41 protein-coding genes and 1 other RNA gene (1 of these 42 only partly in view) are annotated in these 49,178 nt (G+C 30.9%); 18 read left to right on the top strand and 24 right to left on the bottom strand.

The features are described from left to right. Positions 1 to 163 precede the first annotated feature (163 nt). Positions 164 to 1,156 (bottom strand): asparaginase, encoded by a 993-nt coding sequence (locus J2Z35_RS04240; RefSeq protein ID WP_334300521.1) that lies wholly within the window; start codon positions 1,154 to 1,156, stop codon positions 164 to 166. Between the two features lie 379 nt (positions 1,157 to 1,535). Between J2Z35_RS04240 and J2Z35_RS04235 the strand changes: the two genes are divergently transcribed. From J2Z35_RS04235 to hfq, 9 genes are all read left to right on the top strand, one after another. Continuing rightward, positions 1,536 to 2,141 (top strand): lactate utilization protein, encoded by a 606-nt coding sequence (locus J2Z35_RS04235; protein WP_209659731.1) that lies wholly within the window; start codon positions 1,536 to 1,538, stop codon positions 2,139 to 2,141. Between the two features lie 13 nt (positions 2,142 to 2,154). Next, entirely contained in the window at positions 2,155 to 3,312 is a 1,158-nt protein-coding gene (locus J2Z35_RS04230) for a cysteine desulfurase family protein (protein ID WP_209659729.1), read from the top strand. 12 nt (positions 3,313 to 3,324) lie between these two features. Then, entirely contained in the window at positions 3,325 to 4,500 is a 1,176-nt protein-coding gene (thiI, locus tag J2Z35_RS04225; protein WP_209659727.1) for a tRNA uracil 4-sulfurtransferase ThiI, read from the top strand. Positions 4,501 to 4,710: 210 nt separating this feature from the next. Beyond that, entirely contained in the window at positions 4,711 to 5,115 is a 405-nt protein-coding gene (locus tag J2Z35_RS04220) for a universal stress protein (RefSeq protein ID WP_245330752.1), read from the top strand. Position 5,116: 1 nt separating this feature from the next. Further along, positions 5,117 to 6,538: a tRNA (N6-isopentenyl adenosine(37)-C2)-methylthiotransferase MiaB gene (gene miaB, locus J2Z35_RS04215; RefSeq protein ID WP_209659725.1), complete on the top strand. Its 1,422-nt coding sequence runs from the start codon at positions 5,117 to 5,119 to the stop codon at positions 6,536 to 6,538. A 51-nt stretch (positions 6,539 to 6,589) separates the two neighbouring features. Further along, positions 6,590 to 9,166, top strand: a complete 2,577-nt coding sequence (gene mutS / locus J2Z35_RS04210; RefSeq protein WP_209659723.1) for a DNA mismatch repair protein MutS — start codon at positions 6,590 to 6,592, stop codon at positions 9,164 to 9,166. Between the two features lie 7 nt (positions 9,167 to 9,173). Beyond that, entirely contained in the window at positions 9,174 to 11,030 is a 1,857-nt protein-coding gene (gene mutL, locus J2Z35_RS04205; protein WP_209659715.1) for a DNA mismatch repair endonuclease MutL, read from the top strand. Positions 11,031 to 11,045: 15 nt separating this feature from the next. Next, the gene (miaA, locus tag J2Z35_RS04200; protein WP_209659713.1) at positions 11,046 to 11,972 is read left to right on the top strand and encodes a tRNA (adenosine(37)-N6)-dimethylallyltransferase MiaA; all 927 of its coding nucleotides are present in this window, start codon (positions 11,046 to 11,048) and stop codon (positions 11,970 to 11,972) included. Positions 11,973 to 12,045: 73 nt separating this feature from the next. Then, a complete protein-coding gene (hfq, locus tag J2Z35_RS04195; RefSeq protein WP_209659711.1) occupies positions 12,046 to 12,282 on the top strand; it encodes an RNA chaperone Hfq in 237 nt (78 codons plus the stop codon). Positions 12,283 to 12,310: 28 nt separating this feature from the next. Here hfq and J2Z35_RS04190 read toward each other — a convergent pair whose 3' ends face one another. After that, entirely contained in the window at positions 12,311 to 13,327 is a 1,017-nt protein-coding gene (locus J2Z35_RS04190; RefSeq protein WP_281063615.1) for a tyrosine-type recombinase/integrase, read from the bottom strand. Between the two features lie 279 nt (positions 13,328 to 13,606). Here J2Z35_RS04190 and J2Z35_RS04185 point away from each other — a divergent pair, with 279 nt between their 5' ends. Together J2Z35_RS04185 and J2Z35_RS04180 are read left to right on the top strand one after the other, a co-directional pair. Further along, entirely contained in the window at positions 13,607 to 14,890 is a 1,284-nt protein-coding gene (locus tag J2Z35_RS04185; protein WP_209659709.1) for a methionine gamma-lyase family protein, read from the top strand. Positions 14,891 to 14,892: 2 nt separating this feature from the next. Then, on the top strand, positions 14,893 to 16,812 hold the full coding sequence (locus J2Z35_RS04180) for a type I glutamate--ammonia ligase (protein ID WP_209659707.1): 1,920 nt from the start codon (positions 14,893 to 14,895) through the stop codon (positions 16,810 to 16,812). A gap of 30 nt (positions 16,813 to 16,842) precedes the next feature. On the opposite strand, the gene lexA is transcribed toward J2Z35_RS04180, so the two are convergent. Then, positions 16,843 to 17,463: a transcriptional repressor LexA gene (gene lexA / locus J2Z35_RS04175; protein ID WP_209659706.1), complete on the bottom strand. Its 621-nt coding sequence runs from the start codon at positions 17,461 to 17,463 to the stop codon at positions 16,843 to 16,845. A 159-nt stretch (positions 17,464 to 17,622) separates the two neighbouring features. Between lexA and yneA the strand changes: the two genes are divergently transcribed. Beyond that, the gene (gene yneA, locus J2Z35_RS04170; protein WP_209659704.1) at positions 17,623 to 17,913 is read left to right on the top strand and encodes a cell division suppressor protein YneA; all 291 of its coding nucleotides are present in this window, start codon (positions 17,623 to 17,625) and stop codon (positions 17,911 to 17,913) included. Between the two features lie 21 nt (positions 17,914 to 17,934). Here yneA and J2Z35_RS04165 read toward each other — a convergent pair whose 3' ends face one another. Next, positions 17,935 to 19,041, bottom strand: coding sequence for a tyrosine-type recombinase/integrase (locus J2Z35_RS04165; protein WP_209659702.1), 1,107 nt, complete (start codon positions 19,039 to 19,041; stop codon positions 17,935 to 17,937). 544 nt (positions 19,042 to 19,585) lie between these two features. Continuing rightward, complete coding sequence (locus tag J2Z35_RS04160) at positions 19,586 to 20,770, bottom strand: pyridoxal phosphate-dependent aminotransferase (protein WP_209659700.1); 1,185 nt, start codon at positions 20,768 to 20,770, stop codon at positions 19,586 to 19,588. Between the two features lie 156 nt (positions 20,771 to 20,926). Between J2Z35_RS04160 and J2Z35_RS04155 the strand changes: the two genes are divergently transcribed. Continuing rightward, positions 20,927 to 21,244, top strand: a complete 318-nt coding sequence (locus J2Z35_RS04155) for a hypothetical protein (RefSeq protein WP_209659698.1) — start codon at positions 20,927 to 20,929, stop codon at positions 21,242 to 21,244. 38 nt (positions 21,245 to 21,282) lie between these two features. On the opposite strand, the gene J2Z35_RS04150 is transcribed toward J2Z35_RS04155, so the two are convergent. The 8 genes from J2Z35_RS04150 to J2Z35_RS04115 form a co-directional block, all read right to left on the bottom strand. Beyond that, positions 21,283 to 23,058 (bottom strand): vWA domain-containing protein, encoded by a 1,776-nt coding sequence (locus J2Z35_RS04150; protein WP_209659696.1) that lies wholly within the window; start codon positions 23,056 to 23,058, stop codon positions 21,283 to 21,285. Between the two features lie 81 nt (positions 23,059 to 23,139). Continuing rightward, the gene (locus J2Z35_RS04145) at positions 23,140 to 24,054 is read right to left on the bottom strand and encodes an AAA family ATPase (RefSeq protein ID WP_209659694.1); all 915 of its coding nucleotides are present in this window, start codon (positions 24,052 to 24,054) and stop codon (positions 23,140 to 23,142) included. A gap of 181 nt (positions 24,055 to 24,235) precedes the next feature. Continuing rightward, positions 24,236 to 25,648 (bottom strand): carbon starvation CstA family protein, encoded by a 1,413-nt coding sequence (locus J2Z35_RS04140; RefSeq protein WP_209659693.1) that lies wholly within the window; start codon positions 25,646 to 25,648, stop codon positions 24,236 to 24,238. Between the two features lie 164 nt (positions 25,649 to 25,812). Then, entirely contained in the window at positions 25,813 to 26,532 is a 720-nt protein-coding gene (locus tag J2Z35_RS04135) for a LytR/AlgR family response regulator transcription factor (RefSeq protein ID WP_245330751.1), read from the bottom strand. Next, positions 26,529 to 28,214 carry a sensor histidine kinase gene (locus tag J2Z35_RS04130; RefSeq protein ID WP_245330750.1) on the bottom strand — a complete coding sequence of 562 codons (1,686 nt, stop codon included), beginning with the start codon at positions 28,212 to 28,214 and terminating at the stop codon, positions 26,529 to 26,531. The genes J2Z35_RS04135 and J2Z35_RS04130 overlap by 4 nt, the downstream gene beginning before the upstream one ends. Before the next feature lie 56 nt (positions 28,215 to 28,270). Next, on the bottom strand, positions 28,271 to 29,077 hold the full coding sequence (locus J2Z35_RS04125; RefSeq protein ID WP_209659691.1) for a DUF169 domain-containing protein: 807 nt from the start codon (positions 29,075 to 29,077) through the stop codon (positions 28,271 to 28,273). A gap of 89 nt (positions 29,078 to 29,166) precedes the next feature. Continuing rightward, positions 29,167 to 29,508: RNase P RNA component class A (gene rnpB / locus J2Z35_RS04120), an RNA gene on the bottom strand. A 96-nt stretch (positions 29,509 to 29,604) separates the two neighbouring features. After that, on the bottom strand, positions 29,605 to 31,623 hold the full coding sequence (locus J2Z35_RS04115; RefSeq protein WP_209659689.1) for a urocanate hydratase: 2,019 nt from the start codon (positions 31,621 to 31,623) through the stop codon (positions 29,605 to 29,607). A gap of 191 nt (positions 31,624 to 31,814) precedes the next feature. Between J2Z35_RS04115 and ftcD the strand changes: the two genes are divergently transcribed. Genes ftcD through hutI form a run of 3 tightly spaced genes read left to right on the top strand, consistent with a single transcriptional unit; the run spans position 31,815 to position 34,646 of the window. After that, the gene (ftcD, locus tag J2Z35_RS04110) at positions 31,815 to 32,711 is read left to right on the top strand and encodes a glutamate formimidoyltransferase (RefSeq protein WP_209659687.1); all 897 of its coding nucleotides are present in this window, start codon (positions 31,815 to 31,817) and stop codon (positions 32,709 to 32,711) included. Between the two features lie 8 nt (positions 32,712 to 32,719). Then, complete coding sequence (locus J2Z35_RS04105; RefSeq protein WP_209659685.1) at positions 32,720 to 33,364, top strand: cyclodeaminase/cyclohydrolase family protein; 645 nt, start codon at positions 32,720 to 32,722, stop codon at positions 33,362 to 33,364. Between the two features lie 13 nt (positions 33,365 to 33,377). Then, positions 33,378 to 34,646: an imidazolonepropionase gene (hutI, locus tag J2Z35_RS04100; RefSeq protein ID WP_209659684.1), complete on the top strand. Its 1,269-nt coding sequence runs from the start codon at positions 33,378 to 33,380 to the stop codon at positions 34,644 to 34,646. A 134-nt stretch (positions 34,647 to 34,780) separates the two neighbouring features. Here hutI and J2Z35_RS04095 read toward each other — a convergent pair whose 3' ends face one another. From J2Z35_RS04095 to J2Z35_RS04070, 6 genes are all read right to left on the bottom strand, one after another. Then, positions 34,781 to 35,638, bottom strand: coding sequence for a bifunctional 5,10-methylenetetrahydrofolate dehydrogenase/5,10-methenyltetrahydrofolate cyclohydrolase (locus J2Z35_RS04095; RefSeq protein WP_209659682.1), 858 nt, complete (start codon positions 35,636 to 35,638; stop codon positions 34,781 to 34,783). Positions 35,639 to 35,666: 28 nt separating this feature from the next. Then, positions 35,667 to 36,296 carry a cyclodeaminase/cyclohydrolase family protein gene (locus J2Z35_RS04090; protein WP_209659680.1) on the bottom strand — a complete coding sequence of 210 codons (630 nt, stop codon included), beginning with the start codon at positions 36,294 to 36,296 and terminating at the stop codon, positions 35,667 to 35,669. Positions 36,297 to 36,305: 9 nt separating this feature from the next. Next, entirely contained in the window at positions 36,306 to 37,982 is a 1,677-nt protein-coding gene (locus tag J2Z35_RS04085) for a formate--tetrahydrofolate ligase (RefSeq protein WP_209659678.1), read from the bottom strand. A gap of 38 nt (positions 37,983 to 38,020) precedes the next feature. Continuing rightward, complete coding sequence (locus J2Z35_RS04080) at positions 38,021 to 38,932, bottom strand: bifunctional enoyl-CoA hydratase/phosphate acetyltransferase (protein ID WP_209659676.1); 912 nt, start codon at positions 38,930 to 38,932, stop codon at positions 38,021 to 38,023. A gap of 85 nt (positions 38,933 to 39,017) precedes the next feature. After that, a complete protein-coding gene (locus J2Z35_RS04075; RefSeq protein WP_209659674.1) occupies positions 39,018 to 40,139 on the bottom strand; it encodes a tetratricopeptide repeat protein in 1,122 nt (373 codons plus the stop codon). Beyond that, positions 40,129 to 41,916: a B12-binding domain-containing radical SAM protein gene (locus tag J2Z35_RS04070; protein ID WP_209659672.1), complete on the bottom strand. Its 1,788-nt coding sequence runs from the start codon at positions 41,914 to 41,916 to the stop codon at positions 40,129 to 40,131. Before J2Z35_RS04070 ends, J2Z35_RS04075 begins: the two co-directional genes overlap by 11 nt. Before the next feature lie 243 nt (positions 41,917 to 42,159). On the opposite strand from J2Z35_RS04070, the gene J2Z35_RS04065 reads away from it, so the two are divergent. Continuing rightward, positions 42,160 to 42,744: a zinc dependent phospholipase C family protein gene (locus J2Z35_RS04065; protein ID WP_209659670.1), complete on the top strand. Its 585-nt coding sequence runs from the start codon at positions 42,160 to 42,162 to the stop codon at positions 42,742 to 42,744. 89 nt (positions 42,745 to 42,833) lie between these two features. Beyond that, positions 42,834 to 43,031, top strand: a complete 198-nt coding sequence (locus J2Z35_RS04060) for a hypothetical protein (protein WP_209659668.1) — start codon at positions 42,834 to 42,836, stop codon at positions 43,029 to 43,031. Between the two features lie 41 nt (positions 43,032 to 43,072). Here J2Z35_RS04060 and J2Z35_RS04055 read toward each other — a convergent pair whose 3' ends face one another. From J2Z35_RS04055 to J2Z35_RS04035, 5 genes are all read right to left on the bottom strand, one after another. Next, a complete protein-coding gene (locus J2Z35_RS04055; protein WP_209659666.1) occupies positions 43,073 to 43,897 on the bottom strand; it encodes a hypothetical protein in 825 nt (274 codons plus the stop codon). Further along, complete coding sequence (gene argS, locus J2Z35_RS04050; protein ID WP_209659664.1) at positions 43,897 to 45,597, bottom strand: arginine--tRNA ligase; 1,701 nt, start codon at positions 45,595 to 45,597, stop codon at positions 43,897 to 43,899. Before argS ends, J2Z35_RS04055 begins: the two co-directional genes overlap by 1 nt. Positions 45,598 to 45,684: 87 nt before the next feature. Further along, on the bottom strand, positions 45,685 to 46,122 hold the full coding sequence (locus tag J2Z35_RS04045) for a Fur family transcriptional regulator (protein WP_245330749.1): 438 nt from the start codon (positions 46,120 to 46,122) through the stop codon (positions 45,685 to 45,687). An 87-nt stretch (positions 46,123 to 46,209) separates the two neighbouring features. After that, entirely contained in the window at positions 46,210 to 48,576 is a 2,367-nt protein-coding gene (locus tag J2Z35_RS04040; protein ID WP_209659662.1) for an endonuclease MutS2, read from the bottom strand. A gap of 5 nt (positions 48,577 to 48,581) precedes the next feature. Further along, positions 48,582 to 49,178, bottom strand: the 3' end of a protein-coding gene (locus J2Z35_RS04035; protein ID WP_209659661.1) for a peptidase U32 family protein. The gene runs 1,722 nt beyond the window's last position; only the last 597 of its 2,319 coding nucleotides appear in the window; the start codon falls outside the window, past its right edge; the stop codon is at positions 48,582 to 48,584.

Genomic DNA, 49,178 nt, shown 5'->3' with positions numbered 1-49,178 from the left:
AAATATTTCTCAATCTTTAACCTGTTTTTTTCATTGAAAATCATAGGTTCTATTTGCTTTGCCCTTCTTTAAATCTTTTGTACGTTTTCTTTAAATATCTTTTCTTGACATATTACCAGATTGCTTAAGGGGTTTTTGTAATATATTTCTTATAAAAATTTATTTACGAATAGATATCATCTTCAAAAATTTCACGGATTATATTTTGATCATTTGTTTTTCCAAGAGCAACCATAAGCTTGATTCTTGCTTTTTGTCCTGTTAAGTCTCCTCCTAAGATTACTCCCATATCCACAAGATCTTTTCCGCCACCTTTGTATCCATAAGATTCCATTACTCTGCCTGAAGGGCATCTAGATACTATAACTACTACAACTCCTAAGCTTAACGCTTCTTTTATTGCATCAACAGCTTTAGGAGGGATATTACCTCTTCCCATTCCTTCAATCACTATACCCTTCGCTCCTGATGCAACTACGCAATTAATTAATGTATCATCCATATCAAAGCAGGATTTAATAAGATAAACCTTTCTTTCGACTATATCAGTGTCTATATATTGTTTAGAAACTATATTTCTATGAATAATAAGATCATTCGTATCTATACTTCCAATAGGCCCATATGGAGATTGAAAAGTATTTAATGAAAGAGTATTGGTTTTTGTAACCTCTCTTGCTATATTCACTTCATTATTGAGTACAACCAAAACACCTTTATCTCTTGCTTTAGGAGAAATAGCAGTACAAACAGCTGCTGCTAGATTGCTAGGTCCATCATATCCTAGTTCAGAACTGTTTCTCATAGCTCCTACCATTACTACAGGTTTGCTAGTTTGCATTGTAAGGTCTAAAAAGTAAGCAGTTTCCTCTAAGTTGTCCGTTCCATGAGTTATAATAACTCCTGAAATATCTTTTCTTAATACTAAATCATTTATTATTTTTCGAATTTCTAAAAGCCTATCTATTGTCATATGAGGTCCAGGAAGTTCAGAATACTCTATTGTTTCTATTTCAGCCAATTTATCGATGTTAGACACCATTGATAAAATCTGATTTCCAGTCAACGTTGGTATTGCCGCACCAATTTTTTCATCAACTGTCATTGATATTGTTCCGCCTGTAAAAATAATAGCTACTTTTGGTTTCATATTAATAAAGTCCCCCTAAATTTTTAAGTTATTACAATAGAATTTTAGCATTCAGTAATATCAGAGTCTATAAAAATTTTTATTAAATATTTTTTTGCAAGAAAAAACCTGCTTAAATAAGCAGGCTAAACGTAAAAAATCCGTTCAAAAGGGGTATTGGGAATAGAGATTTTGTTGAGGTTACCAGGGGGATAACCACTGAAATAAGTATAACAAATTTCGACAAATTTTGCAATAATGTTTTAAAAATTTTACAATAAAACTTACTGAACAAATCATTTTGAACTTTAAAATTAATATACTAAGAATATGACATAAAAACCTAATTAAGATATAATAGGAAAGTAGAAAAAGTCTAAATATACTTTTTAACTGGAGGTAAGATATGAATTTAGAAAGTATTAAAACAAATTTTATTAAAAGAAACATAAAGTCAGAGGTATTTTATAAAGAAGAGGATATTATAAATTATATTAAAGAACTAATTAAGGATGCTAAAACTGTAGGTATAGGAGGTTCTATAACTATTGAACAGCTTGGTCTTTATGAAATCTTTAAAGAAGAGGAAAAGGAAATTTTCTGGCACTGGAAGGTTGAACCAGAAAAAAGAAATGAAATTTTAAAAAAAGCTTCTTCATCCAATATTTATTTTTCAAGTTCCAATGCAATAGTTGAGGATGGGAGATTAGTGAATATAGATGGAAATGGAAATAGAGTATCGAGTATGATATTTGGTCCTGATAAGGTAGTAATAATTGCAGGAAAAAATAAAATTGTCTCAAATATAGATGCTGCTTTAAAGAGAATAAAAGAAGAAGCCTGTCCTTTAAATGCGAGAAGGCTAAATAGAGATACTCCATGTGCTATTACAGGAAAATGCAATGATTGTAAAGGAGTAAATAGAATGTGCAATGTCACTACTATAATAGAAGGACATCTTCCTTCTGTAGATATAGAAGTGCTTTTAATTGACAAGGATTTGGGATATTAAATAGGAGGATAAATTGGAAATATATTTTGACAATAGTGCTACAACAAAACCATATAAAGAAGTAATAGATTTTATAGTATCAGATTTATCTACAAACTATGGTAATCCATCGTCTATACATAGGCTTGGAATTCAAGCAGAAAAGCTTTTAAAAAAATCCAGACTTATACTTTCTGAGGCTCTTCATTGTTCTCCTAAGGAAATAATTTTCACTTCAGGTGGAACCGAGTCAAATAATCTGGCCATTAAAGGATTATTAAATTCTCGAAATAGTAAAGGAAAACATATAGTTACATCTAGCATAGAGCATGACTCTATATATACTATTTTTATGGAGCTTAAAGATAAACACGGCTTTGAAGTATCCTTTGTATCACCAGATGAAGATGGATATATTTCAGTGGAAAAGGTAGAAAAAGAGCTTAGAGAAGACACGATACTAGTATCTATAATGCATGTCAATAATGAACTAGGAACGATTAATCCTATCAAAGAAATTGGAGAGCTTATAAAGAAAAAAAGTAATAAAATAAGCTTCCATGTAGATGCTGTACAATCCTTTTTAAAGTTAGAGCTAAATCCTAAAGCTTTAAATATTGATTTATTGAGTGTAAGCTCCCATAAAATTCATGGTCCAAAGGGAGCTGGAGCACTTTATATTAGAGACTCTTTATCTATTGCTCCATTATTTACAGGCGGAGGCCAAGAATTAAATTTAAGATCAGGGACAGAAAATACAACCTCTATTAATGGTTTTGCTAAAGCAGTAGAACTACAAAAGGATTCAATAAATAAAAATTATGATATAATTGAAAATCTTAAGACTTATTTTAGAAACCAACTAGAAAAAAGTATTGATAATATAAAAATAAATACTCCTAAAAATAGCAGTAGCCATATTTTAAATATTTCATTTTTAGGGGTAAAAGGAGAAATACTTCTACATTCTTTAGAACAAGATGGGATTTATGTTTCAACAGGTTCTGCTTGTTCTTCAAAAAAGAAGGGTTCTAGGGTACTTGAGAAAATAAAGCTAAACAACGTTGAAAAGGAAGGGGCTATTCGATTTTCATTTTCAACATTCAATACGAAGGAAGAAATCGACTATACAGTGGAAAAGCTGATATCACATGTAACACAATTGAGAAAAATATTAAAATATAAACCATAAAAGAGGGATAGTATGTATGAAATACTTATAATCAGAAACGGTGAAGTTTCAATAAAAGGTATGAATAGGCATGTTTTTGAAAGTTCACTTATAAAAAATCTAAGATACAGGCTTTATGAATTTAAGGATCTAAAGATTTCAAAAGGTGATGGGAGAATCTATATTTATCTAAATGGAGAGAATCATCTAGATGTGATTGAAAAGGCAAAGAATGTTTTTGGAGTAGTATCCATAAGTCCTGCTATTAAAACAGATGCCGGCTATGAAAACTTAAAAACTGGAATACGCAATTTGATGGAGGAATCTCTTGTAAACTCTAGTAATACTACTTTTAAGATTACAGTTAAACGACAAGACAAGTCATTTCCAATGAAATCACCTGAAATGAATCAAGATATCGGAGGATATATTTTAAATGAATTTAAGGATAGGGTTTCAGTTGAAGTAGTTAACCCTCAGATAAACATGGTTGCTGAACTTAAAAAAAATGAAAACATTATATATTTTGAGAAGATAAAAGGGGTTGGAGGTATGCCTCTAGGCTCAAATGGAAAGGCATGTGTACTTCTTTCAGGTGGAATAGATAGCCCCGTTGCTTCATATCTTATATCAAGAAGAGGCTTATATTTAGAAGCAGTTCATTTTCATAGCTTTCCCTTTACAAGTGATAAGTCAAAAGAGAAGGTGATGGATTTAGCAAAGATTCTTTCAAGACATACAGGCAAAATTCGTATTCATATGGTGAATCTACTGGAAATACAAAAAGAGATTTCTGAAAAATGTCCTGAAGAGCTTATGACTATTTTATCAAGAAGATTTATGATGTCAATAGCTGAAAGAATTGCATTAGAAGAAGAATGTAACTCCTTAGTTACTGGGGAAAGTATCGGTCAAGTAGCATCTCAAACTGCTGAAGGACTTCTTGCAACAAATAATGCAGTTGAGACTCTTCCGGTTTTAAGACCTTTAATTGCATATGATAAGGAAGATATAATAAAGCTTGCAAAAGAAATTGATACCTTTGAAACATCAATTATCCCTGAAGAAGACTGTTGTACAGTCTTTTTACCAAAAAGGCCTGCCACGAAACCAAGACTAGAGAAGATTTTAAAGGCCGAAGAGTTGTTAGATAAAGAAGCCTTAATAAAAAAGGCTATAGAAGTGAAAGAAATTGAGATAGTGGGTTAGTTATATTTTGCGTCTTGCATATAAATTGCAGTACTATTCATAGATAATAACTCACTTTTATGATATACTTACATTGAATAATAGATGTTGTCAATTGAAATCAAAACTAAAAATAGACTTAATATTTCTAAGGATTAATGATATTTGATTTAATCCTTCTTACTATGCAAAGAATAATTATATAAAGGTTGCTTCGGAAGGAGTAAAATAATGACTCAAAAGGTTATGGTCTGCGTGACTGAACAAAAAACATGTGAGAGACTAATAAAAGAAGGTTTGAATATAGTAAATAATGAAGATAGTGAAATTTTTGTAATACACGTAGCAACTAAGGATTTGAAGGTCCTAGAAGACAATAAAGCCGCTGAAGCTTTAGAATATCTGTTTGACAAATCCAAGGGCTATGGCGCAAGTGTTACAGTTTTAAAATCAAATAATATAAGAGAGACTTTAGTAAAATTTGCTGTAGATAATCAGATTGATTATGTTGTAATGGGAGAAACCAGACAGCAAGATGAAAAGGATAGCGTTATCTTTAAATTAAAGAACGATTTTTTGTATACAAATACAAAAATTAAAGTAGTCCCTCTAAAGAATATTAATCAGGAGGCTTAGGGTGAGCGAACGAAAGAGTATAAAAGTAAAACACGAAGAAATCTTAAGACAGCAACAGTTTATAAATGAACTGAGAACACTGTTAAGCGAGGATGAAACAAAATATAAAAAATATTATATAGTCACATGGGGATGCCAAATGAATGAGCATGACTCTGAAAATCTAACAGGTATGTTTGATCTTATGGGACTTACTCCAGGAGAAAATGAAGAGGATGCAGATATCATAATCTACAATACATGTGCAGTTAGAGAAAATGCAGAGTTAAAAGTTTATGGAAATCTAAGTCATCTTAAAAAAATAAAAAAAATTAAAGAACATCTTGTCATAGCCGTTTGTGGATGCATGATGCAACAATCCCATATAGTAGATGAAATCAAAAAGAAGTACCCTCATGTTAGTTTAGTATTTGGAACTCACAACCTATATAAGTTTCCAGAGCTACTTACAAACTTTTTATCAAGTAATCAAGGTACATTAATCGATGTATGGGATATAGACGGAAGAATAGTTGAAGGTCTTCCAACTTATAGAAAAAAGGAAGTTAAATCATTCGTTAATATAATGTATGGATGCAACAATTTTTGTTCCTACTGTATAGTTCCTTATACTAGAGGAAGGGAACGAAGTCGTGAACCTAAGGATATAGTAACGGAAGTAGAAAGCTTAGTTAAAGACGGAGTAAAAGAGATCACACTGCTTGGTCAAAATGTAAACTCCTATGGAAATACATTTGAACAAAGCTATACCTTTGCAGACCTTTTAAAAACTTTGAATGATGTGGATGGAATAAAGAGAATCAGATTTATGACTTCCCATCCAAAAGATATTTCAGATGATGTAATTGATGCTATAGCTAATCTTCCTAAGGTTTGTGAAAGTATACACCTGCCCGTACAAGCTGGAAGTACCAGAGTCTTAAAGGCTATGAACAGAAATTATACAAAGGAAGATTACTTAAGTCTTATCAAAAAAATAAAATCTAAAATAAAAGATGTAGCTTTAACTACTGATATAATGGTAGGTTTTCCAGGAGAATCAGAAGAGGATTTCCTAGATACTTTAGATTTAATTAATGAAGTAAGGTATGACTCTGCATTTATGTTTATTTATTCCGTAAGAAAAGGTACTGTTGCTGAAAATATGGAAAATCATATAGAAGAGTCAGTAAAAAAAGAGAGATTCCATAGATTGTTAGAAAAAACAAATGAAATTGCAAGGGAAATAAATGCTTCGTATAAAGATAAAGTAGTGGAAGTCTTAGTAGAAGGTAAGAGTAAAAAAGACCCAAATATTTTAACAGGACGAACACGTCAAAATAAATTAGTAAATTTTAAAGGTGATGAATCTTTGATTGGTGATATAATAAACATTAAAGTAACTGATCCCAAATCATTCTCACTCAATGGAATAGTACTCTAAGCAGAGTACTATTTCTTTCTCTATTTATATAAAAATATATTGGAGGGTTTTATGGAAAAGCTAACTCCTATGATGCAGCAATACTTAGATATTAAAAAAAATCATAATGATGCTATTTTATTTTTTAGATTAGGTGATTTTTATGAAATGTTTTTTGATGATGCTATAGAGGCATCTCAAATACTAGATATAACTCTAACCGGAAAATCCTGTGGGCTAAAAGAAAGGGCTCCAATGTGCGGAGTTCCTTTTCATAGTGCAGAAAATTATATAAATAAGCTCATAGCTTCTGGGAAAAAGGTAGCTATATGCGAACAGGTAGAAGATCCCTCTACGGCTAAGGGAATAGTCAAAAGGGAAGTTGTAAAAATTTTAACCCCAGGTACAGTTATGGATGAAAGACTTGTTGATAAAGAAAAAAATAACTATATATTTGGAGTTTTAGCCTCAAAGCGAGTTGATGAATTGCTGACTTTCCATGTTGCTTACGTGGACATTTCTACAGGAGAAATCAATGAGAATTCAATAGATATTGATAATTTTGCAGATTTTTTCCTAAAAATTCGCCCATCAGAGCTTGTTTTAGACTCCCATACAAAATATATTCTAACAAATGATATCTATAAAAATAATATTCTCATACTAAATTATATAAAGGAAAATAATATTATTTTAAATATAAGAGAATTTGATGAAAATCTTTATATGAATAAAGATATATCAAAAAATATAAGTAGTTCTAATCCTTCTACTTTGATAGTACTAGATTATATTTTAGATACCCAAAAAACTCTAAGTCATTTTATGGAGAAGTCAGATAAAGAAGAATTTATGTTTTTGGATAATTTCACATCCAAAAACCTTGAACTATCTGAGGCAAATAGGACTTCCCAAAAAAAAGGCTCTCTTCTTTGGATTTTAGATAAAACTAAAACTCCTATGGGAGGGCGTCTTCTAAAAAAATGGGTCGATAACCCTTTAGTAAATAAAAATTCTATAGAGGCAAGACTCCACAAAGTAAACTCATTTTATGAAGAAGTGGATATTTTGAATTCATTAACTGAATCATTTAAAAATATATATGATTTAGAAAGAATATCCAATAAGCTTTCTTACAACAATATAAAGCATATGGACATTATAAAACTAAAAAAATCTTTAAAAACACTTCCTGAAATTAAAGAAATTTTATTAGGATCATCCAAAGAAGCTATAAAAAATATTGGAAAAAAGCTCTCTACTTTAGATGATATATTTGATCTTTTAGATAATTCCCTTGAAGAGGGTGATGAATTTTCTAAAAATAAATACTTAGTAAAATCAACCTTTAACGAAAATCTAATGGAACTTAGAAAATTAATAAATCATACTTCAGATATATTAAAAAATATTGAAATTAAAGAAAGAGAAAATACTGGGATTAAAAATTTAAAAATAGGTTATAACAAGGTATTTGGGTATTTCATAGAAATAACCCGGGGAAATCTCAAAAATTTTCAGTTGCCAGAGGGCTATATACGAAAACAAACCCTTACTACAAGTGAACGCTATATTAATGAAGAGCTAAAATCTATAGAAGAAAAGATAATAACTGCAAAAGATAAAGAGGAGAAACTTGAAAAAGAAATATATCAATCTATACTCAGCCAGCTAAACTTAAAAACAAAGGAAATACTTTTTTCCGCTAGCATCCTTGGTGAAATTGATTGTTACTGTTCACTTGCAAAGGTTGCTCACGATAACAACTACACAAGACCTAAATTAAATGAATCTGGAAAAATAGAAATAATTAATGGAAGACATCCAATTGTTGAGAAAATGATTCCTCAAGAGCATTTTATCCCCAATAACACGATTATAGAAAAAAGTGATATTCAAATCATAACTGGGCCTAATATGGCAGGAAAATCTACATATATGAGGCAGGTTGCACTAATTGTACTCATGGCTCATATCGGAAGTTTTGTTCCTGCAGAAAAATCTGATATATGTGTAGTAGATAGAATTTTTACAAGGGTGGGGGCAAGTGATGACTTGTCTCAGGGTCAAAGTACTTTTATGGTTGAAATGACAGAGGTTTCTCATATATTAAAATATGCTACATCAAATAGTTTATTGATTTTGGATGAAATAGGAAGAGGAACAAGTACTTATGATGGTATGAGTATAGCCTGGTCAATCATAGAATATATCTCTAAAGAATTATCTCCTAAAACCCTGTTTTCAACTCATTACCACGAGCTTACTGTTTTGGAGGAAGATCATAAAAACATAACTAACTATTCAATGGCAGTAGACGATACAGGATCAGAAATAAGATTTTTAAGAAAAATCATTAAAGGTAAGGCAGATAAAAGCTATGGAATCCATGTAGCCGAGCTTGCTGACCTTCCAAAAGATGTAATTAGTAACGCTAATATACTTCTTTCGAAATTAGAAAATAAATATTCAATTAATTCTATAGACTCAAAATCTACTCCTGCTCCTTCACCAATAAAAGAGCAAATATCCTTTGCAGACATATATAATATAGATATAATTGAAAACTTAAAAAAAGTAGATTTAAATAATACAACTCCAATGGAAGCCCTTGTTATCTTAAATGATTTAAAGAAAAAGTTGGGATGATGAAAAAGTGAACCATATAATAAGAGAACTGGATGAAAAAACCATAAATTTAATTGCAGCAGGAGAAGTGGTAGAAAGTCCTGCTTCTGTAGTAAAAGAGCTTATAGAAAACTCTATTGATGCAAATGCAAAATCAATTGTTATAGAGATAAAAAATGGAGGAAAAGACTATATAAGAATTACAGATGATGGCTTTGGAATACCTCAAAGCCAAGTCGAAAAGGCTTTTATGCGCCATACTACTAGTAAACTAAGTACATTTTCCGATTTTAATACTTTAAGAACCAATGGCTTTAGAGGAGAAGCTCTAGCGAGTATAGCTTCTGTTTCAAATATATCTATAACAACTAAGGTGGCCAGTTCTATTAATGGAACATATCTTCAAATATCAGCAGGACAAGTCATCGAAAACTACAGCATAGGAGCTAAAGACGGAACCACTATAATAGTAGAAGATCTCTTATTCAATACCCCTGCTAGAAGGAATTTTTTGAAATCAAATCAGGCAGAATCTGCAAAAATAACTGATACAATTATAAAATTAGGTATAATTCATCAAAATATAAAATTCAAATATATAAATAATAGCAAGGTTCTTTTTTCAAGTTATGGAAATGGATCTCTTGAAACTTTATTCTATATGATATATGGAAATGATTTCAAAAATAATCTAATTTCAGTAAACGAAAATCTTGCTTCAAATATAAGCTTAGAGGGAATACTAGGTACTAATTCTTTGATGCTTCCAAGTCGTAAAAGTCAACATATTTATGTTAATAAAAGAATAGTTAAAAGCAAAATGTTATCAAATGCAATTGAAAAGGCTTATAAGGAATATATACCTTCAGGAAGATATCCAGCGTTTGCACTAAACATAAATGCAGACCCTAGCTTGATTGATGTGAATATTCATCCTAATAAACTAGAAATTAAATTTAATGAAAATCTTAATATATACGATAAGCTTTTCTATATAGTAAAAAATGAATTAAAAAAAATAACTATGATTCCTTCAGTAAAACCTGTAAATAAGGAGAGACCAAAAGAGATAATCAAGGAAATTCAGTTAAATGATTTGTTTATTGCTTCTAAAGACACCTTAAATGAACCTAAACCTGATTTATCTATTGAGAAATCTTTATATAATGAACCTAAGGAAAAAATAGAAGTAATCAAAGAAGATAATTCCTTTGTTTCATTTCCTTCTAAAAAATATGAAATTGAAAAAGAAGATGATTTTAAAGAAAACGTGGTTGATGAAATAACTGAAATCACAAAAGAAAATATTGATTATAAAAATCTTATTATAATTGGCAGAGTTTTTAATACTTATATTCTTGCTGAGTTTCAGTCCTGCCTTTATCTAATAGATCAGCATGCTGCCCATGAACGTGTTTTATTCGAAAAGTATATGAATTCCTTTGAAAATCAAGAAATTCTTGTTCAGGAGCTTATTATTCCATTAGAATTAAATTTTTCACCTGATTTTGAGGAGTATGTAGATGATTTTTTAACTCAAATAGAGTTTTATGGGTTTTCTGGCTCTCGTTTTTCTCATAACTTAATAGCAATAAGAGGGATTCCAAATACATTAGATACTCAAAGCAGCAAAGTATTTTTATATGAATTAATGAATTTGTATTCCTCAATAGATTCAAGCACGGAATTTATCAGGGATATGATAGCATCAAAAGCTTGTAAAGCTGCGGTTAAAGGAAATGATAAGCTTCATTTCGTGGAAATAAATCATCTTTTAAATGAATTAAACGAATGTAAAAACAAATTCGCATGCCCACACGGAAGACCTATAGTTGTGAAATTAACCAAGTATGAAATAGAAAAAATGTTTAAGAGAATAATTTAAGAAAGGTATTGAATTATGAGCAGAAAAGGAATAATTATAGCCGGACCGACTTCGGTAGGAAAAACCAGTCTTTCTGTGGCACTTGCACAAGAGTTAGGTGGAGAAATAGTATCTGCTGATTCTATGCAGATATATAAAGATATGAATATAGGGACTGCAAAAGTTACTAAAGAAGAAATGCAAGGTATTCCTCATCATTTAATTGATATAGTAGAACCAGACAAATCATTTAGTGTTTCGGATTATAAGTCATTAGCTGAAACCTCTATAGATGATATTTTTTCAAGAAATAAAGTTCCTATTATAGCTGGAGGAACCGGTCTATATTTTGATTCTATTTTATTTGACATGAGGTTTAACGATGCAAGTCCCAACACAAAGTATAGAGAAGAACTTAATGAAATTTTAGAGACTAAGGGAAAAGATGTTCTTTATTCACTTCTTCTTGAAAAGAATCCAATTGCAGCAGAAAAAATTCATCCAAACAATATAAAAAGAATAATTAGAGCCTTAGAAGTTTCTCACGAGGAGCGTTTATTTAATCCTTATTCAAATTTAGACAAAAATAAAGGAAAATGGAACTTTGATATATATATCCTATCATTAGATAGAGAAATCCTATATAATAGAATTAACCAAAGGGTTGACTTAATGCTGGAAAATGGTTTACTAGATGAGGTTCTGCTACTTAAGTCAAGAGGCTATACTACTGATATGCAATCAATGAAAGGAATCGGTTACAGACAGCTTATTGATTATTTAGATGGAAATATTTCTTTTGAAGAGGCTATAGATTTAATAAAAAGAGATAGCAGAAGATATGCCAAAAGGCAGATAACATGGTTCAAAAAATATGATAGTGGAATTTGGTTAGATACTTTAACAAATTCTTCATCTTCTATGATTGAACAAATCAAAAATAATTATTATCAATTAAAGTAAATCATTATAAAAATTATATCAATTATAATATATAATTTTTATTGATTATAAAACATTCTAGGGAGGGTTAAAATTGAAAAACTCAATAAATTTACAGGATGTCATGTTAAATCAAGCAAGAAAAGAAAAAGTATTAATTACGCTTTTTTTAGTCAACGGAGTACAAATTAAAGGTTTTATAAAGGGATTCGATAATTACGTAATATTAGTGGAAACAGAGGGAAAGCAAAATATAATTTATAAGCATGCTATTTCAACAATAATTCCATCAAAAGTCATTCCTGTTAAAGCTTTTGAAGAAGAAAACTAGTTCTGAAAATAAAGTATTAGATAAACATCTAATACTTTATTTTATTTTTTGTTAAAGACTCCTTTAAATCAGCAATATTTGCATGAGTATAAATCTGAGTGGTTGAAATAGAGCTATGACCTAAAAGTTCTTGAACATGTCTGATATTAGCTCCATTTCTAAGAATATGAGTTGCAAAAGTATGTCTTAGTTTGTGGGGAGATATTTTTTTATTTAGCTGGGAAAATTCTGCCCCTTCTTTTAATATCTTTTGAATGTATCTTTGAGATATTTTTTCTCCTTTTAAGGATACAAACAGACTGTTTTCTGTAGTATCTATATCATCTCTATATTCTATATACTTACTAATATAAGATTTTATTTTATGATCATCTGAAAAATCCGAAATATCTATAGGAAAATACCTTTCTTTATTTCCTTTTCCCCTAATTACTATATATCCATTCGCTTTAGATCTTCTCAAATCTTCGAGGGTTATATTTAATACCTCGCTTATTCTCATGCCAGTGTTTAGCATTAGATTTATTATATAAATATTTCTAATCTTTGTATATTCTGTTTTGCAAAGTTCTTCCAAAGCTTTGTTTAAATTTCTAATTTCCTTAAGCTCTAAAAATATAGGCATTTTAGGTAATTTGTTTTGTTTGACTTTAATCACACTTTCCGATGGAATAGGGATTGAGCTTATTTCATTTTGCTCTTTTAAAAAATCCATAAAAAGTTTCAATACGTATTTTTTTCTTTTTAGTGTGGAAGAACTATTATTTCTCTGTGTGATTAAATAAGAATAATACATATTTATATGTATTGGCCTTAAATTAGATATATTAATATCTTTTAGAGATTCTTCAATATTGAGATAATCAAAGAATGTCTTTAGGTCTAGAAGATAAGAAATAATAGTATTATCACTTTTCCCTGAGCTTGATAGAGCATTTACAAAAATATATAACAAATTTTTATTATAAGAACTATATTTTTCATCTATAAGCCTCGTAAATTTAATTTTAATGTAATCAGTCATAAAAATCCTTTCTGTCTTCAAATTTATTTAAACTTTGCACTTTTATAATATTTTTAGTACGCATAATACATATTATGCGTACTACTAGTATATCTTATTTTATTTTCTTCGCAAAGTAGGATTTTAAATTATGTTTTGAATTTTTAAATAAAATTATTGCATTTTTATCAGTTTGGTAATAAAATCAATAGTTATAATAACAAAAATTAAAAAAATAGAGTTAATGTTCGACTTTTACCTTAATATTACATCGATAAATAACTCTATAAGCCAACATTTTGAGAGGAGGTTATATTTTAAATGACAAATCATAAAAATCTGATATATAAGCATTTTAATTTATCAGATGAAGATTTAAAATTATCTTTAAAAATAGAAGAGCAACTTAATCCTATCTTTGAAAAATTAGATAAAATCAAAGAGATTAATCAGTATAAGGTTTTAAAAGCTATGCAGGAATCTAGACTTAGCGATATACATTTTAATTCTCAAACCGGATATGGATACAACGATATAGGAAGAGAAAAGGTCGAGGAGATTTATTCAAGGATTTTTGGCACTGAAGATGCACTTGTAAGACCAAATATAGTAAACGGTACTCATGCACTTACAATATGTCTACAAGGCCTTTTAATGCCGGGAGACGAGATGATAGCGATAACAGGTAAACCCTATGACACTCTTGATAAAGTAATAGGAATATCAAAACACGATCTATCCCTTTCTAATTACGGTGTTAAGTATACACAGGTTGACTTACTAGAAAATGGAGATTTCAATCTAGGAGAAATCGAGAAAAAGATTCAAGATTCCCCTTCCTTGAAAATGATTTATATCCAAAGATCAAAAGGATATAGCAGAAGAAGAAGTATTACAATAAATGATATAAAGGAAATATGCTGCTTTATAAGGACTTTAAATAAAGATGCTATCATAATGATAGATAACTGCTATGGAGAGTTTATAGATGAACTTGAACCTACTGATGTAGGGGCGGATATAATGGCCGGATCATTAATAAAAAACCCGGGTGGAGGACTTGCTATAACAGGTGGATATGTCGTAGGAAAACAAGCCCTTATAGATATAGTTTCTCAAAGACTTACATCCCCAGGAATAGGAAAAGAATGCGGACTTACTTTTGGAACCTCAAGGCTAACACTTCAAGGATTATTTATGGCTCCATCTGTAGTAAACAGCGCTTTAAAAGGTGCTATATTCTGCTCAAAATTATTTGACGATTCTGGATATGATGTATTCCCAAAATATAGCGATGAAAGAAGCGACATAATACAGGCTGTTGGACTAAACTCAGAAAGTCAGATAATTTCTTTCTGCGAGGCAATCCAGCAGGCCGCACCAGTAGATTCCTTTGTTTCACCAGAGCCATGGGCAATGCCTGGTTATGAAAATGAAGTAATAATGGCTGCAGGCGCATTTGTGCAAGGTTCTTCAATAGAACTCAGTGCAGATGCCCCCATAAAAGAACCATATACAGTTTATTTTCAAGGCGGAATTACCTATGAGCATTCGAAGCTAGGAGCATTGATGGCTTATTCAAAAATAAAAAATAAGGAGTGTTAATTATGCCTATAAAAAACAAAATTCTACCACTTGAGGAATTATTATATGTAATTAAAAAAGATGAACATTCTCACGAAGAAATAAAAACTCTATTGAATAAGCATCCTCAAATAAAGTTCGTTTCACTTGCAGGGCTTGACCTTAGAGGAAATGCAACTGACGAAAGAATCCCGATAGAGTTAATGCTTGAAGATCTTGAGGATTTCCTAAGACTAGGAATCCAAACAGATGGCTCAAGTGTTGTGCTTCATAATATTGCAACCCTAAATGATGCAAAAGTAATAATTCTGCCTGATATAGACTGTAACTGGTATGTTGATTATAATTTCAGCAACATAGATGTAAATACAGGCCTTCCAATTGGAACACTAGTAATCCCATCTTTCTTAATTCATAACAATAAAATGGTTTGTTCACGTTCTATCTTAAAGAAGTCAATAAAGAGATTTAAAAAGGAATGTAAAAACATACTAAATGAAAACCCTCATCTTAAAGAGGAATTAGGAATAAAATCAGAAGATGAAATTAAAGAAATTCATATGACATCGGCTACCGAACTAGAATTTTGGGTACAAACTCCCGAGGATAAGGCAGATGAAGAAAAGCTATCCACATCACAGACATTAAAAGAACAGTACTGGAAAAGAACAGAAGGCACAGTAAGAACTGCAATGGAAAAAGCCTTACTAATGATGAGCAAATATGGTTTTGAGCCTGAGATGGGTCATAAAGAGGTTGGGGGAGTAAGATCTACTATAAGTGTTACAGGTACACAAAATCATATAATGGAACAACTTGAAATAGACTGGAAATATTCAGATTCTATGCAGTGCGCAGACAACGAACATTTTATAAAGCAGCTCGTTATGGATGTATTTAATAACCATGGACTTGAAGTTACATTTTTAGCTAAACCAATAGAAGGGGTAGCTGGGAGTGGAGAGCATACACATATAGGAATCATGGCAGAACTTCAAAATGGTAAAAAAGTCAATGTATTTAGCCATAAGGATTTTGATAAAAGATATATGAGTTCTATAGGATTTGCATCTCTAATGGGGATTCTGAAAAACTATGAAGTTATTAATCCATTTGTAACTTCCACAAATGATGCACTAAACAGATTAAAACCAGGATTTGAAGCTCCAATTTGTATAGTTTCTTCAATTGGCCACACAGCAGATTTCCCTTCTAGAAATAGATCTATTCTTATAGGACTTATAAAGGATATGGAAAATCCTTTTGCAACTAGATTTGAGTTGAGAGCTCCAAACCCAAATTCAAACACATATCTAGTGTTAGCAACATGCTACCAAAGTATTTTAGATGGAGTAGAAACTATATGCCCTAAGTTAAGTTTAGATGAAATAGAAAAAGAATTTTCAAAAGAAGCAGGGGAAGAGGGCTATTATTTAGAAAAGGATAGACAATACAGAAGTGAAGAAGATGTATTTGAGCACTATAATCAAGCTCAGAGAAACTCATTATTCGGTACTCCTCCATCTACTGTTTATGAGAACGTAAGAGCACTGGATGATTATCCCGAAAAGCTTGAAGTTCTTCTTAAAGCTGATGTTTTTACAAAGCCAATTATTGATTCTTATAAAACAGCAACTATAGATATATGGTCAAATGAGCTAAAAGGAAGAATAATAGAAGATAATATGACTTTAATTAGAAATCTTACTAAAATTCATGATGATGAGATATCAGATTTAGATATAGTTAACTGGAATAGACTTAATTTACTGAAATGGGATTTAATGAAAGACAGCGTTGATAAAAAATCCTTATTTACTTTATTAAGAGAAGCTATATATGAAGAGGATTTTGCTAAAGCCTCAGAATACCAAATTCTCATGAACGAAAAAATAAAAGAACTTAAAATTTTATATAGTAACTACAAAAAGAACTTATTTTAAATAAAAAAACCAGACAAATGTCTGGTTTTTTTAATACTTCCTAATTAGGGTTTTTACAATTCCAAGAATACTCACATCACTTGGAAATATTGGATCATAATCTTTGTTTTCTGGTTGCAATCTTACTTTATTATTTTCTCTAAAGAATTTCTTTACAGTTGCTTCTTCACCATTTATTAAAGCTACTACAATATCGCCATTACTTGCAGATGAAGTTTGCTCAACTACAATTAAGTCTCCATCAAATATCCCAGCGTCAATCATACTGTCGCCCTTAACCTTCAAAATGAAGTGAGGGGTTTCTTTATACCATTTAGTAGGCTGAGGTATAAAGTCTTGAATATTTTCAATGGCTAAAATAGGCTCGCCCGCTGTTACTTCTCCAATATAAGGTATGCTGATTGTATTTGGGTTAAACATTAAGTCATCATCCGAGTTTGAAATCACTTCTATCGCTCTAGGTTTAGTAGGGTCTTTTTTTATATAGCCTTTTTCTTCTATTTTATTTAGGTGTGAATGTACTGTAGAAGTTGACTTTATATTTAAAGCTGAAGCTATCTCTCTTACAGATGGAGGATAACCACGTTTCTGGAGCTCTTCTTTTATATATAAAAGTATAGAAACTTGCTTTTGATTTAAATCTTGATACATAAAATCGCTCCTTTCTTATAATAATTAATGAAGCTATATTTATTAACATTATATCATAATTTCATTAAAAAACAAACATTTGTTCACATTTTATATTGACTTAGAACATACGTTCTGATAATATAAATATAAACATATGTTCGGAAAGGATGATAATCTATGAATAGAAAGTCTTTTAAAAAAATTAATCTTTTGTTGATTCTAACTGCATTAATAATAATAGCATCTTATAGTATTTTGTCATGGGCAACAGATAGTAGCAGCCATCCAAGTCACGAAGAGGAGATTTATGTGGTGGTTGAAAAAGGTGATACTCTTTGGGATATAGCCAAAAAACACAAAAAAGATAAGGAAGATATCAGAGAAGTCATCTATAATATATCAAAGTATAATAATATGGAAAGTTTAAACATAGTTCCAGGACAAATAGTATATATCCCATCAAAATAAAGCCAGCTTAAGCTGGCTTTTTTAATCTTCCCATTCGAAGTTTTTTATAATGTCTCGCTTTAAATTCTTCCTATGGGCAGAATAAAGCTGTGTAGTTGTAACATTATCATGATCCAAAATGTTTTTTACATCATAGATGGAAAACCCGTATTCAATTAAAGAACTAGCAGCAGTAGCTCTAAGCTTATGAGGGCTATAGCCATTATTTTTAGTAGTACCCATTACTATTGAGGTATATTTTTTCACTAGTTCTCTGATAGCCTTCATAGTCATCCTTTTATTTTGAAGAGATAGAAAAAGAGCATCTTGATTTTCTTCATCTAAGTGATTAATCTGAGGCCGCTCCTGCTCTAAATATTCCTTAAGTGCCTTTTGAATTGTTTTATTTAGGGGCATAAGAGCTTCTTTTCCTCTTTTTCTATATATCTTAAATTCATTTCGAGAGTAGTTAAATGAAGATAGATTTAGCTGCTGAATTTCAGAAAGTCTCAGACCATAGGTTATGAAAAATAACAAAATCGCTTTGTCCCTAAGTTTAGTTTTGTTCCAATATATCTTTTCTTTATCACTAAGTCCTTTTCCCGTTTCAACAACCTCAATAAGTATTGATACCTCATCAATATCTAATTTTTTAACTGCATCGGGTTGTGATTTTGGCAACTTTATAGGATTAAAACCATCAGTAATATTATTTTCTAATTGCTCATTTCTGTATAAATATTTAAATAAAGAGGAAAGAGAAGACTTTTTTCTAGCCAATGATCTATTGTCATTTTGAAAAATGTATTCTTTGCCATTGATATCTTTGTAATACCTAGAGCAATATTCACCAATATAGTAATTTATATCTCTAGCTTTTAACATAGCGAATGTTTCTAGATCTATGTCTTTGATAGTATTAAATCCCATGAACTTTTCCTCTTCTTCAGTTAGATATTTTAGAAAATAAAAAATATCCTCCAAATATGCTAACCTTGAAGATAATGATACTGAATTTTTAAGGAATATAAAATAGTCTCTAAAAAAAAGGGGCATATCATCTTCTAATTTTTTACATTTTTCAATAATATTATTTTCTTTTAAAATAATATTATCGGGTTTGTCGGATTTATTGTGAATTTTAACCATTTTCTTCTCCTTAAATGTATTCTTTATTTTTATTATAACAAAAGACAACATATTATAAAAATCTAAAATGACTCGAAAAAACAAACGTTTATTTTAAGATTTAAGAGGGGTTTTTCATGTTTTTAATACTATTTATCCAAAAATGATTTAATGTCATTAAAATATATTTTTCGTAGTTTTAAATAGATTTTGTGTTTTGATTCGGAAAATATTAAGTTAGTAATATTACTTAAGTATAGAAAGCAAAAGGAAGATAAATAAAATATCAGTAATAATATATTAATTAAAAAATATACTGAAATCCAAGAGAATTTTAGTATAAGAAAATTACCGAATCAAACTATTCCCTAAATATACATTTAAAAACTAGTTGGTTTTTTTAAATATAACCCTATTATTCATAGGATTTTGGATTATATTTAAAAATTTTATTTTGTAAATTATTATCTTTTCTTTCGTATAAAATATTTTTAAAACTATTTCTATACTTGAGTTTTATTAGAGTATAAAAAAACCTGGCTTTTAATCGCCAGGTTTAATTTTTTTAGCTTTCAAGGGATTTTTTAATTCTTGAAATTCCTTCAGTTATTTTTTCTTTAGATGTTGCATATGATAATCTTATATAATTATCAGATCCAAAAGCTATTCCAGGAACTACAGCAACCTTTGCACTATCTAGTAAGAAATCTGCAAAATCCAAAGAATTTTTTATTTCTTTCCCATTTATAGATTTTCCTATAAAGTTTGAAATATTAACCATAACATAAAAAGCTCCCTTTGGCTTTTTACAGCTTAATCCATCTATATCATTGATTAAATCAACCATTAAGGATCTTCTTTCATTGAACTCTTTTTTCATGTCAAGTACAGAGCTTTCATCTCCTTCTAAAGCTTCTATACTTGCATATTGGGCAACTGTGTTTGGATTTGAAGTTGCATGGCTTTGCATGTTGTCCATAATAGACGCAAGTTCTTTGTTTGAAGCTGTGTATCCAATTCTCCAGCCAGTCATAGCATAGGCCTTAGACATACCATTAATTACTATTGTTCTTTCTTTAACTTCTTCTGAGAAAGATGCTATGCTTATATGCTCTCCATCATAGATAAGCTTTTCATAAATTTCATCAGAAATTATAATAATATCTTTTTCTACTGCTAAATCAGCTATTGCATTAAGTTCTTCTTTTGAATAAACTGCTCCAGTTGGATTTGAAGGCGAATTTAATATAATTGCCTTAGTTTTGTCAGTAACCACTTTTGATATATCTTCTGCTGAAACCTTAAATTCATTTTCTTCAAGACCTTCTACTATAACAGGTACCGCCCCTGCCATATTAACAAGCTCTATATAGCTTACCCAATAAGGAGCTGGAACTATTATCTCGTCTCCAGGATTACTTATAGCCTCTATTGCATTATGTAAAGAATGCTTTGCTCCATTTGATATAACTATTTGGTTTGGACTATATTCTAAATTATTTTCTTTTTTCAGTTTTTCAATTATTGCTTTTTTCAGCTCTGGCATACCAGAAGCTGCTGTATATCCTATTGCTTTTTCATTGATGGCTTCTATAGCTTTTGCTCTGATATTTTCAGGAGTTCTAAAATCAGGTTCTCCAACGCTAAAGCCTATAATATCTATACCTTCAGATTTCATTTTCTTTTCTTTTGCACTTATTGCAAGTGTTATTGATGGCTCTATTGATGAATATTTTTTTGAATAAATCATTTGAATCCCCCTTTATACAAGTATACCTACATTATACTACAATAACGATTTTTTTCCTTCATTTTTTTTGAAATAGTTTAGTATATTTCCACTATTATTTATTGTATAATTTAAAAATATTAATAAAATTTCAAGATTAATTTAAGGAGAATATTTATGAACCTAAATAATTGTTTTATAAGTCTTCCTTACAGGATAATTAGAGATGACGGAACAGATATTGATTTATATATTCCTATAGATATGCTTACTGTAGATTTTAGAGATTCAAATATAGAATACTTAAATAGGATACAGTTTCCTCTTGTAAAAGCAATTCTATTGAGAGCTTCTACTAAATCAATGGATGTTACTTTACATTTCCTAAGAGATATAGATCTCTTGTCAAGCTTTGCAAATATGGATATCACTCTTAAGGAAACACATTTGTATATAGATAAAAAAAGTGGCTATATAATTGTAGAGTTAAAATAAGAATAAAAAATATGTTGAATCCATAAAAGATTTATAATCTAAGGATCCAACATATTTTCTATGTGTTTTTTCAGGTAAAATCCTACTAGTTCAGAAAATCTATCTATATTTTTTATATATGCAAAATCTCTTCCAAATATAAGCTTTTCAGCTTCTAGATCATTTTCTTCTCCTGTGTAGATTCCTAATACAGCAATTCCCTTTTGCCTTGCTTTTCTCACCTCAAATCCTGTATCTTTTATTGCTTTATATCCTTTATAATCTAGCTCTCCTTTTATACTAGAAGCCGTAGTTTTAGTTATCCTAATATCATTTGGTCTTCCATCACTTAGAATTATTAAAATCTTATTTTCTTCTGACCTTTTACTTAGAGAATCTACAACTGCTCTAATTGCAAGACCATCTCTGTTAGTTCCTGAAGTATGAAAATCAAAGATACTTGAGTTTTTGATTATTGGATCATCGTAATCTCTATATTGTCTTAAGATAGTAAAATCCAGAAAGTTATTAAAGCCAGTTACTCTAACAGGAATATGGGAAAGGGTTAATGCTTCTGATATTATAAAACCTTGGGCGGCTACCTTCCCCTGCCTTTCAGTCTGAGATCCGCTAGCGTCTAAAAATATATCTACTACAAAATTTCCAATTTCATCTTTGGAATCCCTGCTAAAAACCTTGAAATCATTGAGATATACTGATTTCCAAGCACTGGATGCTATAAATGAACCTCTATTAGCCTTGTATTTTCCCGTGTCTGTATTCGCTAAAATAGACCTTTGTATAATTTCTCTTAATTTCACTATATTTCGTCTATAAATATTTTCATGATATTCGAATTCTTCTAGATTCTGGGTTCTTTGATTCTTCAAATAACTTAATCTATAGCTTTTTTCAAGCTCCGTAGAGAATTCTCCATCTGTCAGATGCAGTCTGCACCCATCGTGAATATCTTGGCATATATTTTTTTCAAGTCTTGATAGCTCAGATTCCGATATAATTCCTTTACCAAATTTTGACTCTATCTTATGTTTCATACTGCTATATTCTTTGATGTCTATATCTACTTCCTTAAGAGAAAAATCTCCATCGTAGCCTTGTTTTGGATTTAATACAGATTCATTCGGATTATATTCTGCCGAAACATATTCTTCTTGATCCACTTCATTTAAATCTAACTTAGAATGAGCTTTAGGCTTTTCTTTTTCTTTTTTTATAGGTTCTTTTTCAATTTTTTCCTCTAAATGAGGCTTTAATTTTTCTTCTAAAAAAGATGAGTCAAAATGAAAAAAACGCTTTAAAATAACAAATGTCTTATTTATAATGTCTTTAGTTGTTGTATTTTTTTCAAATTTTAATATTTCATCTAACAAAACTAAAATTTCATTTGATGTTTTAGGGAACTTATTAAGTTTTTTAATATAGTAAACACTTCTAAGTTCAGAAAGGACATCTTTAGGAGGATGATAATCAAACCAGGCGGCTTCTTTTTTGTAATGATTAAGTCTTATATCTCTTATTCCAATCCACTCAGATTCGAGCCTAAAAAAAACAGACTCTTCTATTAGCAAAAATAATATTTCTGAAAAAATTTCAGGAGTTTTAGTGGTTTTTTTTATATTTTCAAGATTATTGTCTATTAAGCTCACATCGAAATATTTATGAATTCCACCACTTAAAATAGATTCAAAAATATAATTTCTTTTACTACGTATATTAGTAATATATTTTTTATTAGGATTTATTCCATACTCTTGACTTACAGTCCAAAATATATTGGAGTTTCTTATTTTTAGTTTGTCATTTAAAGAGTTCATATAAGCATCTTTTCTTTCTTTTTAATTTTTATTATAAGGCTAAAATACTCTCATTAACCTACCTATCTGACTTAATATATTTTATCTTTTGAAAATCTCTTCAGATTTTACATCTTTTGGTACTCTAAGTTTAATTACATCTGCTACAATTTGTTTTTCAAAATCATCAAAAGTCTTTCCAAGTATACCCATATTAATTGCTAGATAAGGACTAAGTCCCCTTCTCATTGATTTCACTGCTCCAATTAATCCTCTTAAATCTACAGGCTTTGTAGATATTTCGGAATTTTGAGATTTTAACTGCAAATCTAAAAATAACCCTGCAAATTGTTCTAAATAATCTTCAGATAAATTATGAAATTCATTCTTTAAAATTAACTTTAGTTTTTCCTTATTAAGAGGAGGAATATCTATGACCATAAATCTGGAAACAAGTGCTTCATTAAGCTCTTTTGTTCCTGCATAGCCGTGATTCATTGTGGCAATAAATCTCGTTGATTCGTGGAGATTTATCTTTTGGTAACCTGGAACATCTATTATTTTTCTATGGTCCAGAGCCGAATGGAGAACTGCAAGTGCATCGTTTTTGGCCATATTTATTTCATCAAATATTCCAAAACCTCCATTTTCAGCACATTCAAAAACAGATCCCTTCCTCATCACAACTTGATTGTTTTCAAAAGTATCTGTCCCTATTAAGCTAGAACTATCTGTGTTCACATGAAAAGATACCGTCCACGCAGGTCTTTGAAATGCACAGGCAAGATTATCTGCAAGTACATTTTTTCCAGTTGCCTTTGGACCGCTAATTAGTATATGCTCACCCTCTAATAAGGCAGAAAGTGACATATTCCAAACTTCCTTTCCAAAATAAAACATTTTAGGCTCCGGAATTCTGTTTGCATGCTCATCTTTTACCTTATAAAAACCTCTGAAATGAATTAAATCTTCTATAAGTCTGTCCTTAACTCCGTGTTCTTTTAAAAATTCAATCATCTATAATGTCCTTTCTAATATTAAATTTTAAATATAAAGTAATTTCATTATTGTAAAGAATACAATAAATGTGAATATATTATATCATGAGAAATGATTATTTTCTATTAGGTTAATTTTATATGAATAAGGCCTGAAATCTATAAATCGATTTCAGGCCTTATATGCGTAAAAGCTTAGGTTATGCTGCTTTTGATATTTTTGAAGATTTAGATTTTTTGTTTATAAACATAAATAAGAATAATGCTGCAACAATTATACCTGTAGAGTTAGAGATTAAAGCATTAATTCTAAATCCTTCAGGAGCCTGCATGATATAGCTTGTAGTAACTGCTGTCATAAAAGTTGCTGGAATACTGCAAATCCAATGCATTTTATTTTCCTTAGATAGATATGCTGCAGCTGCCCAAAGCATAATCATCGCAAGAGTTTGATTTGACCAAGAAAAATATCTCCATATTATATTAAAATCTATCATTGTAAGTGCGATCCCTACAATAAATAGTGGTATAGCTATATAAAATCTATTTGCAATACTTTGTTGTTTTAGATTAATAGAGTCTGCTATTACAAGTCTAGCACTTCTAAATGCAGTATCTCCAGATGTTATTGGACAAGCTACCACTCCAAGAAGAGCAAGAGCCCCACCTACAGTTCCAAGTAGACTTGTGGAAATAGTATTTACCACTACTCCAGGCCCGCCATTTCCAAGAGTTTCAGCTAGTGCACCTGTGCCCCCAAAGAAAGCCATAGCTGCGGCTGCCCAAATTAAAGCTATAATTCCTTCAGCAACCATAGATCCGTAGAAGATTCTTCTAGCATCTTTTTCTGTTTTAACACATCTTGCCATAAGAGGCGACTGAGTGGCATGAAAACCAGATATTGCGCCACAAGCTATCGTTATAAATAAAAACGGAAAAATTGGTGTAGATTTAGGATGCATATTTGAAAATGATAATTCTGGAATTGTGTATCCTTGAGATATAATGCCAAAACCAATACCAATGGCCATTATAATAAGTGAAGCACCAAAAATCGGATAAATCTTACCTATTATTTTATCTACTGGAAGTACAGTAGCAAGTATGTAGTAAGCTATTATTATTCCTACCCATAATGTAGTATTCATATTAGTCATGTTGCTTAAAAGACCAGCAGGTCCCATTACAAATACAACTCCAACAAGTACAAGTAAAACTACCGAAAAAACTCTCATAACATTCCTAGCAGTTTCTCCAAGGTAAATACCAACTATCTCAGAAACACTTGTCCCTTCATGTCTCATAGAAAGTACACCAGAGAAATAATCATGAACTGCACCAGCGAAAAGACATCCAAATACAATCCATAAGAAAGCCGCTGGTCCCCAAAGTGCACCTGCTACAGCGCCGTAAATCGGTCCTAATCCTGCTATATTCAAAAATTGAATTAAAAATATCTTATGCCATGGCATTGGAACATAGTCTACTCCATCTTCCAAGGCTAAAGCCGGTGTTTTGCGAAGTTCATCAATTCCAAATACATTTTCTACAAATTTTCCATAAATAAAATATCCGCCAATCAAAATTATAATTGCTGAAACAAAAGTAATCATACCATACCCTCCTTTTATAATTGTAAAACTTAATTTATATTATAAATAAGAAGGTTATTTATTTATCAAGTATAGCTTTGAAATAACATAAATATGGCATGAAGTGACTAATAACATACATGAAATATTTTCGAAAAACATTTTCCTAGTATGGCTTGTTTGCTTTAAATCAAACCCATTAGATTTTTAAAGTCTTTTACATTTTTTTTGCTAACTGGAACATCTTTTTTTAGTTTATTAAATCTTATCATCAAGGTTCCATTGAACCATGGAATTATCTCGTCTATCAATGTCAAATTTACAATATATGATCTATGACATCTAAAAAAAATATCTACTGGTAGCTTTTTTTCAAATTCAGAAAAAGTAAAGTTGACGTTAAATATATCAAATTTTGTTGTAATTATAGTTTCTCTTTCACTTGCTTCACAATAAATTATATCTTTTACATCAACAACTATCATTTTATCGTTTTTCCAAAGTGAAATTCTTTCATTTTTAATATCACTGACGTTTTTTTCATTAAAGTGAGTTTCTAACTTTTTTAATGCTTTTACAATTCGTTCTTCTGAATAGGGTTTTAAAATATAATCAAAAGCTTCTATTTCAAAAGCTTCTACTGCATGTTCTTTATGGGCTGTAATAAAGACTATTTGTGGCATAGAGTTTAAATTTTTAATTATTTTACTCAATGTCATTCCATTTATACCAGGTATATTTATATCCATAAAAATCACGTCTGGAACCCTTTTACCTAAAAATTGTAAAGCTTCTTCTGAAGATTCAAATTCTCCTTGAAGCTCAAAGCCAGAAGTATTTTTTATAAAATATTTCAATTCTTCTCTAGCAGGATATTCATCTTCTATAATGATACAACTAATCATAAAATCTGCTCCCTTGGTATATTAAAGGTTATCCGTGAACCGCTACTTAGATTTTCTATCTTTAAGCCCTCTCCATAGTGCATCTCAAGTCTTTTATGAACATTTAAAAGACCGATATTATGATGAGGAAAATTAGATGACTTTAGTGAATTAATTACGCTATTTGGTATTCCTGAGCCGTTATCCTCAATTGAAATTTGAATAAGCTTATTTTTAAGGTCCTTTATTTTTATTATTATGTTCCCATTAAGATTATTTTTCAATATTCCATGCTTTATGGAGTTTTCTACTAGAGGTTGTATTATCAAACTAGGGATTTTAAAGTCATTTAATTCGTCTATATCATATTGAACATTAATTCTATTTGAAAATCTTGCCTTTTCTATATCAATATAAGCCTTTATTTGTTCTATTTCTTTATTTATATCAACCATAGATTCTATATTGTCAATATTATATCTAAGATATGTAGATAGGTTTATAATTAACTCTCTAGCCTTAGAAGGATCTATTCGTATAAAAGAAATAATTGTATTTAAGGCATTAAATAAAAAATGTGGATTAATCTGGGCCTGAAGAGCTTTAAGCTCTGACTTAACATTCATTGTTTCTAACCTTTCAATTTTACTAATTTCAATTTGAGTAGAAATTATTTGGGAAAGTCCAATGGCAAGAACTTTATTTATATGATTAATAGCGTGGTCTTTTGTATAGTATATCTTGAGAGTACCAACAACCTTATCATTATCTTTTAATGGTACTATAATTCCAGACTTTAACCCACACTGAGAATTTAAACAGCAAATATCATCCTTATTATTTAATATTTTTATGTCCCCACTTTTAAGGACAAACTCTGTGGCAGAAGTTGAAATTGTTGCTCCAGGAATATGATGATCACTTCCTGCTCCAATATGAGATAAGATTTTTTCTCTATCTGTAATAGCTACTGCATCAGAATTTGTTGATTCTTTAATTATCTGACATACCTTTTCAAATGAGTTATTATCACTATGCCTGAAAAAAGGGAGAGTTTTATTGGCTATTTCAAGGGCTAACTTTGCCTGATCAGAAGCAAGCTTTTCTTTTTCATGAAAGATACTTTCAATCATAAGAATTACTAAAGCGATACCTATTCCATTGATTAAAACCATTGGCACATATATACTTCTTACTATTGTAAAGGCTTGCTCAAAAGGTTTCGACATAATTAGTATAAGTACCATACCAAGGCTTTCCATGATAGTTCCACCAAGAAGTCCATAAATCCAGTATTTCTTTTGATATACTTTTTTATGTATAATTCCAGCAGCTAATCCAGAAAAAATAGTGGTTATTGCACAAGGAAGAGCTGTGATTCCTCCAAAATCAATAAGTATTCTATGCAGACCAGCTATTACTCCAGCAAATAATCCAACTATAGGACCACACAAAATTCCTCCTACCATAATTCCTATAATTCTTGTATTGGCTATCGCTCCATTGACATCAGTTCCAATATAGGTTCCAAGAATTCCAAAAGTTCCAAAGATTAGAGTCAAAATAAACTTTTCTTTATTGCTGAATTCTTCTCTAATAAAAATATTTTTGAACATTTTTAATTTACTCAAAACAAAGGCCATTAAAACAATATATCCAAGGTTGTTTACCATGTGTTTCATTATTTCAATCAATACGTTCATCCTTTCAAGGAAAAAAGCTCTATAAAAATGCCTCCATAGTATGGAGGCAAATAAATTTATTTCTCAATTTCTATTTTCCCGCCACTATACGATCCATCATCATAATTTTGATTAAGTATAATCTCGCTAGTGTCTAATCCACGCTCTTCTAATCTTTTTAAAATAGATTTTTTATTCTTATTTCTTTCAAACGGGTTTGTAGTCTCTTTTACTCCTTCAACAACTTCATACCATTTTTCAAAAGGAATACCGATTCCCATTTCATCAGCTTCCCAGTTTGCAACTAAGCGAGTTCCTGGGCATAATAAAGAAATATTAATATCTTCTGTATTAAAAGGGTAAGTAGTTAAATCTTGACAGACCGCCTGAAGGCCAACTGTCCTTAAATTTGCTGTATATCCATTAAAATAACCATGGCCCTGTATCATTCTCATAACATTATAGGAGTTACCAATTACAATCACCACATCTGGAGCATCTATGTAATTTTCAAGAGGCATAACTACGATACCTGCAGGCTCTTCTTTTAAAAATAGCATTTCATCACTAATGCTCTTTGACGTCTGTACATCATTGTATATATTTTTGCTAAATCTTCCTTTTCCATTTGCCATTGGTTCAGGTACTTCTTTCATTTTTAGAGCCATCGCACCATTAGGACATCCTTGATTTTCTTTAGTCAGTTTCATTGATTGACCCTTGCTTGCAAGTTGTACAGAATTACAATAAGTTACTTTTCTATCTCGTTGAGGAACTTCATAATTGTTAAATTCTTCTTGGCTAAACAGAAATTTAACACCTACTGGCTTTCTATCTAAATCTAAATATGATTCTATCAAATCTACACTATGCTTAATATTCATATATTGTCCTCCTTCGATAATTATAAATTCGCCTAAAATAAAACCTCGAAGACATTATATTAATATCAGTTCGAGGTTTTTTTCATGTTGAAATGAGCAGGCCTATAAGCCGAGTTCTGTCGAAAGCAGTCATCTATCTACGATAATTGTCGCCAATTACCTCTAGCGACCTACCTACGGGACGGAGACGGGCAGCCTCCACATCAGCCCCTACTTGGTCTTGCTCCGGATGGGGTTTACATAGCCAACTAGTCGCCTAGCTGCTGGTGGGCTCTTACCCCACCTTTCCACCCTTACCTGCATATGCAGGCGGTATATCTCTGTTGCACTGTCCTTAGAGTCACCTCCACCAGGAGTTACCTGGCACCCTCGCCCTGTGGAGCTCGGACTTTCCTCGTGATTATTAATCACGCGACTACTCAGCCTACTCGTTTATAATTATACCACAGATTTTATAAATATTACATTAGTGCTATTATAAAACCTTTATTAATTTATTGAATATATGCTATAGCGAAAGTTTATAATTACTTTATCTTATTTTCTACTAATTCTTTAACCATTTTTTCATCAGCTACGTAAGGAAGAGTGATATGGTCTGTTTCCTTCATTAGTTCATTGTATTCTATACAAGTAGATATGGAGTTTTCATTTGTAGCCCATGCTCTTCTTGATACTCCTACCATGGTATCCCAAGGCATAGCCATATTTAGTATAGTATCTACTCTTTCACTTCCATCAAGAACCATCCCAAATCCACCATTGATTGATTTTCCTATTCCTACTCCACCACCATTATGAAGTGCAATAAGGCTCATTCCTCTAGCTGCATTTCCAGCAAAGCACTGAGTTGCCATTTCAGCCATAATATTTGAACCATCTTTGATATTTGAAGTTTCTCTAAATGGAGAATCAGTTCCTCCTGTATCGTGATGATCTCTACCAAGCATTACAGGTCCTATTTCACCATTTCTTACCATTTCATTAAATTTGAGGGCAATTTTTGTTCTTCCAAGAGCATCTTGATATAGTATTCTTGCTTTAGTTCCTACAACAAGCTTGTTCTTTTTAGCATCTCTAACCCATACATAATTATCTCTATCTTGATATCTTCTATCAGGATCTATACACTCCATAGCTGCCTTATCTGTAGCATCTAGGTCATCTTGTTTTCCGCTAAGGCATACCCACCTAAATGGTCCATATCCATAATCAAAAAGCTTAGGCCCTAGTATGTCCTCAACATAAGATGGGAATATAAATCCATCTATTTCATTATTTCCATTTTTACATATTTCTTTTACACCAGCATCGTATATAGCTTTCATAAAGCTATTTCCATAATCAAAGAAATATGTTCCTCTTTGATCAAGCTCTTTAATTAACTCATAGTGGTGTCTTAATGTTTCATTTACCTTCTCTTTAAATTTCTTTGGATTCTCAGCAAGCATATCAGTTCTTTCCTCAAAAGTCATTCCTTGAGGACAGTATCCTCCATCATATGGAACATGACATGATGTTTGATCTGATAATAAATCCACATGTATATTGTGCTTAATTACATATTCTAATAAGTCTACAACATTTCCATGATAAGCTATAGCGCAAGGAGATCCATTTTCTTTTTTCTCTTTTACTATTTTAAATACCTCATCTAAATCCGAAGATATTTCCGAAACCCATCCTTGGTCAAATCTAGTTTTTACTCTAGAATAATCCACTTCAGCTATAATAGAAACCGCACCTGCAATTTCAGCAGCCTTACCTTGAGCTCCACTCATTCCACCAAGTCCAGAAGAAATAAATATCTTGCCTTTAAGATCTTGATCTTTTTCAAGTCCTAGTTTTATTCTTCCAGCGTTAAGTAATGTATTAAAGGTTCCATGAACGATACCTTGAGGTCCTATATACATCCAGCCCCCAGCCGTCATTTGACCGTAATTTGCCACACCAATTGCGGCTGCTCTATTAAAATCATCTTGATTATCAAACATGCCTATCATAAGACCATTTGTTATAATTGCCCTTGGCGCTAGTGGATGGGATTTAAACAATCCGCATGGGTGACCTGATTCGATAACTAGAGTTTGATCATTTGTCATAACTTCAAGATATTTTTTTATAAGCTGATATTGCATCCAGTTTTGGCATACCTGTCCAGTTTCCCCATAAGTCACAAGCTCATAAGGATAAAGAGCTATGTCAAAATCCAAGTTATTGTCAATCATAACCTGAAATGCTTTCGCTTCTATACAATTTCCTTTATATTCATCAATTGATTTTCCAACTAGCCTTCCTTGCGGTCTATATCTATATCCGTAGATACGTCCAGTTGTTAAAAGCTCTTCTAAAAACTCTTTTGCCATTTGTTCATGATGTGCCTTTGGTATGTAACGTAAAGCATTTTTTATTGCAAGTTCTATATCATTTTGAGAAAGATTCGCTTCTCTCTTTGGAGCTCTTCTTATCCCTTTTTCAAATTCAGGATATTCAGGCAATTCTAAATCCAATTTTATAGTCATTGCTTTTTCAATATCAAAATTCATTTTATACCTCCTGAAATTTTCATCTTTTTAAGTAATTATATCATGATTTTAAAAAAATTATTACCCACTCATTAATATATCAGAAAACGATTACCTGATAAATATTAATTTCTCTTTAAAAAAACTAATATTTATGATAATTTAAAGATGTAATTCTAATATTAAATACAAATCAATTATGAGGTGATTAAATGGCAGCAATACTAGAATGTGTACCAAATATTAGTGAAGGAAGAGATTTAGAAAAAGTTGAAAAGATTTTAGATGAAGTAAGAAACACAAAAGGTGTAAAGCTTTTAGACTATTCATCTGACAAGGATCACAATAGATCTGTTATAACATTTTTAGGAGAGCCAGAAGCAGTAATTGAAGCAGCATATAAGCTTACAAAAAAAGCCACAGAATTAATAGATATGACTACTCATACAGGTGGACATCCTAGAATGGGTGCAGTAGATGTAATACCTCTGATTCCAATCAAAGATATAACTATAGAAGAAGCTGTAGAACTTTCAAAAAAACTTGGAGAAAAAATCGGAAGCGAGTGCAATATGCATGTAACTTTATATGAGAGCTCTGCTTCTGCTCCACATAGAACTAACCTTGCAGATGTAAGAAGAGGACAGTATGAGGGTATGGAAGAAAAAATAAAAGAAGAAAAATGGATACCAGATTACGGTCCACAGCAGTTCAATGTTAATGCTGGTATTGTTGCAGTAGGAGCTAGACCTCCTCTTGTGGCTTATAATATAAATCTTGCTACTTCTGATGTAAAGATAGCAAAAAATATTGCAAATGTTATTCGTGCGGCTAAAGGTGGCTTTGTTTATTGTAAAGCAATGGGCCTTTTAATTGAAGAAACTGGAAAAGCTCAGGTATCAATGAACCTTGTAAACCCTGATTTCACTACTATTTTTAGAGTCTTTGATACAGTTGAAAGAGAAGCAGCTAGATATGGAGTTGCCGTAACTGATTCAGAAATCGTTGGACTTGTACCAATGAAGACTCTAATAGATACTGCAATTTATCATTTAAAGCTAGACAATTTTTCAATGGATCAAGTACTTGAAACAAGAATTTGGGAGTAGGTGAAAAAATGAAATTAATAGAAATGTCACTAATGAATTTTGCCAATGAAGTAGATTCCTTGTCTCCAGCTCCAGGAGGAGGTTCATGCTCAGCATATAGCTCTGCAGTAGGAGTTTCACTTTCTAGAATGATGGCGAAACTAAGTTTTGGAAAAAAGAAATTTGAAATTCATGATGAAAGTATAAAAAAGGATTTTGAAATTGCATATGAAGAGTTAAATGTTATAAAAGAAGAGCTTTTTAATCTTGTTGATAAAGATACTGAGTCCTTCAATGAAGTAATGAAGGCAATAAAAATGCCTAAAGATACAGAAGAAGAAAAACTTCTGCGAAAGGATGCCCTTGAATTTGCAACTTGGGGCTCCATTGAAGTTCCATACCAGATTGCTAAATTATCACAAGAGGCAATGGAAAAGATGGAAATTATATTAAATTATGGAAATGAAAACGCTTTAACAGATATAGGAGTTGCATACTTGATGTGCGCTTCAGGAGCTGAAGGGGCAATACTAAATGTAAAAATCAATCTTGGATCAGTAGCTGATATAGAGAGAGGGAAAAACTTAGAATCACAGTGTAATAAAATCCTTGAACACGTTAGAGCTAAAAGAGATACCGTACTTGATAGAATCCACGATAATTTAAAAATGTAATTGGAGTGATTTCATGTATGCAGATTTAGTTTTATATAATATAAATCAAATATTTTCTCCAAATGATTTTGGAAGACCTTTAAAAGGTACCGAGATGGCTCAGGCTGATATCATTCAAAATGGATATATAGCTGTAAAAGACGGTAAAATATTAAAAATAGGAAGTGGTAATGTCCCAAAGGATATATTAGGCTCTGATACTGAGTTGAAAGATCTTAAAGGCTATACTGTAACTCCTGGACTTATAGATTCCCATACTCACCTAGTTCATGGAGGCAGCAGAGAAAATGAATTCAATCTAAAACTAAGCGGCGTCAGCTATTTGGATATTTTGAAAGCTGGTGGCGGGATTCTAAGTACTGTTAAAGCTACTCAAAATGCCACATTTGATGAGCTTTATGACAAGGCAGAAGCTAGCTTAAATACCATGCTTATACATGGAACTACAACTGTAGAAGGTAAAAGTGGATATGGGCTCAACTGGGAAACAGAGGAAAAACAACTAAAAGTTGCTAAAAAATTAAACGAAAATCACCCTGCCGATATAATTTCTACTTTTATGGGTGCTCATGCTATCCCTACTGAGTACAAGACAGAGCCAGAAGTGTTTGTAAAGCAATTAATTGAAGATATGATTCCTAAAGTTGCGCAAATGGATTTAGCTCATTTCTGCGATGTCTTCTGTGAAGAAGGAGTTTTTAGTGTAGATCAAACAAGAAGGATTCTTCAGTCTGCAAAAGACAGTGGCTTAAAGCTAAAGATTCATGCAGATGAAATAGTATCCTTAGGTGGAGCTGAACTTGCTGCGGAGATGGGTACTCATACAGCAGATCATTTAATGGCAGCCTCTGAAAAAGGAATGGAGCTTATGGCAGAAAACAATATAATTGCTAATCTTCTTCCAGGTACAACATTTAGTCTTATGAAAAACACTTATGCGGATGCTAGAAAAATGCTTGAAAAAAATCTTGCATTGGCTCTATCTACCGACTATAATCCAGGAAGCTGTCCTACTGAAAACTTGCAGCTTATAATGCAGCTGGGCTCACTAGCTATGAAAATGACTCCTATAGAGGTTTTTAATGCTGTTACAATAAACGGTGCTTATGCTCTTGATAAAGCAACTGATAGAGGAAGTCTAAAAGAAGGAAAAAATGCAGACTTAGTAGTTTTTAATGCTCCTAATCTTGATTATATCCTTTATCATTTTGGAGTAAATCACGTAAAAGAGGTTTATAAACTTGGAAAACTGGTTGTAAAAGATAGAAATATATTATTATAGATTTAAATATAATTCTATAAAAAAAGATGAAACCTGGCGAAAGTAATATGCCTAGTTTCATCTTTTTATTTTGAACAAATCAATGCTTAATATTATAATCAGCAAATTTTATTGTTTTAATAGGGTGGCTGTCTTTAGATATTGTTTGTAAGCTGTTTGCATGCTCTTACCGTGTGTTTGGCCAATATAGAGGTGGTAACTCCTCCTACTCCCCCAGGAACAGGAGTTATCATGGATGCGATTTCTTTTACATTTTCAAAATCAACATCTCCGCACATCACTCCATTTTCATCAAAGTTGATCCCAACATCAACAACAACTGCTCCTCTTAATACCCAATCTTTTTTTACAAGTCTAGGTACTCCAGCGCAAGCAATTATAATATCAGAGCTTCTAGTTATATCCTGGATATTTTTTGTGCTGCTGTTGCAGACAGTTACTGTAGCCTTTTGATTTAAAAGAAGTGAAGATACTGGCTTACCTACTACCATTGATGAGCCTATAACAGCACATTTTTTCCCTTTTAAGTCTATATCCAAGTAACTCAGGATTTCCATTACTGCCGAAGGGGTACAAGGTGCAAACCCAGTTTTATCACCTTCTACAGTTTTTCCTACATTTAATGGATTAAGACAATCAATATCTTTTTCAGGCGATATTACGTTTTTAATTATATTTTCATCTAAATGCTTTGGAAGAGGTCTAAAAATCAATATTCCATGGATAGATTCACTATCATTGGCTTCTTTTAATGTTTCCAAAAATATTTCCTGACTAACCGATTCTTCTAATACTTTTATATCCACAGGAAGATTAAGAGTCTGCATCTTCTTTATTATGGATTTTTCATAGGAGATATCATCTTTATTTTCTCCTACTCTTATGATTTGAAGCTTAGGAATAATATTTTTGGCACTTAAAATTTCAATTTCTTTAATAATATCATTAGATATTTTTTCTGAAACATCTTTTCCTTTTATGATTTCTCCCATGAATATTCTCCTTATTGTAAAATAATTTTTACTTCATTCTTTCCAGTACATTTATTGAAATCTCATCAGCTATTTTTATACCTTTTTGTACAAGCTCAGATATATGATTTTCCATATCTTGAGCGTGAACTCTATCCTTCATTAGCTTAGTATTAATTAATATATTCATCTGTCCAGCCAAAATAGCAGTTCTTAAATTTTGTACTCCAACACCTACATCGCTTATCACTAGTTTTGAAGAAATATTTAAAAGCCTTTGATGATGAAGTATCCCTTCATATGCAAGCTCTACAACTTCATATGGAGTCTTACAAGCTGTTTTTAAAGCTTCCTCCATGTAAGTTAGCTTAATATTTTTTTCTTCCTCAGTTTCACTTGGAAGTCCATATGCATTTGAAAGAGGAATAAAGTTGTTTTTATCTTCTTCAATCAAATCCAAAAATCTGCCCTGCATCAAAATGCTTTTTTCTAATATGTTTTTAAGCTCAGCATCAAATTCTATATATTTTTTCTTTCCAATAGTTAAATTACATACCATAGCAGCAAGAGCCATTCCTTGAGCTCCTGAAAGAGCGGCTGAGCCGCCCCCTCCTGGAGCTGGAGACTTTGAAGAAAGATTTTCAATGAAATCAAATAAGCTATATTCCTTTAGCTCCATGATGCACCTCTAAAATAATCCTGAAATCTTACCAGTATCATCAATATCTATTTTTTCTGCTGAAGGAATCTTTGGAAGTCCTGGCATTGTCATGATTTCTCCTGTTAATGCAACCAAGAATCCTGCTCCTGCTGAAGCTTTAATATTTCTTACTGTAATTTTGAATCCTTGAGGTCTACCTAGCTTTGTTTGATCATCAGTAAGTGAATATTGTGTTTTAGCCATACATATTGGAAGATTATCAAGGCCGATTTTCTCAATTTCAGCAATCTGCTTCTCCGCTAATGGAGTATAATCAACACCATCAGCTCCATATATTTTTGTAGCTATACTATTTATCTTTTCTTTAATAGAGCTATTTACATCATATGCATACTTTAGTTCTTTATCATTTGTTTCTATTAGTTTAAGAACTTCATTTGCAAGTTCTTCTCCACCTTCTCCACCTTTTGCCCAAACTTCAGATAAAGCAACGTTAACTCCAAGCTCATTACATTTGTCTTTAATAAGCTGAATTTCTGCATCAGTGTCAAGAGGAAACTTATTTATAGCTACAACTGCTGGAAGGTTAAATACAGTAGTGATATTTTCTACATGTTTTAAAAGGTTAGGTAGTCCATTTTCAAGAGCTACTAGATTTTCTTGATTTAGGTCAGCTTTTGCAACCCCACCATTATATTTAAGAGCTCTTACCGTAGCTACTATTATTACAGCATCTGGTTTAAGTCCCGATTTCCTGCATTTTATATCAATGAATTTTTCTGCTCCAAGATCCGCTCCAAATCCTGCCTCTGTTACTACATAGTCAGCAAAATGCATTGCCATCTTTGTAGCTATTACAGAGTTGCATCCATGAGCTATATTTGCAAAAGGCCCTCCATGTATAAACGCTGGAGTCCCTTCTAGTGTCTGTACTAGATTTGGCTTTAAGGCATCTTTTAAAAGAGCCGCCATAGCTCCATGAGCATTAAGAGCTCCAACTGTTACAGGGTCTCCTTTTCTTGAGTATCCAATAACAATTTTTCCAAGCTTTTCTTTAAGATCTACTATATCTGAAGATAAACAAAATGCAGCCATTACTTCTGATGCTACTGTGATATCAAAACCATCTTCTCTAGGGAATCCGTTTGCCTTTCCACCAAGACCATCAGTAATAAATCTAAGCTGTCTATCATTCATATCTATAGCTCTTTTCCAAGTAATTCTTCTAGGGTCTATATCTAGAGTATTCCCATGGTAAATATGATTGTCTATCATAGCCGCAAGTAGATTATTTGCAGCTCCTATAGCATGTAAATCACCAGTAAAATGAAGATTAATGTCTTCCATTGGAACAACCTGAGCATATCCTCCTCCAGCTGCTCCACCCTTTACTCCAAATACTGGACCTAATGATGGTTCTCTAAGAGCTACAATTGTATTTTTCCCAAGTCTTGAAAGAGCGTCCGAAACACCTATAGTGGTAGTTGTCTTTCCTTCTCCAGCTGGAGTTGGATTAATTGCAGTAGTAAGAATAAGCTTAGCTTTTTTCTCAGTTGGTTTTTTCAATAAATTATAATCAATCTTTGCTTTGTATTTTCCGTATAAATCATAATCCTCTTCTGAAAGTCCTAACTTTGATGCTATATCCTTTATATGGGACATAACCGCTTCCTGTGCAATTTCTATATCACTTTTAAATGACATTTGTACTCCCCCTTAATTTATATTATAAATATTTAAGTTTACAAAGATTTACTAGCAATATGAGAACCTAGTGCAATTGAGTAAAGCTTTGTCTGTGCATCATCAGCTCTTGAGACTAGAACTATTGGTACCTTAGCACCCATTATAATTCCGGCTGATTTTGCCCCAGCTAGGTAAGTTAAAGTCTTTCCTATCGCATTTCCTACTTCTATATAAGGTGCTAAAATAACATCTACATCACCTGATATTTCACTTTTGAAATTTTTTATATCTGCAGCTTCTTGTGAAAGTGCTAAATCCATGGCTAAAGGTCCTTCCACAATCACATCTTTTCCAAAATCTCCATTTTTTGACATTTCCTGTAGTTTTAACCCATCTATTGTGGCAGGCATTTTATCGCTTGCTTTTTCCTTTGCAGCAATTGCAGCTACTTTTGTCTTCTCTACTCCTAGAGATTTTGCTACTATATCTGCATTTTTAATGATCATTGCTTTTTCATTTATATCTGGTGAAATATTCATTCCACCATCAGTTAAAAGCAATAATTTATGATAGGCTGAAGTTTCATATGCCATTACATGACTAATTAAATTATCCGTTCTAAGGCCATTTTTTTTGTTGAGAACGGCTTTTAGTAAAATCGACGTATCAAGAAGACCCTTCATTAAAAAATGAGCCTTACCTGATTTTACAAGTGATACAGCTATGCTTGCACTTTCTTCTAGTGATTCTGCTGAAATTACTTCATCAAAGCTTATTGAAAAGCCAATGTCTTTACATAAAGAAGTAATCTTATCCTTATCTCCAATTAATATGGGCTCTATTAGGCCCTCTTCTTTTGCTTTTTTTAGAGCTTCTAATACATCTAAATCTTCTGCTGCAGCCACAGCAAGCTTTAGTCTAGGATTGGACTTTACTTCTTCAAGTAACTCATCAAGGTGTTTTATCATTTTTCTGCTCCCCTCTATAGAAAAAATTCCTTAACTTATTATATATAAAAAAACATTTTCCTGCTACAATTTAAATCTGTTTATATTATAAACTTTCAAGATGATTTAGCTGTTTATAGCACGAATTTACAATTTCGTCATCAGGGGCTAATTCTATAGCTTCATTAATTACTTCACGTGCCTCTTTAAGTTTACCCATATTCATAAGCACTACACAAGTATTACATTTAATATCTATATTACCTGGATCAAGCTGCTCTGCATATTTTAAAATCTCATAAGACTGCTCTAAATCTCCAATAAAAGCAAAACAGATTCCAAGTTCATTCATAAGCTTTGGATTTTTATTATCTTTTTTATAAGCATTTTCATAAAGATCAATTGCCCTTTCATAATTTCCACTTAATCTTTCGATATAACCCATATAAAAATCCACTTCAAATGGAACATCATCGTATAAAGAAAGTTCATATAAAATCTTCTGGGCATCTTCTAGATTATCTTCGTCCAAAAGATCTATTGCCTTCTCTAATTTTGTTTTAGAAGAAAGTATATCGATATTCTTTTTTGAATCTAAAATATACTTCTCTTCAACTTTAAAGTTAAGGATTCTTTCAAAGGATTTTAATGCTTTTTCATCATCTCCCTTGATTCCATAAATATATCCTAAATAATAATATGCGAGGGGAACATCATCATATAGAGAAACAAGCTGTTCAAAATAGTACTTACTTTCTAAGATATAGTCATTTTTTATAATTTCATCTTCCTTTGAAAGTCCAAACTGATAACATAGTAATGCATAATTATAGGTGATAGACTTATCTATATCAAAATTTGCAATATAAGCCTTTGAATATATTATACTGTCTATTATACTTTTTTTGTCATATGCTTCCTTTGCTAAAGAGCTAGCAAAAGAAGAAGGACTATCAATTACTGTCTTTAAAAATTTTAAATACTTATCATTGTGTATAAATTTTGAATCAATCCCCATCAAATACATCATTGCACTTGATACGTCAATTGTTGTAATTCCGCCTTTAGTATCAGTAGCTAGAGTAACAAGCCTTTCTGCAAAAACAGGAACTTCTACTTCCTTAAGGGTACTAAGCTTATGATTACTTAAAATAAGATCGTTATCTATTTTAATAAATACCAGTTTTTTTGTTTTTTCAATAAGATGGTGTTCTATTTTACTTTTCATAATTACCTCCAAAAAACCTTACTCTAGAATTAAAATCCTTCTTGCCAGTATAATCAAAATATATAAAGTAATTAGACTGTAACTTCTGCTCTTTATTTTCCAAATACATATCTATATTGTATCTAAAAATCTCTAAATGGCCATTTTTTATTATCTCAAGAGGATGAGTATCTTTTTTATATCCTAGTCTTTCTTTAAGCTTTTCATCACTTAATACAATATGGGAATCCTCTCTAGAGAAAAGTTCTCTTTCATTTCTTAAATATGAAGGAACATTTCTCGCCCTTCCAAGTCTTAAAAAATCAAATTTTAATAAGTCGTTAAAAAATGGTAAATCCTGAAAATTCTTGTCTTTGTAGAAATCATACATTACTTCATATAATGCATCTTTAGATAAGTTTTCATGGATTTTTTTGGATTTTAAAAATATATTAATATCTTCAAATAGTTGAAAGGGATTGTTTAAATAGTGATTTTCATATAGATACCATATTGATTTTATAAAGAGACCGCTATTATAAAACTTTTCTACAATATCTTCAATTTCTTTAAGAAATATAAGTTCTTTAGGTGTTATATAATCACTGCTTATTACTTCATAAGGAGGATATTTCCTGTATTTATATCCATATAGCTCTGTTTTTTCTAGCAGCGGACTTCCTTTTAAAAGCTTTAAGAATCCTAACTGTATCATTTCTGGATTAAGTCTAAATACATCATTAAAGGATATTTTGAATCTATCCAAGTTCTCATAAGGCAATCCAGCTATAAGATCCAAATGCTGATGTATGTTTTTGAATTTTTTAATCATAATTACTTTTTCAGATAAAACTTTAAAGTTATCTATCCTATTTACAGCTTTTATAGTTTTTTCATTAGTGGATTGTACTCCAATTTCAAACTGAAATAACCCTTCTCTTGATGTCCTGAATTCTTCTAAAAGGTCATCTTGCAACATATGAGCGGTTATTTCAAAATGGAAATTTATCTTTCCATTATCTATTTCTTTAAGATATTTTACTAGCTTTAAAGTTCTTTCCTTATGGGAGTTAAAAGTCCTATCAACAAATTTAATCTGTTTTACTTCCATAGAGACCAGTTTTTTAAGGTCCGAGTAAATTTGATTTTCAGGGAAGAATCTCACTCCCTTTATGGTAGAAGAAAGACAATATTCACAATTATAAGTACATCCTCTTGATGTTTCATAGTATGCAATTTTATTTTCTAGTTCAGATTTCATGGTACTTGTATATGGACTTTTTATAATACTTAGGTCAGAGATTTGGTCTCTCGGGGTATTTTTTATTATTTGAGAATTTTTATCATATGAAGTTTTGTTATTTTTATTTTGATTTTCACGATAAGTCAGTCCATCTATATTCATATTTTCATTGTCCTTTAATGCTTTTATTGTCTCAAATAAAGTTATTTCTCCCTCCCCTTCTATTATATAATCAATAAAATCATTATTTTTCATTACCTCAACTGAATCATAGGTGACTTCTGGGCCTCCAAGAAGGATTTTAATTTTTGGATTTGCTTGTTTTATTGTTTCAGATAGCTTTAGTGTCAGCTCTATATTCCATATATAACATGAAAAAGCTACTATATCATAGTCACCAGAAATTATCTCAGAAAAAATTTTGTCCATGTTTTCATTAATCGTGAATTCTTTCATGAAGCAATTACATTCATCTTTTATGAATTCATATAAATATTTAATAGATAAACAGGTATGTATATATTTTGAGTTGAGGGTAGTTAATAATATTTTCATTTTAAATCACTTCCTTGATTTTAGTTATTAATTTATATTTTCATTTTTTTATTATTTAATCTACTATTAGTATTTCATAAAACTAACAATTTTAATATAGCTCAAGAGATAATTATTATCTTTTGATAAATTTTCTCAATTATTTTCAAATAAACACTTGAATTATATTATAAATTCCAGTAAAATATAATTATTGTAAATGGTTTTAACCTTCATTTATTGTATTTCAAAGGAGTGTAACTTTTGCTTATACCAACACATAGAATAATTGCCCATAATGTATTCAAAAATGTTAATTCGAATATGAACTTCAAGCTAAACAGACCTATGTTATCATATGGGAGCATGAAGCCTGACATAGCGCCAAGTCTAAAATCAAAAAAACATTATAAAGAACCTACTTTAGATTTTGTTATAGACGAAATTATTAAGCTAATGGAAATAGGGATATCAGAGGATTTAATTTCTATCAATAAATTTTCAGTAAAGCTTGGAGTAATAACTCATTTTTTATCTGACTTCTTTTGCCTACCACATCATGATAGAGATTATTTTTCCGATAAGCTTACGGAACATATGATTTATGAAAAAAATCTTCACTATAAGTTTAAAGAATTTGCTGGCTTAGAAAAAATTAAAATGCCTTCATTAATGGGTTTGGAAAAAGAGGATATAAGAAGCTTTATTGATGAGCTTCATTATGAATACTCTACATCTCCAATGGGGTATGAAAACGATATAAAAGGTTCTATAAATGTATCTTCTGCTATAAGTATGATTATAATAGAAAATTCAGCTATATACCAACCAGAGCTTGTTACAATATAAATATTAAATTTATCATCTTATTTTTCTTTACCTGCTATGATATAATAATTAAAGTAAGAATATTATAATCAAATTATATGGGGGTAAAGATGATAAATTTTGATAAAATATCCATAGATCAAATATCAAAAAGGGATTTGCTTGTAATAATTCAAGCGCTTGATTTCACATACGAACAAACTAAAATAGATGAATTTTCAGATCTAAAAACCTCAATTCTTGAGGAGTTGTGCGCCTTAGCTGAAATACCTAATACAGATGAATTAATAAAACTTCTAAACTCATAAAAAGGTCTTCTTAAAAAGAAGACCTTTTTATTATGCATAGTTTATTTTTTTTTAAACCTGAAGGAATAATTTCTGCTTTTTCCTTCTAACTCGATTAAAAGAACATCCTGTTCCAATGTTTTTGACTTAATCTTAATATAACCAAGAATTGGAAATTTCAGTTCCATTCCCTCTTCTAAATTTATAAGAGCATAGGGATCTACAGAATCAGAATAAAAATGTCGATTCACTTTAAAATTTCTGATTTTCATTAAAAAATCCATAATGATTTTTTTACTATCTGAAAGTTCAATGATCTCTTCATTTAAATAAATCTCTTCAATATTCTTTAATTTTAAAATTTCGGAATCAATCAGCTCTTTGCTTTTATAAAACTCTGAAAAAGCAGATTTTCTAAAGTCCTCTGATTCAAGGCTTATTATTTGAGAGACTTTTGCTCTTTGAAACTCAATAATATTTGCTTTATCATCAATCTCTCTATTATAACCTATAAGAGCTTCTTTCAAATTGCTGTTACTTATTAAGGCATAAATGATTAAGAGTAAAACAACCTCCTTAGATGAAGGTTGCTTCTTGAATATAACTTCATAGCCTGATATAATTTCTCTCATTGCAACATTTTGATCTCTGTTTAAAAGTCCAATTAAGGAGATCATTTCTACTAAGCTTCTATAGGTTTTTTCATCTCTATAGAATTGCAATAATAAAAGCTCATCTTGTAATCGTTTTTTATCAACAACTATCTCCATAGCTTCATAGTCTGGGATTAATGCTTTTGCCATAGCAAGAAAAAATTCATTTTTCCCTTCTTCAAGAGATAGCAGATATGTTAATACTTTCCTTGCAGACTGACTTTTACCTTGCATTACATCTTCTCCGGAGCTTCCATCCCTAGTATATTTAAGCTGTTTTTGATACCTATTCTAGTAGCTTCTACAAGAGCAAGGAGAGCTTTTTTGATATTTTCATCTTCAACTAAAATTAAATTATCATGATAAAATTTATTAAAAGCTTGGGATAAATCTAGTACAAATCTAGATACATGATGAGGTTCATTTCTCTCTGCACTTCTTATAAGAACCGATTTAAATGTACCAAGAACTCTTATAACTTCCATTGCATCTTTGTTTTGAGAAAGAACTTTAAAATCAATATCTGAGTTTATTTCTATATTTGCTTTTTTTATAAGAGAGCAAGCTCTTGCGTGAGTGTACTGAACATATGGTCCAGTTTCTCCTTCAAAGCTCAATGTACGCTCCCAAGAGAAAGTATAGTCTTTGATTCTGCTGTTTGAAAGTTCCTGAAAAACAACTGCACCAACGCCTACTTGCTTTGCAACTTGGTCTACTGAATCTAAGTTAGGGTTCTTTTCAGAAATGATTTCTCTGGTTTTTTCTATTGCTTTATTAAGTACATCTTCTAAAAATACCACTCTACCTCTTCTTGTGGATAATGTACCCTCTTCTAAAGAAACCATTCCGAATTGAACATGTTCACAATCCTTTGCCCATTCATACCCCATCACTTCTAGGATTTTCATCCATTGCTTGAAGTGTAGCGTCTGCTGAGATCCTACTACATATATGTTTTTATAGAAATCATAAGTTTCTTTTCTATAAATAGCAGCAGCCAAATCTCTAGTGATATATAATGTCGAGCCATCCTTTTTCTTTATAAGTGCTGGTGGCATTGAGTATTCTTCTAAATCTACTATTTTAGCTCCCTGTGAGTCTACTAAAACACCTTTTTCTTCCATTAGATCTAAAACCTTAGGCATTTTATCTGAATAAAAGCTTTCTCCAGCATATGAATCAAATTTGATTCCAAGCATTTCGTATACTTTAGAAAACTCTTCTAGGGATACATCTCTAAAAAGCTTCCAAAGCTCAGATGCTTCCTCATCTTTATCTTCTAGCTTTCTAAACCACTCTCTAGCATCATCATCCAGAGAAGGATCCGTTTCAACCTCTTCATGAAACTTTATGTAAAGTTTTAAAAGAGACTGTATTGGTTCTTGCTTTACTTCCTCTTCATTTCCCCACTTTTTATATGCAACTATAAGCTTACCAAACTGAGTTCCATAATCTCCAAGATGATTAATCCCTATGGTGTTGTAGCCTAAAAATTTATATAGATTATATAAAGCATGTCCAATGACAGTGGTTCTTATGTGTCCTATATGAAATGGCTTAGCTATATTTGGAGAAGAATATTCAACTATTACATTTTTACCATTTCCTATAGAAAGCTTTCCGAAATCCTCTTTCTTTTCAAAAACCTCATCTATCATTTGCTTTGCTACTAAAGTCTTATTAATATAAAAATTTACATATCCCCCTGCATTTTCTATTTTTTCTATAAAGTCAGGTTTTTCAAATTGAGATGAAAGCTCTTGTGCAATTTGATTTGGGGATTTTCTAAATATTTTAGCTAATTTAAAGCAAGGAAATGCATAATCTCCCATATCCGAATTTGGTGGAATTTCAATCATAGATATTATATCTTCACTTTTTATATCTTCTATCTTTGATGATAAAATATTTCCTACTTCTAATTTAAAGTCCATAGTTGCCTCCCAATAGATATTTAATTTTAATAAAAAACTCTCGTCTGAAAATTGAAAGAGACGAGAGGAAATCCCTTTTATGAATATTTAGGATTTTTTATTTTTACAAGCTTTACAAATTCCTCTTACAGAAATCTCGCTTTCAAATATTTCTGCTCCCTCTAGAAGATTATCGTATATTTGAGGTTCATTTATCTCAAAGTCATATATTTTGTTGCACTCTAGACAAAAGAAATGTCCATGAATATTTGACAAAATATCGTATCTCGCTTCATTCCCATCCATTGAAAAGCTCTTTACTATCGCATTTTCAATAAATATATTAAGTGTATTATATACTGTCGTCTTAGAAAGGGAAGGAATTTCGTCAATTAAATCTTTATAAATGTCATTAACTGTTGGATGATCTTTCATTTTGTACATTCTTTCTAAGATTTTAACTCTTTGATAAGAGGGCTTGATTCCTTTACTAGAAAGAAATTCACTTATATCTTTTATAGTTCCGCCATGTGATTTCATTGCCATTCCCCTTTTAGTATAATATTGTAATCTTTACAATATTATACCACTTATCTAGCTACTTAAAAAGTCATTGCTTTAGCCATTCAAAAATTATTTTATCTCTACTACAGTTACTCCCATTCCACCTTCTCCATATACTCCATCTCTAAAGGATTTTACATGCTTATGTTTTTTTAATAAATCCTTAAGACCGTTTTTGAGGACCATAGTTCCAACTCCATGAATTATTGTAACACTTACTATTCCAGATATATATACATTATCTAGATATTTGTCCACTTCTAATCTAGCACTCTCTAAATCCATTCCTCTTACATCAATTTCTGTTTTTATATCCATTGATTTTACTTTATAGCTCTTTCCTCCACTACTACTTGATGTCTGAGATTCAGGCTTTTCTTTAATATCTAATGCAGAGTATGGAAGATTCATTTTCATTACTCCAATTTGAATTAAAGCTTCTTTTTTACTTTTATCAATTGAAACTACTGTTCCTTCTTTTCCAAAAGATGAAACGAATACATTATCCCCTGGACTTAATTCTTTAATTCTTTTTGTACTTTTTGATTTTTTAATTAAATTTTCTTCTTGAACAGAATATTTGTCTATAGAGGATTTTATCTTTTTTCTAGAATCTTCAATTTTTTTATTTATATTTATTTCATCAACCTGTTCTTTAAGCTCTTTAAGTTCTTTTATAAGATCCTCAGAACTCAATTTAGCTTCAATTAAGATATCCTTAGCATCTTTTTTAGCCTTAGATATGATTTTTTCTCTTTGGGCTTCAAGTTTTGTTTCTTTTTCCTCAAGTAAGTTTTTTAATCTTTGAGTTTCTTCTAAAAGCTTTTTAGATTCATTTCTTTCATCTTCGATGGATTTTCTATTATCTTCTATTTCTTTTAATATGTCCTCCATTGCAATTGAGTCTGAATCCATATGAAGTGTTGCGCTTTTAATTATATCTTCCATAAGTCCTAATTTCCTAGATATTTCAAATGCATTTGATTTCCCAGGAATCCCTATAAGAAGTCTATATGTAGGGCTTAGTGTATTTATATCAAATTCAACAGATGCATTTTCAACTGTATCTGTTGTAAGTGCATAAGTTTTCAGCTCACTATAGTGGGTAGTTGCAATAGTAAGTACTTTAAAATTTCTTAGTTTTTCAAGAATAGAAACTGCAAGAGCTGCTCCCTCAAGAGGATCCGTCCCAGCCCCAAGTTCATCAAAGAGGACTAAAGAGTCATCATGTACATTTTTTAGTATATTTACAATATGAGTCATATGAGAAGAGAATGTAGAAAGACTCTGCTCTATACTTTGCTCATCTCCAATATCTGCAAATATATTTTGAAAAATACATATTGAAGTACCATAATCACAGGGAAGATGAAGCCCACTTTGAGCCATTAATGCAAATAAGCCTACTGTTTTAAGAGTAACTGTCTTACCCCCGGTATTGGGGCCAGTTATTACAAGTGTGTTGAATTTTTTCCCAAGATGTATATTTGACGGAACTACATCTTTACTTGGAATCAGAGGGTGTCTTGCATTTTTGAAATTTAAAAATAGCTCATTATTCAAAGCAGGTTCTTGAGCCTTCATTTTGATTGATAATTTTCCTTTTGCAGAAATAAAATCTACTTCTGCAATTATTTCTTCATTTAGCTTTATTTCACTATAAAATTCTCCAATCTCATTTGAAAGCTCTGTCAAAATTCTTTCAATCTCTTCCTTTTCTTTAACCCTTAATTCTCTTATTTTATTATTCATTTCAACTACAGCTATTGGCTCGATAAACAAAGTAGCCCCTGATGCAGATGAGTCATGAACTATACCTGGAACACTACTTTTATTTTCAGCTTTTACAGGTATTACAAACCTATCCTGTCTCATTGTCACTACAGATTCCTGTAAGAATTTTGAGTACTGAGATGATGATACAATGGATTGAAGTTTAGTTCTAATCTGTTCTTTTAAAAGCGTAATATTTCTTCTTATTCTTTTGAGCTCAGAACTAGCATTATCTGAAATTTCCTCTTCAGAAATTATTGCATTTTCAATTTTTTCTTCAAAATCTCTTAATATGAAAAGGTCTTCTGTTAAGCTTTGTATTATCGGTGCATATGTTAAATCCTTTACAAAAGTTTTTATCCTTCTAGACGTCCTTAGAGTATCCGCTATTCTCAAAAACTGATACGGTTCTAAAATGCCTCCAAGTGAAGCTCTTTTTACATATGGAGAGATTTCATATGCCGCGCCAATCGGTATGCTACCTTTTTTTAGTATTATGCTCTGAGATTCACTAGTTTCTTTGAGTTTCTTAAGTACTTCATCTCTACTTTTCAATGGCTTAATATTCAAAGCCTTTTTCTTTCCGAACTGGGAACTAGCTTCCTCTTCCAGCATTTTTACAATTGTATCGTATTCAAGCACTTTCATGCTTCGTTTGTCCATTAATTCTAATCCTCCTTAATATCAAAACCGTAATAACTGAGAATCTCTAAAAATTCATTTCTGGACTCATTGAAAAGCTCAATCCTAAAAGATTCATATCCCATTTTCACTAAATTTCTAAAATGTTTTATATCAAGGGATTTTGGATTTTGACTTGATATAGATAACCTGCAATTAATTATATTTTTAAAATAAAAAAGTTCATTTTTTTCATTTTTTAAATTCACATTTTCAATCTCACATTTATTTTTTTTACATTTTCCTTCTGAATTTTTAAAAGGACAATACTCTGTAATCATGAGTTGAGGTCTTATATAAATAGGTATTTCCATCATAGTTTTGTCTACATTTTCAGGAATAGAAAATTCATTTCCATAAATTTGCTCTAACGAAGCAGTCGTCCTAATACCCAAGTCATGAAAGTAATTATGAGATATTGAATTATATAAATTCAAATGGTAATCCCCTATAGAATTTTTTTCTTTCATTTTCGTAATCATTCCATTACTGGAAAACATCATATTACTTTCTAAAGAATTCATTAAGTCATTAATATATTTATGATTTTTTTCTGTTATAACAGAGGGCATTGAAAACCAGAT

Source organism: Acetoanaerobium pronyense, from assembly GCF_017874355.1.
Taxonomy (GTDB): Bacteria; Bacillota; Clostridia; order Peptostreptococcales; family Filifactoraceae; genus Acetoanaerobium; species Acetoanaerobium pronyense.
Note: the sequence above shows the minus strand (reverse complement) of the source record. Positions and strands in the feature narration are given on the sequence as shown.

Coding starts and splice junctions, on each gene's coding strand:
- J2Z35_RS04235 (WP_209659731.1), top strand. CDS start 1,536: ATGAATTTAGAAAGTATTAAAACAAATTTTATTAAAAGAAACATAAAG.
- thiI (WP_209659727.1), top strand. CDS start 3,325: ATGTATGAAATACTTATAATCAGAAACGGTGAAGTTTCAATAAAAGGT.
- J2Z35_RS04220 (WP_245330752.1), top strand. CDS start 4,711: ATGACTCAAAAGGTTATGGTCTGCGTGACTGAACAAAAAACATGTGAG.
- mutS (WP_209659723.1), top strand. CDS start 6,590: ATGGAAAAGCTAACTCCTATGATGCAGCAATACTTAGATATTAAAAAA.
- miaA (WP_209659713.1), top strand. CDS start 11,046: ATGAGCAGAAAAGGAATAATTATAGCCGGACCGACTTCGGTAGGAAAA.
- J2Z35_RS04185 (WP_209659709.1), top strand. CDS start 13,607: ATGACAAATCATAAAAATCTGATATATAAGCATTTTAATTTATCAGAT.
- J2Z35_RS04180 (WP_209659707.1), top strand. CDS start 14,893: ATGCCTATAAAAAACAAAATTCTACCACTTGAGGAATTATTATATGTA.
- lexA (WP_209659706.1), bottom strand. CDS start 17,463: ATGTATCAAGATTTAAATCAAAAGCAAGTTTCTATACTTTTATATATA.
- yneA (WP_209659704.1), top strand. CDS start 17,623: ATGAATAGAAAGTCTTTTAAAAAAATTAATCTTTTGTTGATTCTAACT.
- J2Z35_RS04165 (WP_209659702.1), bottom strand. CDS start 19,041: ATGGTTAAAATTCACAATAAATCCGACAAACCCGATAATATTATTTTA.
- J2Z35_RS04160 (WP_209659700.1), bottom strand. CDS start 20,770: ATGATTTATTCAAAAAAATATTCATCAATAGAGCCATCAATAACACTT.
- J2Z35_RS04155 (WP_209659698.1), top strand. CDS start 20,927: ATGAACCTAAATAATTGTTTTATAAGTCTTCCTTACAGGATAATTAGA.
- J2Z35_RS04150 (WP_209659696.1), bottom strand. CDS start 23,058: ATGAACTCTTTAAATGACAAACTAAAAATAAGAAACTCCAATATATTT.
- J2Z35_RS04145 (WP_209659694.1), bottom strand. CDS start 24,054: ATGATTGAATTTTTAAAAGAACACGGAGTTAAGGACAGACTTATAGAA.
- J2Z35_RS04140 (WP_209659693.1), bottom strand. CDS start 25,648: ATGATTACTTTTGTTTCAGCAATTATAATTTTGATTGGCGGATATTTT.
- J2Z35_RS04135 (WP_245330751.1), bottom strand. CDS start 26,532: ATGATTAGTTGTATCATTATAGAAGATGAATATCCTGCTAGAGAAGAA.
- J2Z35_RS04130 (WP_245330750.1), bottom strand. CDS start 28,214: ATGAACGTATTGATTGAAATAATGAAACACATGGTAAACAACCTTGGA.
- J2Z35_RS04125 (WP_209659691.1), bottom strand. CDS start 29,077: ATGAATATTAAGCATAGTGTAGATTTGATAGAATCATATTTAGATTTA.
- J2Z35_RS04115 (WP_209659689.1), bottom strand. CDS start 31,623: ATGAATTTTGATATTGAAAAAGCAATGACTATAAAATTGGATTTAGAA.
- ftcD (WP_209659687.1), top strand. CDS start 31,815: ATGGCAGCAATACTAGAATGTGTACCAAATATTAGTGAAGGAAGAGAT.
- J2Z35_RS04105 (WP_209659685.1), top strand. CDS start 32,720: ATGAAATTAATAGAAATGTCACTAATGAATTTTGCCAATGAAGTAGAT.
- hutI (WP_209659684.1), top strand. CDS start 33,378: ATGTATGCAGATTTAGTTTTATATAATATAAATCAAATATTTTCTCCA.
- J2Z35_RS04095 (WP_209659682.1), bottom strand. CDS start 35,638: ATGGGAGAAATCATAAAAGGAAAAGATGTTTCAGAAAAAATATCTAAT.
- J2Z35_RS04090 (WP_209659680.1), bottom strand. CDS start 36,296: ATGGAGCTAAAGGAATATAGCTTATTTGATTTCATTGAAAATCTTTCT.
- J2Z35_RS04085 (WP_209659678.1), bottom strand. CDS start 37,982: ATGTCATTTAAAAGTGATATAGAAATTGCACAGGAAGCGGTTATGTCC.
- J2Z35_RS04080 (WP_209659676.1), bottom strand. CDS start 38,932: ATGATAAAACACCTTGATGAGTTACTTGAAGAAGTAAAGTCCAATCCT.
- J2Z35_RS04075 (WP_209659674.1), bottom strand. CDS start 40,139: ATGAAAAGTAAAATAGAACACCATCTTATTGAAAAAACAAAAAAACTG.
- J2Z35_RS04070 (WP_209659672.1), bottom strand. CDS start 41,916: ATGAAAATATTATTAACTACCCTCAACTCAAAATATATACATACCTGT.
- J2Z35_RS04060 (WP_209659668.1), top strand. CDS start 42,834: ATGATAAATTTTGATAAAATATCCATAGATCAAATATCAAAAAGGGAT.
- J2Z35_RS04055 (WP_209659666.1), bottom strand. CDS start 43,897: ATGCAAGGTAAAAGTCAGTCTGCAAGGAAAGTATTAACATATCTGCTA.
- argS (WP_209659664.1), bottom strand. CDS start 45,597: ATGGACTTTAAATTAGAAGTAGGAAATATTTTATCATCAAAGATAGAA.
- J2Z35_RS04045 (WP_245330749.1), bottom strand. CDS start 46,122: ATGGCAATGAAATCACATGGCGGAACTATAAAAGATATAAGTGAATTT.
- J2Z35_RS04040 (WP_209659662.1), bottom strand. CDS start 48,576: ATGGACAAACGAAGCATGAAAGTGCTTGAATACGATACAATTGTAAAA.